Consider the following 56,714-nt stretch of genomic DNA (forward strand, 5'->3'; position numbering starts at 1 on the left):
GTTGCTGGTGTAGGTGGTTCCGTCGCCGGAGTTCACCCAGACCTCACCGGTCTGCGAGATGTCGACGGACCGGTCCGCGGCGGTGTCCTTGGTGCCGTTGTTCTCGATGATGAAGCCGACGTTGCTCGCGCCCTGCTTCAGCTTCACGTAGGCGAAGGCGCCGAAGGCGTCGCGTCCGACGAAGGGGTGCCCGTCGGGCCAGGTGGTGCCCTCGCCGTCGGCGATGTCGCCCCAGGCGTAGAGGTTCCAGCCGGCGTAGTTCCCGTCGGCGCGGTGGTAGTGGACCACCGCGTAGCCGCGCGAGACGGCGGTCGGCTTCGGCGTCACCGGGGCCGCGCCGACCAGGGTGGCGCCGCTCGCGTCGGCGGTGCGGCCGGAGTTGTCGACGACGACGGCCTTGTAGCGGACCGTGGTGCCGGGCGGGACCGCGCCGAGGTCCTGGGTGACGGCGTAGGGGGCGTGGTCGGCGCTGCCGAGCACCTTCCAGGCGCCGGTGCCGACGGAGGCGGCGACCACGACGCGGTTGAAGCCGCCGCCGGTGACGTCGGCCTTGACGGTGACGACGCCCGAGGAGCCGTCGGCGGGCGCGCTCAGCGTGAGGCCGGGCGCGGCGCCGGTCGCGCCGAGGCGGGCGTCGGCCTTGTAGACGACGGCGGAGTCGGCCGGGACGGTGAGGGAAAGCTTGCTGTCCGCGCCGGTGACGGCGTGGGACTGGCCGCTTCCGTAGATCGGGGTGAAGCCCATGCCGGCGGAGTAGGTCGGCACCTGGACGGCCTGGTCGGTGGTCGCGTTGTTGACCGCGACCAGGTACTCGACCTGCTGCTTCGCGTCGATGCGGGAGAAGGCGTAGACGCCGGGGCCGCTCGCGGCGTACCGCTCGATCTGGGCGCCGTTCGCGAGGGCGGGGTTGGCCGCGCGCAGGGCGGCGAGCTGCGCGATCGTCGTGTAGACGGGAGCGGTGGTGGAGTAGCGGGCAGCGGAGCCGGTGCTGCCGCCGATGACGGCGTCGGCGTTGTACTCGGCGGTCTGCGAGGCGAACATGTCCTGCCGCGCCGACTTGTCGCCGCCGGGGCCGGTGAAGCCCTGCTCGTCGCCGTAGTAGACGACCGGCTGGCCGCGGGTCAGGAAGAGCAGCTGCTGGGCCAGGTCGTCCTTCTTCAGCAGCGTCGCGTCGCTCGCGCCCGGGTTGTCCGACTGCAGGAAGGAGCCGATCCGGCCCATGTCGTGGTTGCCGAGGAAGGTCGGCTGCTCGTAGGCGTCGCTCTCGGCGGAGGCGTACTTGTAGTCGTCCGCGTAGAGGGAGGAGAGCACCTGCGCCGACGCGCCCTGGGAGGCGTAGAGCCGGGCCGCGTTCTGGAACGGGAAGCCGAGCGCCGCGTCGAGCTTGCCCTGGGTCACGTAGGACGAGTTGACGGTGGTGTTCGCGTCGTAGACCTCGCCGAACATGAAGAACTTCTTGTTGCCCTGCTCCTCGGCGTACTTCTTCAGCGCCGGGGCCCACTGCTGCCAGAACGCCATGTTGACGTTCTTGACGGTGTCGATGCGGAATCCGTCGACGTCGTCCTGCTTGACCCAGTTCTCGTAGATCTTCTCCATGCCGGAGACCACGCGCGGGTCCTGGGTGTCCAGGTCGTCCAGGCCGGAGAAGTCGCCCTCGGTGGCGTTCTCGCCGGCGAAGGTCGTGTTGCCCCGGTTGTGGTAGAGCGTCACGTCGTTGAGCCAGGCGGGGCTCTTGACGGTGGCGTCGGCCGCGGAGTCGAAGACCGGTGTGTACGGGAAGGAGTTCTTGGTCAGCTTCGGGTAGTTCGCGGTGCCGTCGGCGGCGTTGGCGTTCGCGACCGCGGTGGTGTCGACCGGTCGGCCGGTCGCGTCGAGGGTCGGGTAGGCGCCGGTGGAACGGTAGTCGTAGGTCTTCTCCGCGTAGTCGACGACGTCGGCGGTGTGGTTGGTGATGACGTCGAAGAAGACCTTCATGCCCATCGCGTGGGCCTTCTGGATCAGCTCCTTCAGCTGGGCGTTCGTGCCGAAGTGCGGGTCGACCTGGGTGAAGTCGGTGATCCAGTAGCCGTGGTAGCCGGCCGAGGCGTTGCTGCCGGTGCCCTGGACCGGCCGGTTCTTGAAGATCGGCGCCATCCAGATGGCGGTGGTGCCGAGCTTCTTGATGTAGGAGAGCTTGTCGATGATCCCGGCGAGGTCGCCGCCGTGGTAGAAGCCCGAGTCGGTCGGGTCGTAACCGGTGGCCATCCGGGTGCCGGTGATGCCGCCGGTGTCGTTGCCGCTGTCGCCGTTGGCGAAGCGGTCGGGCAGCAGGAAGTAGAACTGCTCCTTGTTCAGCCCGTGCCGGTCGGGCGTGGCGGCGAGCGATGAGTCCGAGGGGGCTGCGGGCAGTGCGGCCGACCGTGCTGCGGCCTCCGCGCCGGAGGCGCCCGAGGCGCCTGCCACGGCTGGGCTGAGCAGCGCCGCTGTGAGGAGCAGGCTTCTCCATCTGGACCGGTTCATGGCCACGCGTTGTCTCCCTGGGACGGGTCTGCTCGGGCGAGCCAGAACTTACTGACGGCGGCAGATGGCCGCAAGATGTTTCAGCAAGATGCAGAAAATATTTCCACAGATGTCTTGACGCTCAGGAACCGGGGCGAGGAGTCTCGTCGCCATCACTCCTCCCCCTCGCCCTCCCATCCACCCTCTCCCCACTCGGAGAAATCGATGCCCCGTCAAACCGGCCGACTCCGAACGCTGTTGGCGTCCGGCGCGCTGCTGGCCGCCGGCACCGTGATACCGCTCGCCCTGACCGGCGGCACCGCCCACGCGAGCGCCGCCAACGGCGGCGACGTGATCGCCAACCTGTTCATGTGGAACTGGTCCTCGGTCGCCTCGGAGTGCACGAACGTCCTGGGCCCCAAGGGCTACGGCGCGGTCCAGGTGGCGCCGCCGCAGGACTCGATCAGACTCTCCGGCGCCCACCCGTGGTGGGAGATCTACCAGCCGGTCGGCTACGACCTGAACAGCAGAATGGGCACGGAGGCACAGTTCCAGTCGATGGTGACGACCTGCCACAACGCGGGCGTCAAGGTGTACGTCGACGCGGTCGTCAACCACATGGCCGGATCGAACCAGTCGAGCACCGACTCCTACGGCGGCGACAGCTTCTCCGAGTCGGCGATGACCTACAACCAGGTCCCCTACAACTCCTCCGACTTCCACAGCTACCCGGCGAACTGCCCGAACTCGGGCATGAGCATCAACGACTGGAACAACCAGACCCAGGTCCAGGAGTGCGACCTGGTCTCGCTCGAAGACCTCTACACCGAGACCGACGACGTCCGCGGCAAGATCGCGGGCTACCTGAACAAGCTCATCGGCGACGGCGTCGACGGCTTCCGGGTGGACTCGGCCAAGCACATCAACCAGGCCGACATGGCCAACATCGAGTCCCGCCTGAACAACACGCTCTGGGGCCAGCGCCCCTACGTGCTGCAGGAGGTGTTCCCCGGCAGCTCGGGCAACCTCGCGCCGGCCGCCTTCGAGGGCAACGGCAGCGTGATCGGCTTCGACTATGCCGACAACCTGAAGAACCAGTTCACCGGGAACATCGCCAACCTGAAGACCTTCGGCAGCTCCTGGGGCCTGCAGCCGAGCGCCTCGGACGGCGCGATGGTGACCAACCACGACACCGAGCGCGACGGCAGCACCCTCAACTACAAGAACGGCGCCGCCTTCACCCTGGCGAACGAGTTCATGCTGGCCTGGGGCTACGGCAACCAGCCCTCGGTCTACTCCGGCTTCGACTGGAACAGCTCCGACGACTCCCCGCCGGCCGACGCGAACGGCTACGTCACGAACACCGACTGCGCCAACGGCTGGTACTGCACCGACCGGATCCAGGGCGTCGCCAACATGGTCGGCTGGCACAACGCCGCCCAGGGCGCGTCGGTGGCCAACTGGTACGACGACGGTTCGAACCTGATCGCCTTCTCGCGCGGCAGCAAGGCGTGGATCGCGATCAACAACGAGAGCTCGACGCAGACGAAGACCTTCCAGACCGGCCTGGCCGCCGGCACCTACTGCGACGTCATCCACGGCGACTACACGGCGGCGACGGGCGCGTGCTCCGGTCCGACGGTCGCGGTGGACGCGAACGGCAACGCGACCGTCTCGGTCGCGGCGAAGGACGCCGTGGCGCTGTACGCGATCTCGACGGGCACGTCCTCGCCGTCGCCGTCGGCGTCGGCGTCGGCCTCTGCGTCTGCGTCTGCGTCTGCATCCGCCTCGCCGTCTGCATCAGCATCCGCATCCGCGACGGCGCCTGCGGGCAGCGTCGCCGAGACGTTCACCGTGAGCGGGGCGCCGACCAGCGCGCCGATGTACCTGGTCGGCTCCGTCAGCGGCCTGGGCAACTGGGCGCCGTCCGCCGCCGTCCCGATGACGCAGTCCGGCTCGACCTGGACCACGACGGTGACGCTGCCGCAGTCCACGGCAGTCCAGTACAAGTACATCGAGAAGGACTCCGCGGGGAACGTCACCTGGGAGCCCGGCTCGAACCACTCCGCCACCACCGGCGCGGGCAGCACCGCCACGCTGACGGACAGCTACAACGGCTCCAGCAGCAGCGTCAGTGAGACCTTCGACGAGACCGCGACGACCTGGCTCGGCCAGAACGTCTACCTCGTCGGCTCGATCCCGGCCCTCGGCAGCTGGAACACCGCGAGCGCGGTCCCGCTCTCCTCGGCCGCCTACCCGACCTGGTCGGCCGCGGTCAACCTGCCGGCCAACACCTCGTTCGCCTACAAGTTCATCAAGAAGGACCCGGACGGCACCATCACCTGGGAGTCGGGCGCGAACCACACGGCCACGACGGGCACGTCCGCGGCCACGCTCAGCAACACCTGGGGCGCGACGGCCACCAGCCCCGTGGGCGTCACCTTCGACGAGACGAAGACGACGGTCACCGGCCAGAACGTCTATGTGGTCGGCAGCATCGACAGTCTCGGATTCTGGGACCCGAACAGCGCGATCCTGCTCTCATCAGCGAATTACCCCATTTGGTCCAAGACCGTCAGCCTGAGCCCGAACACCTCCTTCGAGTACAAGTACATCGTCAAGGACTCGGCCGGAAACATCACCTGGGAGTCGGGCGCCAATCGCGCCTACACCACCGGAGCCTCCGGCAGCGTGACCCTGAACGACAGCTGGAAATAACAGAAAGTGACCAACCGTGGCCGTCGCCCCCACCGGGCGGCGGCCCGCGGTTTTTGGTCCACTAGGACTTGAGGGGTATTTCGCACGTGGAATCCCCGACCAGAGGGTGATCAGGAGACCCCAGGCCGCATGGCAGACTACTCACCCATGGGGAAGGCAACGGAAGCACACACCAGCACCAGGGGGCCTATCGGCAACCTGCTGCGATCGGTGCGTGGACACTTCCATTCGCCGGGACGTCCCCGCTTGTGGATCGAGCTGCTGCTGATCGCCGTGAGCTACTGGATCTACTCGATGGTGCGCAACGCGGTCCCCGAGATGGAGACCCGGGCGCAGCGCAATGCTCACGACATCTGGGCGCTCGAACAGACGCTGCACATCGCTGTGGAGCGTTCCGTCAACCATGCCGTCGACTCGGTGACATGGTTGATCACCGGACTGAACTACGACTACGCGACCTTGCACTTCATCGTGACGATCGCCGTCCTTGTGTGGTTGTTCCGCGGCCATTCGGGACGATATGCGGCGGCACGACTGTCACTTTTCGTGACAACCGGTTTCGCACTGTTCGGGTATTACTTCTATCCGCTCGCACCGCCCAGACTGATGTTCGGCGGCGGATTCGTGGACACCGTGGCCAAACACCACACCTGGGGCTCGATGGCCTCGGGGGACATGGCGCACGTCTCCAACCAGTTCGCGGCGATGCCTTCGATGCATATCGGCTGGTCGCTCTGGTGCGGCGTGACGATCTTCTTCCTGGCGAAACGGCGCTGGGTGCGGGTGCTCGGCGTGCTCTATCCGCTGTCGACGCTGATGGTGATCGTCGCGACGGCCAACCACTTCTTCATGGACGCGGTCGCCGGCGCGCTGTGCACGCTGGTGGGTCTGACGACCTCCCGCCTCGTCTACCGCCGCTGGCCCTACAGCTTCCCCAAGGCCGCCCCGCCGAGCCACCTCCCCGAACCCGCCCAACCCGAGCCGGTCGGTGCGACGAGGTAGTTGCACCTTCCGGGGGCGCGGGGCTCTGCTTGATCAACTACGTGCGCGAGAAACCACCCTGAGTAGGGCGCCGCCGAGCGGACAGGGCCGTCCGCACAGGGTGGTTGATCGCGGAGTTCGCCGCGCCCCTGGGCTCAGGGACCGCCGAAGACGATCCGTTCCATGACCTCGCGGGCCCGGCGGGCGACGCGGCGGTAGTCGTCGACCATCTCGCCGGCGTGGCCCTCGCCGTAACCCAGGTACCGGCCGACGCCGGCGATCTCGCGTGGCTCCGCGGGGAAGCTGTCGCCCGCGCGGCCGCGCACCAGCATCACCGCGTTGCGGACCCGCGTCGCCTGGACCCAGGCCGCGCTCAGCGCGTCCGCCTCGTCGCGGCCCAGCAGCTCCGCCTCGACCGCCGCGCCCAGCGCCCGCAGGGTCCGCGTGGTGCGCAGGCCGGCCACCGCGTGGCCGTGCTGGAGCTGCAGCATCTGGACCGTCCACTCGACGTCGGCGAGGCCGCCGCGCCCCAGCTTCGTGTGCGTCGTCGGGTCCGCGCCGCGCGGCATCCGCTCGCTCTCGACGCGGGCCTTGATCCGGCGGATCTCGCGCAGCTCGGCCTCGTCGAGACCGGCCGCCGGATACCGCAGCGGGTCGATCAGGGCGAGGAACTCCTCCCCCAGCCCCGTGTCCCCCGCGACCGGCATCGCCCGGAGCAGCGCCTGGCTCTCCCAGGTGTGCGACCAGCGCCGGTAGTAGGCGGCGTAGGAGCCGATCGTCCGCACCAGCGGGCCCTGCCGGCCCTCTGGGCGCAGGTCGGCGTCGATCAGCAGCGGCGGTTCCGTGGAGGGCAGCTGCAGCAGTCGGCGCAGTTCCTCGAAGACCTGCCGGGCGGCGTTGCCCGCCCTGGTCTCGTCCGCGCCGGGGAGGGGGTCGTGGACGAACATCACGTCCGCGTCGGAGCCGTACCCGAGCTCGTGGCCGCCGAAGCGGCCCATCGCGATCACCGCGAGCCTGGTCGGCAACGGCTCGCCCAGGCCCGCCTCCGCCGCGGCCACGCACGCCGCGAGCGCACCGCTGAGCGTGGCCCGGTTGAGACCGGTCAGCGCGAGGCCCGCCGCCTCGACCGCGTCGGCCGGGGTGTCACCCAGACGGCCCAACACGTCGGCGGCGGCCGTCCGGAACAGCTCGCGGCGGCGCACCGAGCGGGCCGCGGCGACGGCTGCAGCCGGGTCGCCCGCGCGGCCGACCGCGGAGGCGACCTCCCGGTCCAGGACCTGCGGCGAGCGGGGGTCGAGGCCGTCGGTGTCGCCCAGCAGCGCGACGGCCTCGGGCGCGCGCAGCAGCAGGTCGGGGGCGAGTCGGCCGGAGGAGAGGATCCTCGCCAGGCTCTCCGCCGCTGCTCCCTCGTCCCGCAGCAGCCGCAGGTACCAGGGGGTGGAGCCGAGGCTGTCGGAGACCTTGCGGAAGCTGAGCAGGCCGGCGTCGGGGTCCGCGGAGTCGGCGAACCAGCCGAGCATCACCGGAAGCAGCGTCCGCTGCAGCGCGGCCCGCCGGCTCACGCCGGTGGCCAGTGCCTGGAGGTGCCGGAAGGCGCCCGCGGGCTCGCGGTAGCCGAGCGCGGCGAGCCGGGCCCGGGCCGCGGAGGCGCTCAGCGCGTTCCCGGTGAGGCCGGCCTCCTCCAGGTCGAGGTGGGCGACGGCGTCGAGCAGCGGCCGGTAGAACAGCTTCTCGTGCAGGCGGCGGACCTCGCGCCCGTGCCGCTTCCACTCCGCCAGCAGCTCGGCGACCGGGTCGGCGCGCAGCCCGAGCGAGCGGCCGAGCCGGCGCAGGTCCTGCTCGGCGGTGGGGACCAGGTGGGTGCGGCGCAGCTGGAACAGCTGGATCCGGTGTTCGAGGGTGCGCAGGAAGCGGTAGGCGCTGTCGAGCGCGGCGGCGTCGGCGCGGCCGACGTAGCCGCCGGCGGAGAGGTCGGCGAGCGCGGTCAGGGTGGTGGCGCTGCGCAGGTTCTCGTCGGTGCGGCCGTGGACCAGCTGCAGCAGCTGGACCGAGAACTCGACGTCCCGCAGCCCGCCGGGGCCGAGCTTGAGCTCCCGGTCGACCTCGGCGGCGGGGATCGCCTCGATCACCCGGCGGCGCATCTGCTGCACGTCCTGCACGAAGTTCTCGCGCTGGGACGCCTGCCAGACCATGGGGCTGACGGCTTCCAGGTACTGCCGCCCGAGCTCGGCGTCCCCGGCGACCGGGCGGGCCTTGAGCAGGGCCTGGAACTCCCAGGTCTTGGCCCAGCGCTGGTAGTAGGCGAGGTGGCTGGCGAGGGTGCGCACCAGCGGGCCGTTCTTGCCCTCCGGGCGCAGGTTGGCGTCGACCTGCCAGATGCTGCCCTCGCGGGTGCTGTCGGAGCAGAGCCGCATCATCCGCGAGGCGAGGCGGGTGGCGGCCTGCAGCGCGTCGGCGTCGGTGTCGCCCCTGGGCTCGGCGACGAAGACGACGTCGACGTCGGAGATGTAGTTGAGCTCACGGCCGCCGCACTTGCCCATGGCGATCACCGCGAGCCGGCAGGCGCGGGCGGCGGGCGGGTCCTCCTCCGCGGCGATGTCGAGCGCGGCCTGGAGCGTGGCTCCGGCCAGGTCGGCGAGCTCGGCGGCGGTCTGGCCGAGGTCCGCGGTGCCGGAGAGGTCCCGCGCGGCGACGGTCAGCAGCAGCCGGCGGTAGCCGGAGCGGAGCGCGTCCGCGCGGGGGACCTCGGCGTACTCCTCCCAGATGTGCCGGTAGAGCCGCCGGACGAACTCCTCCGGGCCGGGATGGATGTCGTGCAGCTCGAAGGTGACCAGCTCGTGCCAGTCGTGCGGGTGCCGCGCCAGGTGCTCGCCGAGCGCGGCGCTGGCGCCGAGCACGCCCAGCAGGCGGTCGCGCAGCGGCTTGGCGGTGGTGAGGGTGTCCAGCAGCTTGTGCCGCTCGTCCTCGTCCCGGCAGGCCTCGACGAGCCCGGCGAGCCCGTGCAGGGCCTGGTCGGGGTCGGCGGTGGCCGCGAGGGCGTCCAGCAGCACGCTGTCCGCGGCGTGCGCCGCCAGCGCGGGCTCCGCGAGCCGCCGCGCGGCCGCCTCCGGATCCGTGAACCCCCGCCGCACCAGCCTGCCGACCGGATTGCTCCGTCGTGCACCGCCGCGCACCGTCTCCAACGCGTCTCGCCTCCGCGGGCCGTCCGGGACTACCACTCCACGATCCTCCCCGACCCTACGTCGTTCGAACACCCTGTATCCGCCGCACGGCGGCGGCCCGGGGCCGGACTCCGTAGGATCCGACAACTCCCAAACCTCGCATTTCCCCCCGCCTCACCAAGACCGTTACCAGGACGAGAGGGATGCATCGGCCCGCTGCCCGCATACTTGCAGTAATGACAAGATCTGAGGGACCCCGACGCACTCTGCCCGCCAGCCCGTTCTCGCGGCCCGCCGCACCAGCCGTCGAACAGTTCGCTGTCGGCGACCGGGTGACCCACGACAAGCACGGCCTCGGCCGCGTCGTGGCGGTGGAGGACGAAGCCTCGGTGATCGTCGACTTCGGTTCGGCGCACCGGCGCATCTCCACGCCTTTCTCCGCGATGACCAAGCTCTGACCCCACTCGTCGCACCCGCCGCCTGACACCGCAGCCCGTTCCGCCTCGACCGGACCGAGCCGCGGCGGGCGGGCGCGCGCCGGGCCGCGCGGACGGACGCCTCCGCCGGGCGATATCCGCTCGCCCGCGCATCCGCCGGCGCCTACGATCGGCCGATCGGGGTCGTACAGCCCCGAAGGATGCGGGCCGTGGCAGAGCGGCCCATTGCGCCCGTCGCGCCGAGGCCGTCCGGCGCGCCGGTTGACGGTGTGCGGGCGGGCCTGCCCGAGCTCCGTCCACGGGTTCGAATCCCGTCGGCCCCGCATCCGCGCTGCGCCGGGCCTTCGGGGTTCAGCGGACGATCGCCTCCACGCACTGAGCCATGTTGTTCGCCATGCCCTGCCGGTTCCACGCCTGTTCGCGGGGTTGACTGACGCCTTCGGCATCGGTGGCCCGGACCCGCAGCCGGTGGCTCCCCGGCCGGTCGGTCCGCCAGACGAAGCGCCAGGCGTACCAGGCGAAGTCGTCGCCCTCCCCGCCGGCGCGGGCGCCCAGCTCGGCCGCGGCCCAGGTGCGTCCGTCGTCCGCACTGAACTCCACGGCCCGCACCGCCGACCGGCCCGACCAGGCGCGACCGGTGACGACGTGCACGCCCGCGTCCACCACCCTGACCCGGCTCATGAAGTCGGGGAAACCCGGCGGGATCATCAGGGCCCGCGGCATGATCCGGGTGACCGGCTCGCCGATCTCGTCGGCCCCCTGCTTCAGGCGGTAGGCGGTGGTCTGCTGGAAGCCGTCGAACGGACAGTTGGTGAGCGTGATGCCGCGCAGCCACTTCACCTGCGCCATGCCGTACCAGCCCGGGACCACCAGCCGCAGGGGCGCGCCGTGCTGCGGCGGGAGCGGGGCGTCGTTCATCTCGTAGGCCAGCAGGACGTCCTCGCGCAGCGCCTCGGCGAGTGGCAGACCCCGGGTGAAGTCCTGCTCGACGCCCCGTTCGATCCCGTGGTCGCGACCGGTGAACACGACGTCGACCGCGTCCGCCCCGATCCCGGCCTCGCGCAGCAACGGAGCGAGCGGCGTCCCGCCCCACCGCGCGGTGCCGACGGCCCCGTCCAGCCACGGCTGACTCAGCGGCCGTGGAGTGAGCAGCGCCCGCCCGTTCCCCGCGCACTCGAAGGTGACGGTCCGCGTCACCTTCGGCCGCGCCCACAGGTCGGCGAGGGTGTACTCCACCGTCCGGCCCACCCGACCGTCGATCACCAGGCGCCAGCGGTCTGGGTCGACGTCCGGGATGTCGTAGTGCACCAGCAGGTAGTGCAGGCCGACCGGCGTGATGTCGTACCGGAGCGCCTCCAGCGGCATCGCGTGGTTGCGCCCGGCGAGGTGGAGCTCGTCCTGGGTGATGCCCTCGTCGGGAGCGGCGATCCGCGCCGGAACGCTGACCTCGCTGAGCTGCTTCTCGGTCATGTCCTGACCACCGCGAGTTGGCGAAAAACGACGACGCCTCCACGGTAAGCGGCCTACGCCCCACCCGCGCTGCGGGGACGGCGGCCCTGCTCCGCGGTCGATCGTCCTCGGCTCTGCCCTCGACACACCTTCGGCGGCCCCGGCTCCAGGCGGGGTGTCCACCCCAGCTGACCAGCTCATTCGTGCATGTGCGAGACTCCGCGGATGCGCATCCCCCCGATCGTCGTGCTGCCCGCCACCGCAGCGCTCGCCGTGTTCGGCTTCGTTGCCTACGGCTCGGCCAACAGCAGTCACACCTCGCCGGCTCCGATCGACACGCCCACCCTCAGCGCCGAAGCGCTCAAGGCCGTCGACGCCGAGGTCAGCCGATGGGACCGAGGACAAGGGGGACACGACCTCATCACCCTGCTCAACGCGGTGATCAAGGTCGGCGACGACAAGACCAGCGACGCCCTGTACAACGACTGCGCAGCGGTCACCAGCGCCGCCACCCAGCTCCAGCACGACGCCCCGATCCCGGACGGCCCGTCGCAAGCCCACCTCACGCGCGCTCTCGAGGACCTGCTGCCCGGTGCGAGCCAGTGCGGCCCGGGGTCGAACCAGGGCGTCGAGGCGATGGGGAGCGCAACCTACATGATCAACCAGGGGATCCAGGAGCTCCAGGCCGTCGACAAGCGCATGGCGATCCTGGACGCCGGCAGGTAATCGTCGCCGAGCGGCGATGATGCTCCCCGACGGCCCGTAGGCGGCCCCCGCGTCGGGAAAGGGCCGGACGACAGTGGATCGACCTCCACCGTGGTCCGGCCCTTCGTCGTGCCAGGGGTGCCGCTGAGCTGCGGTTGCAGCACCGGCTGGGCCCGTCTGTCATCGTTGGCCGGCCTCGCACGGCCCAGACGCAGACCAACGGTCATGAGACGGGCCCGGCGCACGCTGTGCTCAACCTGTAACTCCATCAGTGATGGGGGTAGCACTGGTCGATTCGGTGAGGATCAGCTAGGGCAGCCATCAGCACGGCGATTGTGAGGATCAGCCCCAATTGCACTGCGAGCTGGCATTGCAGTCGGCGCACGCTCACAGCGTCACCTCGCTCGCTGGCGAAGAGGAGTTTGAAGGCCATCACCGCAGTGACCACGAAGATCCCGACCAGGGCAACCCAGCCGATGGCGAGTGCTGGGTCGAACACCTGCGGCTCGGTGGCATCCGACTGGCCCGGGGTGAAGCACCCCGACGAAAAGACCAGCAGGATGAATCCGGGAACGGCAAGGACGGCGACGAGACAGGTGGTCTCGATCAGCAGGGTCCGCAGGGCGATCCGCCACCTCGGCACTTCCAGCGATTCAGGTGTCACTTCGTTCCCCCATGCGCATGCGGTCACCGAGGCCGCAACGCTGCCAGAGAATTTGAACGAGTTCAACTCCTGTCGGAGGACGCTGTCCCACTCCCCAGGACGCCATCCAAGACGACGGAGCTGACGTTCCAGCCGATGGTCGGCAGGTCGACTCTCCCCACGAGATTTTCCTTGCCCACGGCGCTACGCAGGTGGGCGAACCCGAGGACGGCGAAGAGGCCGGTCGCCCTCAGGCACTTCTCCTCTCCCGAGCAGCGCAGGGCGCACGCGGAAGGCCCCGGATGCGCTCTACAAGGGACGCGGCTTCGCGGCTTGACGGCCCAGAGACGGCCCAGACGCCGTTTGGGGGCCGTTGGGGGGACCAAATGGGCGAGAGCCCGGCGGTTGCAATCCGCCGGGCTCCCGCCCCTGGCCAGGAAGTCCGCTGACCTGCGGTTACAGCACCGGAAGGCCGCGGCGGAGCTCGAAGGCGGTGACCTCGGAGCGGTACTCCTCCCATTCCTGGCGCTTGTTGCGCAGGAAGAAGTCGAAGACGTGCTCGCCCAGCGTCTCGCGGACGAGTTCGCTGCGCTCCATCAGGTCGATCGCCTCGCCGAGGTTCTGCGGGAGGGGCTCGATGCCGAGGGCGCGGCGCTCGAGGGAGCTGAGCGCCCAGACGTCGTCGTCGGCGCCGGGCGGGAGTTCGTAGCCCTCGGCGATGCCCTTGAGGCCGGCCGCGAGGATGACGGAGTAGGCCAGGTAGGGGTTGCAGCCCGTGTCCAGGGAGCGGATCTCCACGCGGGTGGAGCCCTGCTTGCCCGGCTTGTACATGGGCACCCGGACCAGAGCGGAGCGGTTGTTGTGGCCCCAGCAGATGTACGACGGCGCCTCGCCGCCCGCGCCCGCGGCGCGCTGGGAGCCGCCCCAGATGCGCTTGTACGAGTTGACCCACTGATTGGTGATCGCAGCCGTCTCCGCCGCGTGCCGCAGCAGGCCGGCGATGAAGGAGCGGCCGACCTTGGAGAGCTGGTACTCCGCGCCCGCCTCGTGGAAGACGTTGCGGTCGCCCTCGAAGAGGGAGAGGTGGGTGTGCATGCCCGAGCCCGGCCATCCGGAGAACGGCTTCGGCATGAAGGTCGCGTGCACGCCCTGCTCCAGTGCGACCTCCTTCATCACCAGACGGAACGTCATGATGTTGTCCGCCGTCGACAGCGCGTCGGCGTAACGCAGGTCGATCTCCTGCTGGCCGGGGGCGCCCTCGTGGTGGCTGAACTCCACCGAGATGCCCATCGACTCCAGCATGGTGATGGCCTGGCGGCGGAAGTCGTGGCCGACGCCGCGCGGGGTGTGGTCGAAGTAGCCCGAGTGGTCCGCCGGGATCGGCGCGGTGCCGTCCGCGGGGAGGTTGTTGAGCAGGAAGAACTCGATCTCGGGGTGGGTGTAGAAGGTGAAGCCCAGGTTGGACGCCTTCTCCAGGGTGCGCTTGAGGACGTAGCGCGGGTCCGCGAAGGACGGGGAGCCGTCCGGCATCAGGATGTCGCAGAACATGCGGGCCGTGCCCGGCGCCTCCGACCGCCACGGCAGTATCTGGAAGGTCGCCGGGTCCGGCTTGGCCAGCATGTCCGACTCGTAGACCCGGGCGAAGCCCTCGATCGCGGACCCGTCGAAGCCGATGCCCTCCTCGAAGGCCTGGTCCAGTTCGGCCGGGGCGACCGCGACGGACTTGAGGAAACCGAGGACGTCGGTGAACCAGAGCCGGACGAACCGGATGTCTCGCTCTTCGAGAGTGCGGAGCACGAACTCCTGCTGCTTGCCCATGGCTACAGTCTCACCTCTGCGGTTTACGGTTGCGTTAACGCGGAAGCGCAGGCGGCGCCTGGTCCACTGATCGCATCATTGCAGATTATGAGCCTGGTGGGACGGCCAGGCAGGGCCGTCAGGAGACCCGGCCGAACTGGGTGGGGTAGTAGCCCGTCGACAGGACCGAGATGCGGACGTCCGCCCCCGGGTGCGGCGCCTCGATGTAGCGGCCGGAGCCCAGGTAGATCGCCACGTGGTGGATCCCCGACGCGCGACTGCTGGAGGACCAGAAGATGAGGTCGCCGCGGCGCAGCTGGCTCGCCGCGATGGGTGTGGTCGCCCGGTACTGGTCGGCGGCGACCCGGGGCAGGCGGACGTCGGCCCGGTAGTACGCCTGTTGCACGAGTCCGGAGCAGTCGTAGCCGTAGGGGCCGTTGCCGCCCCAGACATAGGGCTTGCCGAGCTGCGCCTCGGCGAAGGAGATCGCGGACTCCAGGGTGCCCACGCCCTGCCCGGGCGGCGGGGTGGGGGGCTTGCCGGAGCCGGGGTCGCCGGGGCCCGGGCCGGGGTTGGGGTGGGAGGCGCCCGCGTACCTGAGGTAGATGTCGTAGTGCGTGGTCCAGCGCCACTCGCCGTTCTTGCGGAACCAGTAGCGCTGCCCGTCCCAGCCCCAGGTGATGCCGCCCGCGGTCTGGGTGGAGCCGCTGCCGCCGCCGACGTAGGTCAGGTAGATGTCGTAGTGCGTGGTCCAGCGCCATTCGCCGTTCTTGCGGAACCAGTAGCGCTGTCCGTCCCAGCCCTGGCGGATCGCGCCGGTGGTGGTGCCGCTGTCGCCGCTGCCCGCGTGGCGCAGGTAGACGTCGTAGTGGGTGGTCCAGCGCCACTGCCCGTCGGACTTGAACCAGTAGCGGTGACCGTCCCAGCCGGCGTGCGCGGGCGCGGGCTCGGCGTTGGCCGTGGGGGCGGTCATCAGCGCGGCTCCGCCGCCCACCGCGAGCATCGCGGTCGTCGCGGCGGCCCGCACCAGTGGGCGCGTGTGGTGGCGCGGTTCGGAGGCGGTCGGCGAGGCGGCCCTGCCGTGCGCACGGCACGGGGCGCAGGTGCAGTCGGATATGTCCAGTTCGGCGAAGGCGGTCATCGCGGACGGGCTCCGTTCCTCGGGAGTGGTGCGTACGGCGGCGTCACGAAGGTCTGCGTCACTGCTGCGGGGTGCGCGCGCGGAAGGAGAGCGCGGTCGCGGAACGGTGGAGCGGTGCCGGGGGCCGGACGGCCTCCGCGGCGCGGGTGGCGTCGGCGGCGTCGAGGGCGTCCAGGGGGTCGAGCACACCGGGCACGGCCGTCGCGGAGCCCGGAGCCGGGATCGACGGGGTGACCGGAGAGGTGACCGGGTCGGTGTCGACCGGCTCGACGGCCGCGTCGCTCCCCTGCTGGGCGACCGGGACGGCGAGGAAGGCGGTGACCAGGTCGCGGGTGAGCGAGGCGCGGAAGTCTGCGTCGAGGGTCAGGCCCTGGTCGCGTTCGAGTTGGCGCAGCGTCAGGGTCGCCGTCTCGACCGCGTCGCCGACGATGACCTCGCGCGTGCCCGCGTCCAGCTCGGCGAGTCGGCGGCGGCGCATGCCGTCGGCGAAGTCGGCCCGGTAGCCGAGGCCGACCGCCTGGACCGAGTAGACGGCGACGCCGACCGGGGCCATCTCCGCGCCCAGGAGGCGGGTGAGCTCGCCGCCGAGCCACTGGCCGTCGCGGAGCGAAGGGCCGGGGGTGACGAAGCTGTCGCACGGCAGCGTCGAGGCGATCCGGCAGAAGACGGCCTCCGCGCTGGCGGCGAGGTGTGCGCCGTGGTCGTCGACCGCGAACCTGGCCCGGGCGGTGTCCTTGACCTGCCACACCAGCATCAGCTCGGCGGTGATCGGGGAGCCCTCGCGGTCGGTGGCGGCGATCGGCTCGCTGCGCCAGTGCCGGATCCGCACGTCGACGGCGCGGCGCTTGAGCAGCGGGTTCACCCAGACCAACCCGGAGCGCCGCACCGAGCCGCGGTAGCCGCCCCAGCGGCTGAGCACCCGGACGGTGCCGACCGGATTGGCCATCAGGCCGAAGAGGGCGAGGGCCGTCACCAGCCCGCACAGGGCGAGCAGCAGGACCGCGGGGCGGTCCGCCAGGACCGGACCGCTGTCGTGCAGCGCCCGGCCGCCCGGCGCCCAGGAGGGGAGGCCCGCGGCGCGACGCGCCTGGACGAGCACGGCGCCGACGACCGCGGCGGCGACGACGGGGAACGCGGTCCAGCCGGGCAGGACGCCCCGGGCCGGACGCTCCCTCAGTTCCGCGTCGGATCGGGGCGGGCGGCGGACCGCCCAGGGTGCGGTGGCCTGACGCTCGGCCGGCTGGTCCACGTGGTCCATCCCCTCTGCGGGCGTTCTCAGCCACCCGCACCCGTGCTCGAAGGGCTCGAACGTACCTTTATTTCGGACATATCGTCAATACGGATATATCTCAGTCCCAATACGGGCATGCCCTGATACATCGTGCAAGGAAACACACCCGAACGAGTCGGTGCGCGGACGAACACTCGCCCGCGCGAGCATCCTCGGGCGGGGGCGAACCGAGCCGGGGCGAGCGGCGCGCGATCGCACCGAGGGGCCCCCGCCGACCCATAGCGTCGAAGAGACGATTAGTCTGTGGCCATGACTGGCTTCCGCCTCGCGTTGAACCAGATCGACGCCACCGTCGGCGACATCGACGGCAACGCCGAGCTGATCGTCCGTTGGACCCGCCACGCCGCCGAGCAGGGCGCCCACCTGGTCGCCTTCCCCGAGCAGGCGCTCACCGGCTACCCGGTGGAGGACCTGGCCCTGCGCCCGTCCTTCGTCGAGGCCTCCCGTTCCGCGCTGGTCACCCTAGCCGCCCGGCTGGAGACGGAAGGGCTGGGCGGGACCCCGGTCGTCGTCGGCTACCTGGGCAAGTCGCTGACCGCCTCGACCCGGCTGGGCCTGCCGGCCGGATCCCCGCAGAACTGCGCGGCACTGCTCCACCAGGGTGAGGTGGTCACCCGGCTGGCCAAGCACCACCTGCCCAACTACGGGGTGTTCGACGAGTTCCGCTACTTCGTCCCCGGCGACACGCTCCCGGTCGTCCGCCTCCACGGCGTCGACGTCGCCCTCGCCATCTGCGAGGACATCTGGCAGAACGGCGGGCGGGTCCAGGCGGCGCGTCAGGCCGACGCCGGGCTGCTGCTGGTGATCAACGCCTCCCCCTACGAGGCAGACAAGGACGACGCGCGGCTGGCGCTGGTCCGCCGCCGTGCCGCCGAGGCCGGCTGCACCCTGGCCTACGTCAACCTCGTCGGCGGCCAGGACGAGCTGGTCTTCGACGGCGACTCGCTGGTCGTCGACGCGGCCGGCGAGGTGCTGGCCAGGGCGCCGCAGTTCGAGCAGGGCTGCCTGCTGATCGACCTCGACCTGCCGCGGGCGACCGCCGAGGCGGGCGGGGCGACCCACATCGTCGCGGACGGCCTGGAGGTCAGGCGCACCGTCCTGTCGGAGCAGCCGCTCCCGGCCCCGGAGCGGCCGGTCGTGCCGGGCCAGGCGCGTCGGCTGGACGAGCTGGAGGAGATCTACGCCGCGCTGGTCTGCGGGGTGCGGGCCTACGTGGAGAAGAACGGCTTCAAGTCCGTGCTGATCGGCCTCTCCGGCGGCATCGACTCGGCGCTGGTCGCGGCGATCGCGGTGGACGCGATCGGCGCGGACAACGTCTTCGGTGTCTCGATGCCGAGCGCGTACTCCTCCCAGCACTCCCGCGACGACGCGGCCGAGCTGGCCGCCCGCACCGGCCTGCACTACCGGACCGTGCCGATCGCGCCGATGTTCGACGCCTACATGGCCTCGCTGGGCCTGACCGGGCTGGCCGAGGAGAACCTGCAGTCGCGCCTGCGCGGCACGACGCTCATGGCGATCTCCAACCAGGAGGGCCAGCTGGTGCTGGCCCCGGGCAACAAGAGCGAGCTCGCCGTGGGCTACTCCACGCTGTACGGCGACTCGGTCGGCGCGTTCGGTCCGATCAAGGACGTCTACAAGTCGCTGGTCTTCCGCCTGGCCCGCTGGCGCAACGACGCCGCCCGGGAGCGCGGCGAGACCCCGCCGATCCCGGAGCACACCATCTCCAAGCCGCCGTCGGCGGAGCTGCGCCCAGGCCAGATGGACACGGACTCCCTGCCCGACTACGCCATGCTGGACGCGGTCCTGACGGCCTATGTGGAGCAGGACCGCGGCCGGGGCGAGATCGTCGCGGCGGGCTTCGACGCGGCACTGGTGGACCGGGTGATCCGGCTGGTCGACACGGCGGAGTACAAGCGCCGGCAGTACCCGCCGGGCACGAAGATCTCCTCCAAGAACTTCGGCCGCGACCGCCGTCAGCCCATCACCAACCGCTGGCGCGAGAGCTGACGCGGCGACGGTCAGGGGGGCGGACGGTCAGGCAGCGGTGACGAGGAGTCGGCTGCGGCGTGCCGGATCTGCGCGTCCTCGTGGAACACCCGCCGGCTTCCCGAGGAGGCGAGCCGGCGGTCGAGGGTGAGCGCGGTTTCGAGCGCGGTGCGCGTCTCGGGAGCGAGCCGGCCGATGTCCGTCAGACCGTCGGGCGCGGCGCAGGAGCGCGCGGGCAGAAGCGGTCCGTGGCGCCCAAGCGGTTTTCAGAGCTCGAAGTGGGCCGCGATCGGGAGGTGGTCGCTGCCGGTCTGCGGGAGGGTCCAGGCGGAGGTGGGGGTGATGCCGCGGGACATGATCTGGTCGATGCGGGCCGTCGGGAAGGAGGAGGGCCAGCTGAAGCCGAAGCCGTCGCCCGCGCTCCCCTGCGCGGAGCGCAGCTGCATGGTGATCGGGGCCAGCGCGCGGTCGTTCATGGTGCCGTTGAGATCGCCCAGCAGCAGGACCCGCTTCAGCGGCTCCCTGGTCAGCGCCTCGCCCAGCGCCTCCGCGCTGTGGTTGCGTTGGTTCGCGGTGAAGCCCCCGTCGAACTTGACGCGGACCGAGGGCATGTGGGCGACGTAGACAGCGAGGGGGCCGTTCGGCGAGTCGACGGTGGCCCGCAGGGCGCGGGTCCAGCCGATCTTGATGTCGACCGGCCCCGTGTCCGTCAGCCGGTACTTGGACCAGAGGCCGACCGTGCCCTCGACGACGTGGTAGGGGTAGGCGCCGTCCAGCTTCTGCCGGATCGTCGGGAGCTGGGCGCCGGTGATCTCCTCCAGCGCTATGACGTCGGGCTTCGCCTGCATCAGCGTGTCCATGGAGGACCCGACGTCCTGGTTGGTGGCGCTGATGTTGTGCTGGACCGCGGTGAAGTCGTAGCCGCCGCCGCTCTTGTCGGTGACCAGCGAGCCGAACATCATCACCCAGATCAGCGTCGGCGCGAGCAGCGCCGCCAGCGCCGTGGCGGAGCGGCGCAGCAGCGCGAGGACCAGGAGCACCGGGACGGCCAGGCCGAACCAGGGCAGGAAGGTCTCCATCAGGCTGCCGAAGTTGCCGACGTCGTCGGGGACCTGCCGGTGGAAGGCGAGGATCGCGGCGGTCAGCAGCGCCAGTCCGGCAAGGACCCAACCACGGCTCCAGGTGGATCGGCCCCTGCCGTCCCGCCCGCGCCAGTGGAGATCCCCGATGCCGAATGCCATGCGCCGTTCCTCACCCTTTGCCTGGTTTGCTGCGGTTCAGCCTATGGGTGGGAAGACGCCGGGCGGGGACGTCAGGTTCCCTCGGCGAAGGTGTGAGTCGGGTGAGCGGCCAGGCCGGAGAGCAGCGCGTCCACCATCGTCGCGGCGAGGTCGGGATCCTCGACCGAGGCGTCCGGATGCAGCACCGACCGCGACAGCATCGGGCCGACGACGAGCTCGCCGAGCAGGTCGGGGTCGAGGTCGGCGCGCAGCTCGCCGCGCCGCTGGGCCTCGGCGATCCGCTCGCGCAGGAGCGCGCGGCGGGGGGCGATGACGGCCTCGTGGTAGCGGCTGTAGAGGGCGGGGATGGCCCGGATCTCCGCGCCGATCATGGCGAGGTCGGTGCCGGAGCGGCGGTTCACGGCGTTCAGCCGGATGCTCTCCAGCACCGCCACCAGCGTGTCGCGGATCGAGCCCTGGTCGCAGACCGGCTCGACCTTGGACTCCAGCTTCACCAGGAGATGCAGCAGCAGCGCGTCCTTGTCGGGCCAGCGGCGGTAGATCGTCGCCTTGCCGACGCCCGCCTCGGCCGCGATGGCGTCGATGCTGAGGCCGGCCAGGCTGGACCCGCGGGCGAGCAGCCGCAGCATGCCCTCCAGGATGGAGGTCTCGACCGCCTCGTTGCGGGGTCGGCCCCGCCGGACGGGCGCTGGGGCGGCGGGCTGACGCTCGCCGATCTCACGGCTGATCAGGTGCTCGAACTCGCTGTCGACCGCGCTGCTGCTGCTCACCGCCCCATCCTCCCTCACTCCGCTTGGACCCCGGTAGTGTCGCCCGGCGCGGGGGACGGCTGCGCGTCCGCGGGCGCCGGGCCGTCCTTGGGCGCCATCGCCCCGCCGTAGGAGGCGGACTTGCCGGGCAGGAACAGCAGCGCGACGACCAGGCCGAGCGCCGCCGCGGCCGCGGCCGCCAGCGAGGTGGTGTGCATGGCGTCGATGAACGCGCTCTTGGCAGGCTCCACGACGCCCGCCGCCGACGGGCCCAGCTTCTCGGCGATGCCGAGCGTGCCCTCGATGGACTCCCCCGCCGCGCCGCGCAGCGCCGGGGGCACCGTGCCCAGGTGGTCCTGGACGCCGCTGCGGTAGGTGGTGGAGAGCAGCGCGCCCAGCACCGCGACGCCCAGCGAGCCGCCGACCTGCCGGAAGGTGTTGTTCACCGCCGAGCCGGAGCCGGCCTTCTCACGCGGCAGGCTGGCCATGATGGTGACCGAGGCGGGCGGCATGACCAGCGCCATGCCCGCGCCCTGGACGAACGCGACCACCTCGAGCACCCAGATGCCGGTGTGCCGGCCGAGCGCCAGGAAGCCGACGAAGGCCACCGCGATCAGCGCCATGCCGAGCGCGACCGTGGCCTTGACGCCGAAGCGGTCCACGACCAGCCGGGCGCGCGGCGAGAAGATCAGCTGCGCGACGGCGAGCGGGAGCAGCAGCAGACCGGCCTGCAGCGGGCTGTAGCCGCGCACGCTCTGAATGTAGAAGACGCCGAAGAACGTGACGCCCATCAGCGCGAAGAAGGCCAGGCCGATGGCGACGACGGACGCCGAGAAGTGCTTGTTGCGGAACCAGGAGATGGTCAGCACCGGGTTCCTGGCCCGGCGCTGGTAGAACACGAAGGCCACCAGCACGAGCACGCCGGCCAGCATCGGGACCCAGCTCTCCGTGGCGCCGAAGTCGGCGTCCTGGCCGCCCTTGATGATGCCGTAGATCAGCGCGACCAGGCCGACCATGGAGAGCAGCACGCCCAGCGGGTCGAGCTTGCCGGGCCTCGGGTCGCGGGAGTCGGGGACCAGCACGACCATGCCGATCAGCGCGGCCACCACGATCGGGACGTTGACCAGGAAGACCGAGCCCCACCAGAAGTGGGCCAGCAGCAGGCCGCCCGCGATCGGGCCGATGGCGATGGCCAGGCCGACCGCGCCGGACCAGATGCCGATGGCCTTCGGGTGCTCCTCGCGCTCGAAGACGTTCATGATGATCGCCAGCGTGGCCGGCAGCACGAAGGCGCCGCCGAAGCCCATGGTGGCGCGGAAGGCGATCAGCTCGCCGGGGCTGCTCGCCATGGAGCAGAGCAGCGAGCCGAGGCCGAAGACGACCATGCCGAAGAGCAGGACCTTCTTGCGGCCCAGCCGGTCGCCCAGCAGACCGGCCGTGAAGAGCAGGCCGACGAAGACCAGGGTGTAGGAGTTGATGGCCCATTCGAGCTGGCTCTGGGTGGCGCCCAGGCCGACCGGGGCGGGGGTGGCGATCGTCTTCATCGCCACGTTGAGGATCGAGTTGTCCAGCACCACGACGAGCAGGCTGAACACCAGAACCGTGAGGATCGCCCAGCGGCGCCTGTGGATGGCCTCGGGCACCCGGGGCGGCGCGGCGACAGCGGCAGTGGTCGTCATGGCAGCAGCGTAGCGCGATTTTCGATACGAGAACGTCTCGTATCGAAAACGAGACCGGATCCCTCGGCGAAACCACCCGGCAAGGTGATCTGCGCGACTCGCGCGCCCCCTCCCTTCCCCTTTCCCTTGCTCACGGCGACGTGCCAGCATGGACGTGATCCGGGGACGCCGAACGGCGCCACGAGACGACACACAGGAGACACGTCATGCAGAACGGTTCGCTTCCGCCTGCCCCGAAGGACTCCGCGCCCACCTCCCTCTACGGCGGCGTGACCTCGCGCCGGGTGACCGTGCGCGACCTGGCCGCCGCCAAGCTGCGCGGCGAGCGCTGGGCCATGCTCACCGCCTACGACGCGCTGACCGCGGGCGTCTTCGACGAGGCCGGCGTGCCGGTTCTGCTCGTCGGCGACTCCATGGGCAACTGCCACCTCGGCTACGACACCACCGTGCCGGTCACCATGGACGAGATCGCGATGCTCTCCGCCGCGGTCGTCCGCGGCACCAAGCGGGCGCTGGTCGTCGCGGACCTGCCGTTCGGCAGCTACCAGGAGTCCCCGGCCCAGGCGCTGCGGAACGCGGTGCGGCTGATGAAGGAGGCGGGCGTCCACGCGGTCAAGCTGGAGGGCGGCGAGCGCTCCGCGCCGGCCATCGAGATGCTGGTGCAGGCCGGCGTGCCGGTCATGGCCCACCTCGGGCTGACCCCGCAGTCCGTGCACGCGCTGGGCGGCTACCCCGTCCAGGGTCGCGGCGACGAGGCCTCGCACCAGCTGCTGCGCGACGCCAAGACGGTCCAGGCGGCCGGCGCCTTCTCCGTGGTCCTGGAGGCCGTCCCGGCCGAGCTGGCCGCGCAGGTCACCGCCGAGGTGCACATCCCGACGGTGGGCATCGGCGCGGGCGTCGGCTGCGACGCCCAGGTGCTGGTCTGGACGGACATGGCGGGCATGACGGCGGGCCGGGTGCCGAAGTTCGTCAAGCAGTACGCGAACCTGCGGGCCGAGCTGGGCCGGGCGGCGCGCGAGTACATCGACGACGTGCGCGCCGCGACCTTCCCGGCCGAGGAGCACAGCTTCCACTGAGCACGGCACACCGGCGCGGCCCGGCCCCGCCGGGCCGCGCGTGACGCCGTGACGGCGCGCTGACGGAGCTCTGACGGAGCCGCGTCGGCGCGCCCCGGCAGAGTCCTCGGCATGGAGCTGAGGCAAGAACCGACGAACGCCGCCACCGCGCACACCGCCGTCTCCGTGCGCGGACTGGCCAAGCACTACGGCGCGACCAGGGCCCTCGACGGCGTCGACCTCGACGTCGCCGAGGGCACCGTCATGGGCGTGCTCGGCCCGAACGGCGCGGGCAAGACCACCCTGGTCCGGATCCTCTCCACACTGATCCGGCCCGACGCCGGGCGCGCCGTCGTCTCCGGCTGGGACGTCGAACGCCAGCCGCGGCAGCTGCGCCGCGCGATCGGCCTGACCGGGCAGTACGCCTCGGTGGACGAGCTGCTCTCCGGCTACGAGAACCTCTACCTGATCGGCCGGCTGCTGGACCTGAGCGCGAAGGGCGCCAAGGCTCGCGCCGAGGAGCTGCTGGAACGTTTCTCCCTCACCGACGCCGCGCGGCGTCCGGCCCGCACCTACTCCGGCGGCATGCGCCGCAGGCTGGACCTGGCCGCCTCGATGATCGGGCGCCCGCGCGTCCTCTTCCTCGACGAGCCCACCACGGGCCTCGACCCGCGCACCCGCAACGAGGTCTGGGGGGAGGTGCGGCAGATGGTCGGCGAGGGCTCGACGGTGCTGCTCACGACCCAGTACATGGAGGAGGCGGAGCAGCTCGCGCAGGACCTCACCGTCTTCGACCACGGCAGGGTCATCGCGGCTGGCCGCGTCGACGCGCTCAAACGCCAGGTCGGCGAGCAGACCCTGACGATCCGTCCGGCCCGGCCCGAGCAGCTGGACGCCATGGTCCGCTGCCTGACCGACCGCGGTCTGGCCGCGAGCGCGACCGCCGACGGCCTGGTCAGCGTCCCGGCCGGGGACGAGGAACGGATGACCGCCGTCGTGGCGGCGCTCGGCGGCTCCGGGCTCGGCATCGCCGGCCTGGAGACCCGGCTGCCCAGCCTGGACGAGGTCTTCCTCGCCATCACCGGCGTCCCGGCGGACGCCGCGAACCAGCACGTTTCCGCGCCGACCCTGGAGCCCGTCGCATGAGCGTCTACGCCTCACCCCTGCTCGACCAGCGGATCAGCCTGCGCGCCAGCGCGCACCACGTCGGCGCGCTGACCCGCCGCAACCTGATGCGCATCAAGGCGGACCCCGAGTCCATGCTCGACGCCCTGCTGATGCCGATCCTGTTCACGGTGCTATTCGTCTACGTCTTCGGCGGCGCCGTCTCCGGCAACTCGCACAACTACGTCCAGTACATGGTCCCCGGCATGCTCGGGCAGATCGGCATCAGCCTGGCCATGGCCGTCGGAACCGGCCTGAACAGCGACTTCACCACCGGCGTGATGGACCGGTTCCGCACCCTGCCGATCGGCAGGGCGTCCGTCCTGGTGGCCAAGCTGCTGGCGGAGAGCTGCCGCTCGGCGGTCTCCCTGGTGATCCTGCTCGCCTTCGCGATGTGCCTGGGCATGCGGGTGCACACTGGTCCGCTGCAGTTGCTCGCCGCGCTCGGGCTGGCGATGGCCTTCGGGACCGGCATGGTCTGGGTCTCCATGCTGCTCGGCATGTCTCTGAAGAACCCGCAGTCGGTGCAGGGCGTGGGGATGCTGATCATCATGCCGCTGCAGTTCGGCAGCTCGACCTTCGCCCCGGTCCGCTCGATGCCTGGCTGGCTGCAGGCCTTCACCTCGTACAACCCGCTGTCGGCGCTCGCGGACTCCAGCCGGGCGCTGATCAACGGCAGCGAGGTGCTGCACCCGGCGCTGAAGGTGCTCGCCTGGTCGGTCGGGCTGACGCTCGCCTTCGCGCCGCTGGCCGTGGCCCGCTTCCGCAAGCGGACCTGAGCCCCCGGCCCCGCGCGGTTCGGCCCGGCAGGTTCGACCCGACAGGTTCGGCCCGGCAGGCTCAGGCCAGCATCAGCCGCACGGTCGCCTCTGCGTCCAGGGCCGCGCCGGCCGCGTACGCGGCCTCGAAGCCCGCGTCGCCGAGCAGCTCGCGCAGGCCGGCGACGGTCTCGTCGAGGGCCGCACGGTCGAGATGGTGCGCGGCCGAGCGCGTCTGCAGCCGGTCGAAGGCGCCGATCAGCATGGCCGCCGTGACGGCGGGGCGTTCCTGTCCCGCCGTCACGGCGCCCGCGCGCTCGCACCGCAGCAGGGTCGAGGCCAGCGCCGGGATCAGGACCAGCGGCAGCTGCTCGGCGACGTAGGGCGCCAGCGGGTGCGTCCGCATCTCGGCCAGGCCCGTGCGGATCCGCAGCAGCCCCTCCGCCGGCCGGCCCTCCATCGCGTCGACCGCGCCCAGCATGCCGGTGATGAGGCCGTTGAGCATGGTGCCGAAACCCTGCCCGTCGTGGTCGGGCAGCAGGCCCTCCAGCAGGGCGCGGGCCTCGGGCAGGCGCTTCTGCCGGGTGCGCAGCCCGGCCAGCAGCATCGTGCCGAAGAGTCCGGCGCCCTGCCCGGCCGCACCGTAGGCGACGGCGTCACCGATGCCGCCCTCCAGTTCCGCCTCGCCCTCGTCGAAGCGGCCCAGGCCGAGCAGCGCGTCGCCGAGCCTGACCCGCAGGACCGGCAGCGCCTGGTCGGCGCCGATCTCGCGGGCCAGCACGATCGCCTCCCGCGCGCAGCGCACGCCCTCGGCGAAGTCGCCGTTGAAGTTGGCGACCTCGGCCTGTCCGGCGAGCGCCTCCGCGCAGCCCCAGCGGTCGCCGAGCCGGGTGAAGATCGCCAGGCTCTCCACCGCGTCGTCCGCGGCCTGCGGCCGGCTGTCCGGCACGTCGTTGAGCAGCTTGGAGCGGACCTGCAGCACGCAGGCCAGCTCCCAGTCGCGGCCGAACCCGCGACAGCCCTCGACCATCGCGTCGATCGTCGGCCGCAGCTGGACCAGCAGTCCGGCGAACATCAGCACGTAGACGCGCTGGATCGCGGGCAGCCTGGAGGACTGCGGGAGCGCGTCGGGATAGGCGTCGACGATCTTCTCGCCGAGGATGCGCATCGCCGGCTCCGGATCGCGGCCGAAGTCGCCGTCGGTGGAGAGGAAGGAGGTGACGGCCGCCGCGCGGCGCGCCTCCTCCAGCACCGGCCGCGGCCACGGCGGCGGCAGGTCCGCCGGCCCCTCGGGCACCGGCACCGGCTCGGCGTCGAACGGGTCGCAGGGAACCAGGGTGAGCACGGCCCCGCACCAGGCCGCCGCCTCCGCGCGCTGGTTGCGCAGCATCCAGTACCAGCTGAGGCCGAGCAGCAGGCTCAGTGCCTCCTGCTCCTCCCCCGCCTCGATCGCGCGACGCAGCGCGGCGCGGAGGTTGTCGTGCTCGGAGTCGAGCACCGCCAGCGCCTCCAGTTGCGCGCCGGAGCGCAGCAGCGGGTCGGTGGTGCGGGCGAGTTCGCGGAACCAGCGCAGATGGGCGACGGCCAGGGCGTCGCGCTCGCCGGAGTCGCGCAGCCGCTCGGCCGCGTACTCGTGGATGGTCTCCAGCATCCGGTAGCGCGGCGCGGGCCCGGAGAGATCGGCCTGCACCAGGGACTTGTCGACGAGCGAGAGCAGGTGGCCCGCGACCTCGTCCGCGGAGATCTCCACACCGTCGGCGCAGATCGGCTCGGCGGCCTCCAGGGTCCAGCCCCCGGCGAAGACGGAGAGCCGGGCGAGCAGGGTCCGCTCCTGGGGCTCCAGCAGCTCCCAGCTCCAGTCGACGACGGCGCGCAGCGTCTGCTGCCGCGGCAGGTCCGTTCGGTTGCCGCTGGTGAGCAGCGCGAAGCGGCGGTCGAGCCGGTCGGCGAGCCGACGGGGCGTCAGGCCGCGGAGTCGGGCCGCGGCCAGCTCGATGGCCAGCGGCAGCCCGTCCAGGCGGCGGCAGATCTCGGCGCAGGCGGCCGGGTCGTGCGCGGGGTCGGCCGGATCGAATCCGGGGCGGGCCGCCGCGCCGCGATCGGCCAGCAGCCGCAGCGCGTTCGGGTCCGGGAGCGGTCCGACCGGCCTGACCGTCTCGCCGGCCACCCCGAGCGGTTCCCTGCTGGTCGCCAGGACGGTGACGCCGGGACAGGCCGCGACCAGCTGTGCGGCGAACTCCGCGGCGGCCTGGACCAGATGCTCGCAGTTGTCGAGGACCAGCAGCAGGGTGCGCGACGCGCAGTGCTCCAGCAGGCGTTGCAGCGGCGTCTCCGGCTCGGCGACCGCCCCGGCCGCGAGCGCCTCGGCGCGTCCCAGGGGCAGGCGGGTCACCCGCAGCCCGAGCGCTCCCAGCGCGGCGTCGACGACCGCCCTCGGGTCGTCCAGCGGAGCGAGCTCGACCATCCAGACGCCGTCCGGGTACGCGTGCGCCACCGACTCGGCGGCCTGCTGGGCGAGCCGGGTCTTGCCGGTGCCGCCAGGCCCGGTCAGGGTCAGCAGCCGTGCCTGCGGCAGCGAAGCCCGCAGCGCCGCGAGTTCGTCCTCGCGGCCGACGAAGCTGGTGAGCCTGGCCCGCAGGTTCCCTGCGGGGCGCACTGCCGCGGCGGACGGCGGGGGTGTCGGGGGCTTCGGGGGCGTCGGCCGTGACGCCGCCGTGGCGGCCGGCGCCTCCCGCGGTGCCAGCAGCTCGGCGTGGAGCGCGCGCAGGGCGGGACCGGGGTCGGCGCCGAGGGAGTCGGCCAGGCGGCGGCGGAAGGCCTCGTAGGCGAGCAGTGCCTCGGGGGTCCGCCCGACGGCCCGCAGCGCGCGCAGCCGGAGCTCCTGCAGCGACTCGTCCAGCGGCTCGGCCGCCAGCAGCTCCGCCAGCTCGGGCAGGACGGCCCGCGCCCGGCCGAGCGCGAGCTCGGCGCCGAGCAGCGCGCGGTGCGCGGCCGCGTACTCGGCGTCGAGCCGGCGGGCGGCGTCGTCGCGGGACGGGAGGTCGGCCAGGGCGGGGCCGCGTCGGAGCGCCAGCGCGGAGCGCAGCAGCGTCGACGCGGCGGCGGGGCCGGTTGCGGGGTCGTCGGTTGCCGCTGCCTGGGCGACGAGGGCGCGGAAGGCGGTCACATCGGTGTCCCCGCCGCGCAGCCGGTAGCCCTCGGGGCCGGAACCGACGCGCTCCGCGCCGACGGCCCTGCGCAGCCGGGCGACCAGGGTCTGCAGCGCGTCCTGCGGATCCGCGGGAGGGCTCTCCGCCCAGATCTCCTCGATCAGCGCCCAGGCCTGGGCGGGCCGGCCCTCGCGCAGCGCCAGCGCCGCGACCAGCGCGCGCAGCCGGGCGCCGGGGAGCGCCACGGGTTCGCCGTCGTCACCGGTGACGGTCGTGCTGCCGAGAATCCCGAAGCGCATCGCACCATTGTCGTCGACGCGGTGCGATGATCGACGCCGGCTGGAACGCCGCCGGGTTCCCCGGCGTTGACCGGGTGCACGAGAGGGTCCCGCGACAGGCTTGGTGTTGTCCGTGCGGACCCGGCATTATCGGCACTTCATGTCCCCTGGACCGGAGCCCCGTCACCCATGAGCGCGTTCGACACCCATCGCCACTCCGACCGTAGGATCAGCACCGTCTTCTGGGTCCTGCTCGCGATCTGCGCGGCGTCCGGCTGGGCGCTGTGGACCGGCTGGGGCAACACCTCGTTCGGCGTCTTCCTCTTCGTCTGCGCGGGCTGGCTGGTCTCCCTGTGCCTGCACGAGTTCGGCCACGCGCGGATGGCACTGCACGGCGGTGACATCAGCGTCGGCGCCAAGGGCTACCTGACGTTGAACCCGCTCAAGTACACGCACCCCGTGTACAGCTTCGTGATGCCGCTGGTCTTCATCATCCTGGGCGGGATCGCCCTGCCGGGCGGCGCGGTCTTCATCGAGCGTGGGCGCATCCGCAGCAAGACCAAGAACAGCCTGATCTCGGCGGCGGGGCCGCTCAGCAACGCGCTCTTCGCGCTGGTCCTGCTGCTGGTGCTGAGCCAGGTGAACACCGGCGTGCACGCGAACTTCTGGGGCGCGGTGGGCTACCTCGCGTTCTTCCAGGTCATGGCCACGCTGCTCAACCTGGTTCCGATGCCGGGCCTGGACGGCTACGGGATCATCGAGCCCTGGCTCTCCTACGAGACCCGCCGCTCGCTGGCGCACCTCGCGCCCTACGGCATGATGATCGTCTTCCTGCTGCTGTGGAACACCACGATCAACAACTGGTTCTTCAACGACCTGATCTTCCCGATCATGGGCTGGTTCGGGCACGCCGACGAGTTCGCCAAGTACGGCGACTACCTCTTCCCCCGGCTCAGCCTGAACTTCGGCGGCTTCGGGGGCAACTGATCAGGCGCGCGAGCGCTTCCACTGCACCCAGCCGACGTTGCTGGCCACCCCGGCCAGCAGCACGAAGGCGAGCCCGAGCCAGAACTGCGCCAGCACCGAGACCACCGCGGCGGCGAGGGCCAGGACGGCGAGGGCGAAGGCGAAGAGCGCGAAGCGGGACATCGGGGGAACTCCAGAGAGCACGAGGACGACGGGCCGGACAGGGACATTCTCCCTCTTCGGCCCGTCGTCCCGTTCCCGGGGTCCGACCTGCGGGTCGGACGTCCCGGTCAGACGTCGGTGATGCGCAGGCCCGCGTGGGCCTTGTAGCGGCGGTTGACCGAGATCAGGTTCGCCACCAGGGACTCCACCTGGTGCGCGTTGCGGAGCCGGCCGGCGAAGACGCCGCGCATGCCGGGGATCCGGTTCGCCAGCGCCTGGACCACGTCCGTCGCCGCGCGCTCCTCGCCCAGGACCAGCACGTCGATGTCGATCTCCGCGACCTCGCGGTCCTCCAGCAGCACCGCCGACAGGTGGTGGAACGCGGCGGTGACCCGCGAGTCCGGCAGCAGGGACGCCGCCTGCTGGGCCGCGCTGCCCTCCTCCGGCTTGAGCGCGTAGGCGCCCTGCTTGTCGAAGCCGAGCGGGTTGACGCAGTCGACGACGATCTTTCCGGCCAGCTCGGTGCGCAGCGAGGCCAGCAGTTCGGCGTGGCCCTCCCAGGGCACGGCGACGATCACGATGTCGCTGCGCGCCGCGGTGCCCGCGTTGTCCGCGCCCTCGACGCCGAGGCCGAGCTCGGCCGCAGCCGCCTCCGCGCGCTCGGCGCTGCGCGAGCCGATGATCACCTTCTGGCCGGCCAGCGCCAGCCGGTAGGCGAGCCCGCGTCCCTGCGGGCCGGTGCCGCCGAGCACGCCGACGACGAGCTCGGAGACGTCGGGCAGGTCGAAAGGCGTCCGGGCGGCGGCAGCTGCGCCGGTCGACGCTGCATCAGATGTACTCATGGCCCGATCCTCCCATTACGGCGCCGCGGTGCGGGAGCATGGCTGCCATGGATGCGGTGAGGGTCACAATGCTGCGCGAGCTGCTGGCCGACACGCCCTGGCTCGCCCGGACACGCGGCTTCGGCGGCGCGCTGCGCGGGGCGGCGCGCCCCGGCGGCCTGCTTCTGGTCGGCACCGAGCTGGACGAACCCTGGCACCTGGCGGCCCACCTGACCGACGAGGCGGCCTACGCCGACCTCCCCGAACTCGCCCCCGTCCTGGTGCGCCACCGTGTGCCGCCGGGCGCGCCGCCGCATCTCGCGGTGCCGCTGAGCCGTCTGGAGCAGGCGCGGCGCGGCGAGACCGTCTTCGTCGTCGCCCCGGACACGGCCGGCGAGGGCCTGCTGGAACGGGTGCACGACGCGCGCCGGACCGGAGCGACGGTGCTGGCGCTGGAGGCGGACGACCCGGAGCTGCGCGGCTTGGCGCACGAGGCGCTGACCGTGCGGCGCGAGCCGACGGCCCCCTCCTTCGAGCTGGTCCAGCACCTGGTCAGCGCGGCGGCGGGAGAACCACCCCGCCCCCGCCGCGGCGCCCGCACGCTCCGCGACCGCCTCGGCCGCCTGGTCGACCACCTCTCGGCTCCGCCGCCCCCGATCGGCTGGTAGTCCTGGGGGACGTCGCACTGTCCAGGGGCGCGGGGAACTGCGCAAGAAACCACCCTGTGCGGACGGCCCTGCGCGTGTGCGGACCATCCGCGCGTCGGTGGCTCGTCGCGCCCACGCGCCGGAGGCGCATATCGGCAGAGCCTCGCGCCCCTGAGGTGGATATTCGATTGCCCAGGGCTCAGGTCGCAGCGAGCATGGGCCCGTGAACGTGGGCATGGATCTCTCCCCTTGGCGCAGCTCCCGTGACTTCCGGCTGCTGTGGAGCGCGGGAGCGGTCACCCTCTTCGGCAGCTTCCTGACGATGGTCGCGCTGCCGCTGCAGATCAAGGCGATCACCGGTTCCTCACTCGCCGTCGGCGCCGTGGGCGCCGTCGAGCTGGTGCCGCTGGTGGTCTGCGGGCTGTGGGGCGGCGCGCTCGCCGACGCGTTGGACCGGCGGGCGCTGGTGCTGTGGACGGAGATCGCGCAGGGCCTGTGCACGCTGGTCCTGGTCGTCGACGCGGCGCTGCCGCACCCCGTCCTCTGGCCGCTCTACGTCGTCGCCGCGCTGAGCTCCGCCGCGGGCGCGCTGCAGCGGCCCTCGATCGACGCGCTGACCCCGAAGCTGGTCCCCCACGAGCAGCTCACCGCGGCGGCCTCGCTCAACTCGCTGCGCTGGAACGTCGGAGCGATCGTCGGCCCGGTCCTGGCCGGGCTCATCGCGACGACCGCCGGTGTCGGCGTCGCCTTCGACGTCGACCTGGCGACCTTCGCGGTGTCCGCGCTGCTCATCGCGCGGATGCGGCCGATCCCGGCCGCGCCCGGCGCGGAGCGGGCCTCCGTCGGCTCGATCGTGGAGGGGCTGCGCTACGCCCGGAGCCGGCCCGACCTGCTCGGCACCTACGCCGTCGACCTCGCGGCGATGCTCTTCGCGATGCCGGTCGCGATCTTCCCCTTCCTCGCGGACCGGCTGCACGCCTCCTGGGCGCTCGGCCTGATGTACGGGTCGTTCGCGGTGGGCTCGCTGCTGGTCTCGCTGACCAGCGCCTGGGCCTCGCGGATCCGGCGGCACGGCCGCATGGTGGTGGTCGCCGCGCTGGGCTGGGGTGTGGCGATCACCGGCGCGGGGCTGTCGGCGAACGTCTGGGCGGTGCTGGGCTGCCTGGTCGTCGCCGGGGCCGCGGACATGATCAGCGGGCTGTTCCGGGCGACGCTGTGGAACGGCACGATCCCCGAGGAGCTGCGCGGCCGCTTGGCCGGCGTCGAGCTGCTCAGCTACTCGGTCGGACCGCAGCTCGCCTCGGTCCGGGCCGGGTGGAGCGCGGCGGCGTTCGGGGTGCGCACCTCCGTCTGGGCGGGCGGCCTGGCCTGCGTGGCCGGTGTGGCCGCGCTCGCCTGCGCCTTCCCCGCCCTGTGGCGCTACGACGTGCGGACGGACCCGCACGCCCTCGCGCTCGCCGCCCGGCGGCCCGCCGAGTCGGCGACGCCGGCGGACGACCGCGACCTGGCCGCGGAACCGGGCGTCGCACCCGCCTGAGGCGACCCAGCTCCCAGGCTCACCCGTTCGCGCACCCGCGTGGCGCAATCGGCGTGCCGCCGCGAAGGTTGCCTCGTTGGGCACGCGTCGGGACGCGGTCGGGCGGCGCGAGGACACGGGCCCGGCGCAGCGGCCATGCGGGTAGGCGGCAAAGGAGAGACCGGATGAGCTCAGCCAGCGCGGCAGCGAGGACCGCCCGCGAGCAGGTGCTCGCGCTGGACCTCGACCTCCCGCACGGGCGGCTGCGCGCCTCCCGCCTGCACCCGGACGAGGACCTGATCAGGGCCGAGCACGACGCCTGGTTCCGTGCGCTTCTGACGGACGTCCGGCTGAAGGGCAGTGAGCGGATCTTCCGCGAGTGCGAGGGCGTGAGCCTGATGTGCCGGGTGCTGCCGGAGGCGGACGCGGAGCGCCTGGTCGGCATCTGCATCGCCGCCTCCGCGCTGTTCCTGCTCGACGACGTCGCCGACGACGAGGCCTGCGAGCGGGCCCGCGCCGACGACTACCTGGCCGTGCTGCACGACGCCGCGCCCTCGACGCCGGGGTCGGCGCCGCTGCGCCTGCTCGCGCGGACCCTGACCCGCGCCCGCGCCGGGGTCCCGGCCCGGCTGTGGACGCGGTTCGTCGCGGGCTTCTCCGAGGTGATCGCCGCCGGGGCGGGCAAGGGGCAGAGCGCGATCGACAGCTACGAGGGCTATCTCAAGGTCCGCTACGCCGACTCGGCGTTCGACCTGGTCGGCGTGGCGATCGAGCACGGGCTCGGCATGGATCTCACCCGTACCGCTGCCACCGCGCCGGCGGACCTGTGGGGGTCGCTGCACCAGACGTGTTTCGTCCACACGATCCTGGTCAACGACCTGTTGTCGTTCCGCAAGGAGTACTTCGGCGCGGAGCCGATGAACGCGCTGTCCGTGCTCGCCCGGACCGAGGGTCTGACCCTCCAGCAGGCCGCGACCGAGGTCTGCACCCGGATCGCCGACGCCGAGGACGCGTTCCTGACGCACGCCGCCGCCCTGCGCGGGCCTGGCGCGCACGCGAGCCCCGACGCCGACCTCGACCGGTACCTGACGGCGTGGGAGCTGATGCTCGCCGGCAACCTGACCTGGTCACTGGGCTGTGCCCGCTACCACGGCGCGGCCGCGCCCCAGCGCCGACCGGGTGACCCGCTGCCGACCCGGATGGAACTGCACCGGGACCGCACCGTCTTCAGCTGAGCGGCGCCGCGGCCCCCGTCAACGGCGCGGCGGAGTGCGCCGCAACGCGATCGCCAGCGTCGCGGTGACGACCAGCACCAGTACGGCCGCCAGCCCGCGCGCCCAGGAGCCGGCGGCCGCGATCGACATCACCGCGCCGGTCAGCACCAGGCCCTGTGCGGCGAACGCGCCGAGAACCGTCGGCCAGTCGCGCAGCTGCGCCAGGCCGGGCGGACCGCCCGCCGCCGCGTCCACGAAGAGCAGGTAGGCCAGGAGCAGTGCGGCGTCCCAGGCCATCAGCCAGACCGGGGGCGCGGTCGGCGCCACCACCACGACGAACCCGACCGCGAGCACGGTGTTGCGGTGCCGGGAGAGCTGCGTGCGCCACAGGACGTTGCCCGTGACCGGACGCGCCACGACCGGCGGCGCGGCGAACCAGGCGACGGTCCCGAAGACGCCGAGCAGCAGCAGCCAGACGACCAGCCGCGGGACCGTCGTGCTCTCGGACAGCCAGACCGGGTTGGCCGCGGCGAGGGCCATCGCCGCGCCGAGGCCGCGACCGGCCAGGGTCTCGCTGCGCAGGGCCGCGTCGGGCGACGGCTCGAGCGGCGCCGCGCCGCCGGTCACGGACGGCAGATCGCTCATCGGAGCCTCCCCTGGATGCGGGTGCGCAGCAGCGGCGCGAAGGTCAGGTCGAGGGTGTCGCCCTCCCAGGGCGCGACCGGGATGCCCTTCTCCGTCAGGCTCCAGCGCAGTGCCGTCCGGTCCTGGCGCCACAGGCGCAGGGCGAGCGCCTCGTTGTGGTCGCCGGTGCTGATCCGCGGATCACCGATGGGGATCTCCACGACCACGACCGGGTTCCCGCGCTCCGCCAGCCCGCCGAGGACGCCCATCATCCTGTTGTCGGCCAGCGGCGTCACCGCGTGCACCAGCGCGCCGTGCGGGAGCGCGGGCGGGGGCAGCCGGTTGAGGTCGGGCGTCACGTAGGCGAGGTCGCGGCGGACGTCCAGAACGGTCTGCACCAGGCGGTAGAAGTACTGGTCGCCCTGGCCGGGTTGGAGCCAGTGCAGCTTGCCGCCGACCGAGACCACGCCGACCCGGTCGTGGCTGCGCAGGTAGGCGCGGACGATGCCGGCCGCGACCCTGAGCGACTCGTCCAGGCTGGAGACGCCGGTGGACGGGTCGCGCAGGTCGGCGAACGCGTCGAGCAGCACCACCACGTCGGCGGCCCGCTCGGAGGCGAACTCCTGCAGCTGGATGCTGCCGCGCCGGGTGGTGGAGGGCCAGTTGATCCGACGCTGCCGCTCGCCCCAGACGAACGGGCGGACGCCCACGACCTCGATGCCCTCGCCCTGCTGCCGCGAGGTGTGTTCGCCGAGGTTGCCGGGCAGCCGCACCGGAACCGGCGTCAGCCCGCCCTCGGAGGGGATCGGGAAGATCTCGACCGTGCCCAGCTCCACCCGGAGCGTGCGGCGCAGCAGCCCGCCCCGGTCGTGGATGTCCACGTCCACGGTGCCCAGCGGCCAGCGGCCCCAGCGCCGGGCGACGAAGCCGAGCGTCAGCTGCGCGCCCTCGACGTCGATCGAGACCAGCTCGGCCCCGGCCCCTGGCACCACGCCGGGGTCGATCCATTCGGCGGTCCCGTCGAAGCCGACGGAGAAGCGGACCGTGATCGGCTCGCCCTCGAAGACCCGGCCGCTGGACTGGTGGACCAGCCCGCCCGCCAGCCTCGGCTCGCCCTTGACCCGGCGCGGGCCGAGGGCGGCGAAGAGCAGCAGGCAGAGCGGCCCGGCCGCCAGTGCCAGCAGCCACGGCTGTGCCGTCACCAGCGCCAGCACCAGCGCCGCCACGGCGACGGAGGCCAGCCTCATCGCCCGCTCGGCCGGCCGCGCGCCCGTCTCCCCCAGGCTGGGGATCTCCTCGTGCTCGCCGCCCTGCGGTTGCCCGCCGAGCGCACGGACGACCGGGTGGATCATGCGCCGACCGGGTTCGCGTGCGCCGCGTCCTGCGGGTGGACCTGCTCCGCCGTCAGCGGCGGCGCCTGACGCCGGGTGACCGGCGTCGGGACGCTCTGGACCAGGCCCGCGATGACGTCGTCCGCGGAGATCCGGCGCACCCACAGCTCCGGCTTGAGGGTGACCCGGTGGGCCAGCGCGGGCAGCGCCACGGCCTTCACGTCCTCGGGGGTCACGTAGTCGCGCCCGGCCATGACCGCCCGCGCGCGGGCCAGCTGGACCAGCGCGAGGCCGCCGCGCGGCGAGGCGCCGACCTGGATCTGCGCGTGCCTGCGGGTCGCGTCGACCAGCGCCACGATGTAGTCGACCAGGTCGGAGTCGACCTCGACCTGCTCCAGCGAGTCCCGCATCGCCTGCACCTCGACGGGGGTGCTGAGTGCGGTCAGCACGGCCTCCGGCGCGTTCCGGTCCAGGCGGCGGCGCAGCATCGCGGCCTCCTCGGCGACGGGCAGGTAGCCCATCCGCACCCGCAGCAGGAACCGGTCCAGCTGTGCCTCGGGCAGCGTGTACGTGCCCTCGTACTCGATCGGGTTGTCGGTGGCGATGACCACGAACGGCTGCGGCAGCGGACGGGTGACGCCGTCGACGGAGACCTGGCCCTCGGCCATCGCCTCCAGCAGCGCGGCCTGGGTCTTCGGGGGCGTCCGGTTGATCTCGTCGGCGAGCAGCAGGTTGGCGAAGACCGGGCCGGGCCGGAACACCATCTCGCCGGTGCGCTGGTCGTAGAAGGGCGCGCCGGTCACGTCGGAGGGCAGCAGGTCCGGGGTGAACTGGATGCGGCGGAAGTCGAGGCCGAGCACGGTCGAGAAGGAGCGGGCCAGCAGCGTCTTGCCGAGCCCGGGCAGGTCCTCGATCAGCACGTGGCCGCCGGCCAGCACGCCGAGCATCACCAGTTCGAGCGCGGCGCGCTTGCCGACGACGGCGCGCTCGATCTCGTCGAGGACGGCGTGGGCACGGACTCCCGCCTGCTGCGGGGTCAGCTTGTCCGTTTCGGGGGCGGCGGTCACGGTGCTCCTCGGTGGGTGTCGGCGAAAGGTCAGCCGGGGCTGGTGGGACGGCGGAGGGGGCGGGACGGGATTCAGAGTGTTTCCAGGCGGGCCACCAGCGCCTCGAGCAGCGCGGGCGGCAGCGGCAGCGGGTCGGGCAGACCGACGTGGCCCATCGAGCGGGCGTGCCGGACCGCTGCCGGCGTCCGCGGCACCCGGGGGTCGATCCACGGCCAGAGCTCGGGACCGACGATCGCCGCGGCGCGGTCCGGCTGCATCCGCAGCGCGACGCCGTGCCGCTCGGCGAGCCGCACCTCGTACAGGCGCAGCAGCAGCGGATGGAGGTGCAGCGCGTAGCCGTCGGGCGACTGCGCGGCGTCGGAGATCGCGGCGTCCCAGTACCGCAGGGTCGGCTCGCGGGTGCCGACGAGCCGGCTGCGCCGGCGCAGTCCGCTGTCCATGGCCGCCGCGCCGACGACCCAGCGGCCGGCCCAGACGGCCGAGGCGACGAGCATCACCGCGCCGACGGAGGCCCCGGCGGCGCCGCCGACGACCGCCAGCGCGACCTCGCAGACGACGCCGAAACCGCCGAGCGCCAGCAACGACGTGACGTTGGGCCCCAGTCGGCCCGCCTTGGGGGCGGACGCGGCGGGAGGGCGCAGGTACCCGGGGAACGCGGACGGCCCGGGGCCGACGGACGGCGGGCCCGACGGCTGGGGCGCGGGCCGGGGGGTGGGGACGTTGGCGGGAGTGGGCATCAGACCTGCTGCTCCTCGACGAGCGGGCCGAACCGGTCGGCTGCCCCGGCCGTGGCGGCGGCCAGGTGCGCCGCGATGGCGTCCAGCGCGGCACGGGCCCGCTCCCGCTGGTGCTCGCTCATCGGGTGGGTGGAGTAACGGGCCTCACGGAACAGGTCGGTGAGCGAGTGCGCCGCCTCGTCCGGGACCAGGCCCGCGGCGACGGCGCGGTCCAGCAGCTCGGCGGGCGTGTCCGCCTTCATCCGGCTGAGGCCCCCGTCGGCGAGGGAGGTCTCCATCGCGGCGTAGCAGGCGATGATCGCCGCACGCGCGTCCCCGTCGTCGGCCAGCGCCTGCTGCCCGGCGCTGACCGCCTCGGCGAGCGCGTCCTCGGCTCCGCCGTCGACGCCGCCGTCGATGCCCTGGGCGTCGCCGCCGCGGCGCACGCCGAGCCAGCGTGCGCCGAGCACGATCAGCGTGACGAGGGCGGCGAGGCCGAGGATCCAGCCGAAGACGAGGAGCAGGGTCGACAGCGGGAGCGCCCCCTGGTGGGGCTGCGGCTGCGGCTGGACCGCGGGCCCGCCGGTGGGGGGCGGCACGGAAGTGGGGGTCGGCTCGGCGGTGACCGTCGGCTGGGGCGCGGGCGGCAGTTCGGCTCCGGGCGAGTGCAGGCCCAGCACGGCGAGCGTGACGGCGGTGACCACCGCCATCATCGCGATGCCCGGCACGACCATCGAGTCCAGCCGGGTCTCCAGCGCGGGCGCGACCTGCTCACTGTCCTGCCGGCGCCGCTGCCGCGAGACCATCAGCCAGCCGAGACCGGCGACGACGGCGAGCACGAGCACCCAGTGCCCGTGCAGCGGCCCCGTTCCCGCGAGCGCGGAGCCGCGCGCGGCGTGCAGGGAGGCCGCGGCGAGCGCGAGGACGACGCCCGCGCCCAGCGCGGCGCCGAGACGCAGTCCGAGCCCCCACCTGTCCCTGCCACCCGCCACGTGCGTTCCCCCGCGTCGACCATTGCGTGGGGCCACCCTGCCACAGCGCACCTCCGCGCGTCATGGGAGTGCCCGCCTTGTACGTGTTCGCACCGTCGCCCGCCTCCGGCGGGCGGACGCGGCACGTCTCGGCCATGGGCAAGTTGCACCACCCAGGGCGCGCGGCTCTGCTTGATCAACTGCGTGCGCGCCAAGCCACCGACAAGCGGACGGTCCCGGGCGTGCAGGGCCATCCGCACGGGGTGGTTGCCCGCGCACGCCGTTGATCAAGCAGAGCTTCGCGCCCCCAGGGAGTGGGTGCCCCTCACTGCCAGCGGGGGTCGTTGTCCCATTCGTCGTTGCGCTGCGCCGCGCGCTCCAGCGCGTGGGACGCGGCGTCGGCCGTCGGGTACGGGCCGAGCCGGTTGCGGGCCGGGCACTCGGGGCCCTCCTCGACCTTGCTGTGTTTGAGGCAGTAGAACCACTCCCCCGGCTTCCCGGTGGGCTGCTTCGCCATCGAGTCCTCCCTCTCCGCGTCTCACCCACCATGCTGCCCGCTGGCTAGGATGACCAACATGGCGCCTCTCGTCCCCGGAATCCTCTCCCCGACCCGTACCGTCCCCGCGCACATCCCGCGCCCGGAGTACGTCGGCAAGAAGGCACCCACCCCCTACACCGGGCCCGAGGTGCAGACCCCCGAGACCATCGAGAAGATGCGGATCGCCGGCCGGATCGCCGCGCAGGCGATGGACGCCGCGGCGGCCGCGATCGAGCCCGGCGTCACCACCGACGAGCTGGACCGGATCGCGCACGCGTACATGTGCGACCACGGGGCCTACCCGTCCGACCTCGGCTACCGGGGCTTCCCGAAGTCGATCTGCACCTCGATCAACGAGGTCATCTGCCACGGCATCCCGGACTCGACCGTGCTGCAGGACGGCGACATCGTCAATCTCGACGTCACCGCCTTCGTCCACGGCGTGCACGGCGACCTGAACGCCACCTACCTGGTCGGCGACGTCGACGAGGAGTCCAAGCTGCTGGTGGAGCGGACCCGTGAGGCGACCCGGCGCGGGATCGCCGCGGTGAAGCCGGGGCGGCAGGTGAACGTGATCGGGCGGGTGATCGAGTCCTACGCCAAGCGCTTCGACTACGGCGTGGTGCGCGACTTCACCGGCCACGGCATCAACACGTCGTTCCACTCGGGGCTGATCATCCCCCACTACGACAGCGAGTACGCCACGACGGTGCTGCGGCCGGGGATGACCTTCACCATCGAGCCGATGCTGACGCTGGGCGACTACCGGCACGACATCTGGCCCGACGGCTGGACCGTGGTGACCAAGGACCGCAAGCGCACCGCGCAGTTCGAGCACACGCTCGTCGTCACCGAGACCGGCTCCGAGATCCTCACGCTGCCGTAGGGCAGGCGGCGCTCAGCGGATCATCCACTGCTCGCCGAGCGCCGGGGCGCCGACCGCCGCGCAGGCGTCCGTGAGGACGTCGAGCAGGCGGAGCGGGTCGGGCAGGACGTGGTCGGGGCCGCGGACCCAGGAGACGTCCGAGCCGTCGACCAGCCGGGACGGCGGCAGCAGGACGTAGCTGCCGCGGGTGTGCCAGCGCAGGCCCGGGTGTTCGACCTCGTCGTCCTCGGGGTGCGAGTCCAGCTCGGAGGTCCACCACTCGTCCTCGTCCAACGGGGAGCGGGTCGTGGTGAAGAAGAGCCAGCGGACCTCGCCGACGGAGGCGACCGGGCCCGCGGCCACGCCGGCCTCGGCGAGCCGCTCCAGGGCGAGGCGGCCGGCCTCGGCCGGGACGTCGAGCACGTCGTGGACGCGGCCGGTGGGGGTGATCGCGTTGGCGTCCGGGTCCCTGGTGAGCCAGCGGGTGATCTGGTCGAAGTCGGTGGTGGCCTGGGACTGCCAGGCGAAGGAGAGCGGGTGCTGGGCCGGCGCCGGACAGCCGACACGGTCGCAGGAACAGCGGAAGTCGTTCGGGTGCGCGGCGGGGGCGACCGGGAAGCCGGCGCGGGCCGCGTCCAGCAGCAGTCTCAGGCGCAGCGCGCGTTCCACGGCGGCGTCCGCCTCGGCCGGGCGGCTGCCCGCGCGGAGCCATCTGCGCCACCAGGCGCCTGCATTGCCGCCGGATTCCACTGGAGCCCCTTTCACGCCGCACGGCCCGGGGTCACCGGGACGCGTACAGAGCAGGATACGGCCGCAGGGGACGTGCTGTGTGCCAGGGGCCCCGACTCGGGTACGAGACTTGGGTCATGCGCGCGCCTGCTCGTCGTGCGCGAGTCCGTTGGTCGTGCGCGAGACTGTTGGTCATGCGACATGCCCAGACCCAGTTCGTCGGCGGCCCCCTGGACGGCAAGGTCCTGCCGGTGGCGCTGACCATGGCCGAGCAGGTGCCCAAGCGCTACAAGGTGCCGGTGCCGGCGACGGCCGACCGGCCGGGCTACGAGCTGGTGTACGAACGCGAGGAGTTCACCGGCGCCGACAAGCGGCGCCGGTGGCGGTACGTCTACGTCAGCTCGTGACCATCTGGCTGAGCTGACCCACGCTGGGCACCTGGTCCTGGATGTTCAGGCCGTTGTCCGCACCGGCCTTCTTCACGCCCGCGATCACGCCGGTGAGCTGGTTCACGTCGGCGTCGGTGGCGGTGCCGCCCTTGATCTTGCTCGGCAGGCTCTTGATGCCGTCGACCGCGCCGGCGAGCGCCGTCGTCGCCTTCGACAGGGTCGGGTCGCCCTTGGCGTCGTTCAGCGCGGCCTTGAGCCGGTTGTAGGTGAAGGCCCCCGCCAGCCCGCCCTTGATCAGCGCGGCGGTGCGGCCCTTGGCCCCGGACTTGAAGGTGCCGGCCTTGAACGGCTTGTAGACCCACTGGTAGAAGGCGCCCGACGCCAGCGCCGCGTTGGCGACGAACTTGGTCTTGGCCAGCTTGACCCGGTCCGCGCTGCTGGTCGCACTGGCCTGGCCCCCGCTGACGCTGTTGCTCGACTTGGACGAGCACGCGGGCAGGGCCAGGAGCGAGCCCGCCACCGTGACGGCGACGAGGGACGTACGAACACGGGCGGATTGCAGCGACACGGTTGGCCTCCGGAGGATCGGGCACGTCTTCGCCCACGCTCACACGCTCCGTCGGGCGCTGCGACCTGCCGCGGACCGAACGGGTGATCATGCCCTTCGGTCCGCGGCGGGGCCCGCCGGGCCGCCCGGCTCAGTCGGCGAGCGCCGGCTCCGGCAGGCCTTCCGCCTGCGTGCCGCGGCCGAGCCGCGAGTGGCGGCGGCTGTAGCCGAAGTAGACGCCGAGGGCCAGCACCAGCCAGCCGGCGAACAGCACGAAGGTGTCCGCGGGCAGGTTCCAGATCAGGTAGAGGCAGAAGAGCACCGACAGCACGGGGACGACCGGGTAGCCGGGCACCTTGAAGCCTCGGGGCAGCAGCGGCTCGCGGACGCGCAGCACGATCACGCCGACCGAGACCACGGCGAAGGCGACCAGGGTGCCCATGCTGGTGAGGTTCGCCAGCCAGTCCAGCGGCACGAACGCGGCCAGCAGGGCGATGAAGGCTCCGACGATCAGGGTGTTGCCGACCGGCGTGCCGCTGCGCGGGTTCACCTTGCGGAAGACCGGTGGCAGCATGCCGTCGCGGCTCATCGAGTAGAGGATGCGGGTCTGGCCGTAGATGACCACCAGGGTCACGCTCACGATGGAGATCACCGCGCCGGCGGAGAGCAGCGCGCCGGGCCAGCTCTGGCCGGTCACCCGCTGCAGGATCGCGGAGAGGCCCGCGTCCTGGCCGTTGAAGAGCGTCCACTTCTGCGCGCCGACGCCGACGAGGGCGACCAGGCAGTAGAAGGCGGTGACGACGAGCAGGGCCCCGATGATCGCCCGCGGCAGCGTCCGCTGCGGGTTCCTGACCTCCTCCCCGGCCGTGGAGACGGCGTCGAGGCCGATGAAGGAGAAGAAGACCGAGGAGGCCGCCGCACTGATCCCGGCCATGCCGAGCGGGGCGAAGGGGTGCAGGTTGGCGGCGTGGAAGCCGGTGACCCCGATGACGATGAAAAGCACCAGCACGCCGAGCTTGATCAGCACCATCACGGTGTTGACGACCGCGGACTCCTTGGCGCCGCGCATCAGCAGCAGACAGCAGAGCACCACCAGGACGACGCCCGGCAGGTTGACGTAGCCGCCGTCGCCCGGCGGCGCGGAGACCGCGGCGGGCAGGGTGAAGCCGAACAGCCGCTGGGTCAGGTCGTTGAGGTACTGGCCCCAACTGACGGCGATGGCCGCGCCGGAGACGGCGTACTCCAGCAGCAGGCAGGACCCCACCACCCAGGCGGCCAACTCGCCCAGGGTGGCGTAGGCGTAGGAGTACGAGGAGCCCGAGACCGGCACCGCCGAGGTGAGTTCGGCATAGCAGAGCGCGGTCAGCGCGGCGGTGACCGCTCCGAAGACGAAGGAGAGGATGACGGCGGGGCCCGCCTGCGGGACGGCCGTGCTCAGCGTGAAGAAGATGCCGGTGCCGATGGTCGCCCCGACGCCGATCATCGTGAGCTGGAAGGTGCCCACGGTTCGGCGCAGCCCGCCGCCCTGATGCTGTTCGGCCTGGTCGGAGTCGGCCAGGAAGGCGGAGACCGGCTTGCGGCGCAACAGCTGCTGACGGAGTCTCACATCGTTCGGGGGCATGGCGGATGACCTCTCGCTGGGCATGCGGGCAGGGTGGGCCGCGTCCCGGACGTGAGGTACGGGTCGCGAGGACGTCGGAGCGGGCGCTGGCCGTCCGAACGGGCTCTAGGGCAGGTCGCGCCGCATCAGGTCGGCGTAGGTCTCGCGCCGGACCACCGCGCGGTGCTCGCCGTCGCGGACGAACACGACGGGCGGACGGCGGGCGCCGTTGTAGTTGTTGCTGAGCGCGTAGGTGTACGCGCCGGTGACCGGGACGGCGATCAGGTCCCCGACGCGCGGGTCCTGCAGCGGGACGCCGGCGCTGAGGGTGTCGCCGGACTCGCAGTGCCGTCCGACCAGCCGGCACAGCTCGCCGCCGCCGGTGGGCCGGGTGGCGACGGCGGCCTCGAAGCGCTGCTGGTAGAGGGAGACCTCCAGGTTGTCGCCCATGCCGCCGTCCACGGCGACGAAGGTGTGGCCGCCCCCGCGCTTGACCGAGACGACCCGGTAGAGCGAGACGCCGGCCTCGGCGACCATGGAGCGGCCGGGTTCGATCAGGATCCTGGCGTCCGGGGGCAGCAGGCGCTTCGCGACGTCGATCATCGCGTCGAGGTACTCCTCGACCGTCGGCGGACGGTCGGCGTAGGTGTAGCGGGAGCCGAGACCGCCGCCCAGGTCGTAGACGGCGAACTCGCCGAGCGCGGCCACGGCCTCGACGGCGCGGGCGAACGGCTCGGTGTCCAGGATCTGCGAGCCGACGTGGACGTGGACCCCGTCCGGCCGGAGCCGGTCGCTGCCGCGCAGCCGGGCGATCGCCTCGCGGGCCTGCGGCACCAGCAGGCCGAACTTGGAGCCGTTCTGGCCGGTGGAGACCGCCGCGTGGGTGTCGGGGCGGATATCAGGGGTCACCCGCACCAGCACGCCCTGCTCGGCGCGCGGGCATCCGGGCTCGGCGAGGATCGCCTCCAGCTTGTCGATGTCGTCGAAGTTGTCGACGACGATCGTCCCCGCCCCGGCCTCGACCGCGAGCCGCAACTCCTCCTCGGTCTTGGCGTTGCCGTGCACCACCAGTCCGGCCGGGTCGGCGCCCGCGGCCAGGGCGAGGGTCAGCTCGCCGCCGCCTGCCACGTCGATGCCGACGCCCTCCTCGGACAGCAGTCGGTAGACCGCGGTGCAGGGGAAGGCCTTGGAGGCGAAGGTCACCCGGGAGTTCGGCCGGCGGGCGGCCAGGCCGTCCGTGTAGCGGCGGGCGCGGGCCCGGATCGCGGCCTCGTCGACGATGAGCGCGGGGGTGCCGTACCGCTCGGCCAGCTCGGCCACCGGCACGCCGCCGAGCACCAGGGCGCCCGAGCCGTCCAAGGCCGTTCCCGGCGGGAAGAGCCCGACCAGCTCCCGCGCTGCCTGCGTCGCCGCCATCGGCCACTCCTCGCCTGTCCGTCGTTCCGATCCGCGTTCCCCCTCGGGCCCGGCCCGGTGGATCTCGTCCGGCCGCCCTGGTCCGCCCTGGCCGTTCCGGGGGCATCCGCCCGGCCGCCGGCCGAGGGGCGCTCCAGGAGCCGGCCTGTGTGCTCGCCTTATGTTCAGCCCCCGGCCATCTTCAGTCATTGGCGTTTTCGCCTAAGATCGCGGGATGAAGATGGCGAATCTGCCGACCCATAGTGGGACAAGCGAGGAGTTGTACGCCCTCGCCGACGCCATCGGGGCGGTGACCGGCGGGGCCGTGGCGATCGAGGACCTGGACCACCGGGTGCTCGCCTACTCGACCCTGCCGGACCAGCGGATCGACGAGCACCGCCGCCGTGGCATCCTGCAGCGCCGGGTCCCGCACCAGCCGGAACAGCTCGCCCAGTACCGCGAGGTGCTGGCCGCCCCCGGGGTGGTCAGACTGCCGACGCTGGCCGAGGCCGAGCTGCCGCGCGCGGCGGTGGCGATCCGCGCCGGGCAGCGGCCGCTCGGCACGATCTGGGCCATCGAGGGCGAGTCGGCGATCGACGAGGCCGGCGAACGGGCCATGCTCGACGGCGCCCGCCTCGCCGCCCTGCACATGCTGCGGCGCCGCAGCGCGGCCGAACTCGACCTGCAGGCCCGCGAGGAGGCGCTGCGCGCCGCGCTGCGCGGGCGGCGGTCCGCCCGCGAGGTGCGCTTCGAGCTGGGCCTGCCCGGCCTGCGCCCGCTCGCCCTGCTCGGCTTCGCGCCACTGGCCGGCTCCGACGTCCCCGGCGACGACCTGCTGGTCCGCCTCGCCGCCGCGTCCTCGCGGCACTGGCCCGCGGTGCACGCGGAGGCCTCGGTGGCGACCGTCGGCCGCACGGTCTACGTGCTGCTGCCGCTGGACGAGCCGGTCTCCGCCTTCGCCACCGCGAGGCGCCTGGGCGAGCAGGCAGCCGCCGTGCTCGACCGCAGCGTCGAGACGCCGCTGCGCGCGGCCGCCTCCCGGATCGCCTCCGGCCCGGAGGAACTGCCGGAGCTGCGCGCCGAGGTCGACGACGTGCTGCGGGTGACGACCGCCGACCCGGACGCGCCGGTCTTCGCGACGCTGGGCGACACCCACACCCGGGTGCTGCTCGCGCACGTCGCCGACGAACTGGCGCGCCGCCCGCGGCTGCGTCATCCCGGCGTCGACGCGATGCTGGACCACGACCGGGCCAAGGGCACCGCCTTCGCCGCCTCGGTCACCGCCTGGCTGGACGCCGTCGGCAACATCGGCGACGCCGCCGCCCGGCTGACCATCCATCCCAACACGCTCAAGTACCGGCTCCGGCGCGCGGGCGAACTCTTCGGCCTCGACCTGGACCACCCGGACGACCGGCTGTCCTGCTGGCTCCAGCTGCGGCTGCTGCGCTGACCGCGCGGCGGGCGCCCTGTTTGCGCGGCGGGCCGGGTTGGTAGGACGTTCCCCATGAACGACAGCCACGCACGCTACGACGCCGTGATCGTCGGCGGCGGCCACAACGGCCTCGTCGCCGCCGCGTACCTCGCCCGGGCCGGATGGCGGGTCTGCGTGCTCGAACGCCAGGACCACGCGGGCGGAGCCGCGGTCTCCTCGCGGGTCTTCGCGGGCGTGGACGCCCGGCTGTCGCGCTACTCGTACCTGGTCAGCCTGCTGCCGCGGAAGATCGTCGACGATCTGGGCCTGGCCCTGGACCTGCGCCGCCGTCGCTACTCCTCCTACACGCCCTACGGCGACGGCGCGGGCCTGCTGGTCGACAACGGCGATCCGGTCGCCACGGCGGCCGGGTTCCGCGCGCTGACCGGCGGCGACCACGAGTTCGCCGCCTGGCAGGACTTCTACGCCCGCACCCGGCGGGTCGCCGAGGCCGTCTTCCCCACGCTGACGCAGCCGCTCCCCGACCGGGACGCGCTGCGCAAGCTCGTCGGCGACGAGGAGACCTGGCAGCAGCTCTTCGAGCGCCCGATCGGCGAGGCCGTCGAGTCGACCTTCGCCGACGACCTGGTCCGCGGCATCGTCCTGACCGACGCCCTGATCGGCACCTTCGCGGGCGCGCACGACGCCTCGCTGCGGCAGAACGCCTGCTTCCTCTACCACGTGATCGGCAACGGGACCGGCGACTGGGACGTCCCCGTCGGCGGCATGGGCGCGGTCTCCGGCGCGCTCGAGGCCGCCGCCCGCGCGGCCGGGGCCACGATCCTGACGGGCTGCCGGGTCACCTCCGTCCAGGCCGACGGGCGGACCGCCGAGGTCGGGTACACCGACGCCAGGGACGTCGAGCACGTCGTCGGGGCCCGCTGGGCGCTGTGCAACGCGGCGCCGCGCGAGCTCGCCCGCCTGGTGGGCGACGCCTCACCGGCCGAGCCGGTGGAGGGCGCGCAGCTGAAGGTCAACATGCTGCTCACCCGGCTGCCGCGGCTGCGCGACCGCTCCGTCGACCCGCGCGCGGCCTTCGCCGGGACCTTCCACATCGCGGAGTCCTACCGCGAGTTGGAGACCGCGTACCGACAGGCCGCGGCAGGCGCGCTGCCGAGCCCGGCCCCCTCCGAGATCTACTGCCACTCGCTGACCGACCCCGGCATCCTCGGCCCGGACCTCCGGGCCCAGGGCTACCAGACGCTCACCCTCTTCGGACTGCACCAGCCCGCCAGGCTCTTCCCCGCCCACGACCGCGAGGCCGCGCTGCGCGCCGTGCTCGCCCCGCTGGACGCGGTCCTGGACGAGCCGCTCGCCGACTGCCTGGCCCGCGACGCCGACGGCGACCCGTGCGTCGAGGCGCGCACCCCGCTCGACCTCGACGCCGATCTCGGCCTGCCCGGCGGCAACATCTTCCACCGCCCGCTGGCCTTCCCTTTCGCCGAAGCCGCCGAGGCCGCCTCCCCGTCCGCGGGACGGTGGGGCGTGGGCACGCCGTACGCCGCCAACCTGCTGCTCTGCGGCGCGGGCGCGCCGCGTGGCGGCGGTGTCAGCGGGATCCCCGGTCACAACGCGGCCATGGCCGCGCTGGGCCGCTGAGGCGCCGTCACCGCGGCGGTCAGGCCCTGGCCACCAGGGACTTGGGCAGTCCGGCGAAGCGCTCGAACCAGATCTGCGACGCGGGGAAGTAGTGGCGCATCTCGGTCGCGGAGAGCAGTTCGACCTCGGCGACGTCCCGCAGCGCCCGCGCCCGGTCGCCCGGGGCGATGTGCCCGTGCGGCCAGCGCTGGGAGATCGCGACCCGGGCGCGGAAGGGCAGGAACTGCATGCCGGGGAAGACCCAGTGCGGCTCGACCGGGAAGTAGCGGTAGGGGGTCTGCACCCAGTGGTGCGCCGCGAGGCAGTGGACCGCCTCGGCGAAGCGTGCCCTTCGGCTGTGCCCGCCGACGTGTTCCATCAGGGAGTTGGAGTACACCAGGTCGAAGCGCTCGGCCGTCAGCGAGGCCGGCAGTGCGCAGGCGTCGGCCACCAGGGCGGAGACGCCGGGCTCCGCGTGGTGCAGATGGCGCGGGTCGAGGTTGACCGTCACCACCTGGGCGGGACGCACCGGCGCCGGGCGCCAGGAGTCGGGCGTGCCGCCCAGGTCGAGGACCCGCATCTCGGCCAGGTCGGGAAAGCACCGCAGCAGCTCCGACCAGCGGCGGGCGCGCGCGGCGTGGGCCAGCGAGCCCGGCCGGGCCGGATCGGCGATCCTCCCGGCGAGTCCGCCGGTCCGCAGCGTGGTCTTCATCAGGTGTCCCTGTGGTCGTGGCGGAGGTCCGAAACCCGCGTGCAGGCCGTTCGCAGTGTGCGGCGGGCGGCTCGGGCGAGGACGGCATTAGGCCGTCGGGCGGCGCGTCCGCGTCCGGGCTGGGCCGGACGAGGCAACCCCGCCGTGGCCGGGCCCGTCGCTCCCCGCCGTGCCGACCTCCGGCTCCTACGATGCCGCCATGCCGAAGACCGCGCTGATCACCGGGATCACAGGGCAGGACGGCTCGTATCTCGCCGAGCTGCTGCTCGCCAAGGGCTACACCGTCCACGGCCTCATCCGCCGTGCCTCGGCCTTCAACACCCAGCGCATCGACCACCTGTACCAGGACCCGCACGAGGCGGGCACCCGGCTCTTCCTGCACTACGGCGATCTCGCCGACGGGTCGCGGATCTCCACGCTGCTGAAGCGCATCCAGCCCGCGGAGGTCTACCACCTGGCCGCGCAGTCGCATGTCCGGGTCTCCTTCGACGAGCCGGAGTTCACCGGCTCCACCACCGGTCTGGGCACCACGCGGCTGCTGGAGGCGATCCGGTCGCTCGGACTGCCGTGCCGGTTCTACCAGGCCTCCAGCTCGGAGATGTTCGGCACGGCTCCGCCGCCGCAGTCGGAGAGCACCGCCTTCCAGCCGCGCTCGCCCTACGCCGCCGCCAAGCTGTACGCGTACTGGATGACGCGCAACTACCGTGAGGCCTACGGGATCTTCGCGGTCAACGGGATCCTCTTCAACCACGAGTCCCCGCGTCGCGGCGAGACCTTCGTGACCCGGAAGATCGCCCGCGCCGCCGCCCGGATCGCGCGCGGTGAGCAGCAGCTGCTCCACCTCGGCAATCTCGAGGCGCGCCGCGACTGGGGCTACGCCCCGGAGTACGTCGAGGCGATGTGGCTGATGCTGCAACAGGACGCCCCCGACGACTACGTCGTGGCCACGGGCACCAGTTACAGCGTCCACGACTTCCTGGTGCTCTGCTTCGAGCACGCGGGTCTGGACTGGCAGGACCACGTCCGGTTCGACGAGCGCTATCTGCGCCCCTGCGAGGTGCCCGACCTGGTCGGCGACGCCGCCAAGGCGGAACGGCGGCTCGGCTGGCGGCCGCAGGTGCTCACCCCGCAACTGGCGCGCATCATGGTGGACGCCGAACTGGCGGCGGCCGCCCCGGAGCGGCCGGGCTCGGACGCCGTCGTGGGGGTGGCCCCGTGATCGCCCCGGAGACCGCGGGCCGGAGGAATCCGCTGCCGCGCCACAGCCGGGTCTTCGTGGCCGGCCACCGCGGCCTGGTCGGTTCCGCCGTGGTGCGCAGGCTGCTGGCCGAGGGCTTCACCGACCTGGTGACCCGCACCTCGGCCGAACTCGACCTGCGCGACCCGGTGGCGGTCGGGGACTTCTTCGCGGAGCAGCGGCCGGAGGTCGTCGTCCTGGCGGCCGCCCGCGTGGGAGGCATCGCCGCGAACGCGGCGCAGCCGGTGGAGTTCCTCTCGGACAACCTGCGGATCCAGCTCAACGTGCTCGACACCGCCAGGACGTACGGCGTGGAGCGGCTGCTGTTCCTCGGCTCCAGTTGCATCTACCCCCGGCTCGCCCCCCAGCCCATCCCCGAGAGCGCCCTGCTGACCGGGCCGCTCGAGTCCACCAACGACGCGTACGCCATCGCGAAGATCGCCGGAGTGCTGCACGTCCAGGCCCTGCGGCGGCAGTACGGGGTGCGCTGGATCAGCGCCATGCCGACCAACCTCTACGGCCCGGGGGACAACGTCGATCCGCAGTCCAGTCATGTCCTGCCGGCCCTGCTGCGCCGCACCCACGAGGCGCGGGCCGGCGGTGCGGACAGGCTGGTCCACTGGGGCAGCGGCGCCCCGCGCCGGGAGTTCCTGCACGTGGACGACCTGGCCAGCGCCTGCCTCTTCCTGCTGGAGCACTACGACAGCGACGTTCCGGTGAACGTGGGCACCGGCGTCGACATCAGCCTGCGTGAAGTAGCCGACCTGATCGCCCGGCTGGTCGGGTACCGGGGGCGGATCGAGTGGGACACCACCAAGCCGGACGGCACCCCGCGCAAACTGCTCGACGTGTCGCGGCTGACCGGGCTCGGCTGGAAGGCGGACATCTCGCTCGAACAGGGCCTCGCGGACACCTACGCGTGGTTCCGGCGCCGCTGAACGGACCCTAGCGGCTCCCCGGGAGCGGTTCTTCCGCCCCGCGCGGGTCCGCAGGGACCACTCCGTAGTGGATCAGATCGGCACTCGGCCGACGCAGGGCGAGTCGCAGCGTCAGGTACTGCACCAGCCACGGCGGCACCTCCTCGCCGGCCGCCATCGCGATGCCGCGCGCGGGCGGTTCACCCGCCCCCCGACGTTCCGCCCTCGTGTTGGCCGCCGTCGGGCCGGCCTGTTGCTCTGTCTCGTGGCCCCAGATGCTCAGGAACCCCGCGCGCTCCGACAGGTGCGGCCGGTACCAGATGTACGGGGCGTCGGACAGGAAGGCGGCGAGCATGGAGAAGCTCGACACCGAGCAGACCAGCAGATCCGCCCCCGCCATGACCGACAGATCCTCCAGGGCGCTCCGCGCGCGGACGCGGCCCTGGTGCCACTCGGGAAGCAGCCGGGCCGCTCCGGCCGGGTCGTCGCTCATCAGGTCGACCTGCAGCGAGCCGCCGAAGCGGTCCGCCAGCGCGTCGAGCACCGACCGGTACCACTGCACGGGCAGGCTCTCGTTGAACACCCCGGGGCGGGGACCGGCCGCGCTGTCGGCGAAGTCGCCGAGCCGCAGATGGACCGCCACCCGGACCCGATCGGTCGGTGGACGCACCTGGTGGCCGCGCGTCGACGGCCGACGCCCGAGCAGCGTGTTCCGCAGGAACTCGCGGGCCCCGGCGATCCCGAGGTAGCCGCCGGACATCCCGCCGTGCAGCAGCGCCAGCGACCGTCGCCGTGACCAGCCGTGCTCGGCGTCGAGCGCGCGGATCGCGGCGCCGTAGTCGGTCATCCCGGTGGACCGGACCATCTCGTCCGTCACGGTCACGGTGGGCAGCACCGCCCGGAGCGCCGCATGTCCGAGCCAGTCCAGCCTCGCCGTGCCGAACTCGCGGCAGTAGTCACGGGAGTTGAGCCCGAAGGGCGGCGGAACCAGACCGAAGCCCAGCTCCTGGGCGGCCAGGTACGCCTTGGCCCAGGGGAAGATCTGATTGCCCAGCCCCGACCCCCGCCATCCACCCTCGGACCGGGCCATGCAGATCCGCGCTCCCAGGGAGCCCGGGCCGTTCGATCCGTTCGATGTCATCTGAGTCTCTCCCAGGGGACGACAGGACTGGAGCGGGCGATCTGCGCGCCCGGGCCGTGGACGCTCATTCCGACGCCGCCGGCACGCGGCCGGCGGCCCGCCCTGCCGGCCAGGGGATGAGCCCGTGTGCCACGGCGGTCGTGAAGACCGGCACGTTTCGACGGAGGGCCAGCCAGCATCCGAGCACCGGCACCATGGCCAGCAACCCCCAGAGGGTCGCACCGACCGGACCCTGCCCGTAGCACGCGCCCACCTGCCCGGCGACGAACAGGGAGCCGCCGATCGCCGCGTGGACCAGGTGTGCGCGCAACACGACCAGCACCTCGACCAGACCCGCACGTCGCCAGGCGGCCAGTTGCAGGACGTGTCCGAGAGCGGGACCGATGGTCATCGCGGCGGGGACCCACCCGAGCCTGCCCGCCGTGGTGGCTGCTCCGACGGCGAGGAGCACGACGGCCATCACCGACGCCTGGACGACCAGGAGGCCCCGGAAGGCCCGCCGGACCTCGTCCACGGCATACCCGATGGAGCACAGGAAGTAGAAGGCGGCGTTCAGGGCGAGCAAGGGCACCAGGGCCGACGCGCTCTCCCATCCAGGGCCGAGAAGAACCGCCAGCGCGGCCGGACCGACGCCGGCCACCACGCCGAGCGGGACGAACGCGAGCGCGGAGGCCGCGATGAGGGTGTCGCGTACCCGCGGCCCCAACGGCAGGCCCCGGCCGTGAGCCTCGGCCAGCACGGGGGTCGTCGCGTTGTGCAGACTCTGGCACAGCAGGTTCAGAGGGATCCCCACCACCACGTTCGCCCGGGCGAACTGACCGGCCGCAGCCGAGCCGAGCATCCGGGCGGTCATCCAGAGCGGGGCCTGGATGGCGGTCGTCTGAAGCACCCCGTAGCCGGTGAACGTGCCGGAGAGGCCGATCAGGGAACGCGCGGACACCCGCTCCCCCTTGGTGAGGCCGCACCGGGCCAGTCGGGCCACTCCGATCAGCAGGGTGCACGTGGAGGCCACAGGAAAGGCGGCGGCCATCCCGAACGGATTCCAGCCCAGGGCCAGCAGCAGCGCACCGGTGGTCAGTCCCGCCACCTGGCCGCCGAGATCGGCCGCGACGGACGCCCGGGCGAGCCCGCACCGCCGCAGCGCGGCCGTCGCGACCGCCGCCGCGGGGAGCACGAGGAACTGCAGCCCGAGGATGCGCAGCAGCGGCTCCATCAGCGGCAGATGCCACAGGGAGGCGCACAGCGGGGCGGTCGCCTGCACCGCGAGACAGCTGAGCGTCCCGCTGACCGCGCAGATCCGCCAGGCCGCGCGCAGCAGGGCGCGGTCGATCCTCTCGCTGCGCAACAGGCAGGTGGTCAACCCGGCGTTCGAGAACAGCGTGAGCACCTGGAGCACGGCGAGTGAGGTGGCGTGCGCGCCGTAGGCGCTGCTGAGCACGGTGCGCGCGGTGTAGGCCGTGTACCCGAGCTGGACCGCCGTGTTGGCGGCGGCGCCGCTGTAGTTCCAGGCCAGAGCGACGAGCGCGGTGCGGGATCCGGAGACGGCGGTCATGCGGGCGGCGCCGGTGCGGCGATCCGGCGTGTGTCCACGGGATGCTCCGAAATCGTCTTTGTCTCAATAAAAGGGGTATATCACGCGGCTCGTCGGCCTCCCCTCGTGTCTCGGCCGCCGTGGGCCGAACAACCCGAAAGGCCGCCCTCGGGGGAGCGCGGCCGTTCAGTCGGGCCGGATCCCGGTCTCGAACCAGCGGACGTAACTCGCCGCCGCCTCGTCGAGATCGAAGTGACAGCGGACTCTGCTGCGGCCCGCGGCGGCGAGCCGGGCGCGAAGATCCGGGTCGTGACCCATGCGCACCATGGCGGCCGCGACGGCCGTAGGTGACCGCACGTCGACGAGCAGCCCGGCCTCCCCTTCGGCGAGGACCCAGGGAACGGCCCCGCTGCGCCGGCCCCCGATGATCGGCACCCCGATGGCCATCGCTTCGAGGAGAACCATGGGGCACGCCTCCAGCTTCGACGGGTGGACCAAGACCGTCACCTCGGCGGCGAGGCGTTCGAACAGCTCCTGATGGTCCACCGGCCCGACGAAGTCCACCCCGGCGGTGAGCCGACGGGCGGCGGCCCAGGTGGCGGCCGGTCCGCCCGCGGCGAATCCCTCGCCGAACATCAGCAGCCTGGCGCCCTTGAACTGATCCCTCGCCAGGCCGAAGGCACGGAGCGCCGCCTGCCCGTTCTTGAGCGAACCCCACCCGTTGAGGACGGTGGCGAAGACCGGTCTGTCGGTCTCGGCAGGGGGTGGAGCGCTCGGCAGATCGGCCGGACGCACGCCGTTGGGGATGACCCTGACCGGACCGCGGGCCCGCAGCACCCGCTGCAGATGACGGGCCGTGTACGGGCTCACTCCGCCCAGTGCGTCGGCTCGGTGGACGGCGGGCACGGCGAGGGAGTTGCGCAGCCATCGGAAGACCCTGCGGTCCTCCCAGGCGCAACGCAGCGGTGCGTCGTGCGCGGTGACGAAGGCGGGCAACCCGCATGCCGCGGCGGCCAGCGCGAACTCGTAGGTCCAGTGGGCGCTGATCACCTCGGCAGGGCGGGCTCGCATGGCGGCCGACAGCGCGTCCCGTTCGGCCCGGAAGAAGTCCCGCAGGTAGTGACGGGCGCGTGCCCTGGCCGGGACGACGATCACGGTGAGCGGGCCGGCCTCATGGACCCAGGTCTCCTCGACCGCGCCCAGCGCGTAGACGGTGACGCGGTGCCCCTGGTCGAGCCAGGTGCGCACGAGCAGAGCCGTGTACGGAAACGCATACGTGGCGGGCGGCTCACAGGCGAGACGGTCCCTCAGCGGAGCAAGTGAGATCGGCCCGGTGAATCCGATGTGCATGGTGGTCCTCAGCAGTTCGGTGACGGCGGCCGCGGGGCGCCCCGCGTGACGCGGCCGGCTGCCGCAGCAGCAGGCCGATCAACAGGCTCTGCTCGAAGGGCAGCGCGTACGTGAGGCAGAAGCAGGCGATCCCCGCCGTGGCCAGCCACAGCGTCAGCCCCTCGGGAGTGCGCCGGTCGGTGCGCCGCAGCATGGTGATCACCAGCACCAGAGCCGCGCAGAGGCCGACCACTCCTACTCTCAGGACGAGGTGGAGGTAGTAGTTGTGCGGTTGCACGTCGACGACACCGGTGTAGAGGAAGCGCGCGAATCCGGAGCCGAACGGCTGCCCGAACAGCCAGTCGTGGAAACCGCTCAGCTTGTCGACGAGCAGCCGCCAGCTGTCCACGCGCCACTGCCACGTGTCCTCGTTCGTCGCCGATGACGCGAGATGCCGCGTCAGGCCGTCGTTCTCGAACAGCAGCGCGGCCAGTCCCATCGTGACGGCGGCGAGGAGCGCGGCACCGACTCCGAGGACCTTGCGCTCGGGCGGTCCGGGACGGAGGACGAGCCAACCGCTCAGCATGACCAGTGCGGCGATCCACACCGTGCGATGCTGCAGCAGCACGACGACGAGCAGCAGGAAGACGATCATCGTCCGGCCGCCCGGCCCGCGCCGGGGACGGCACAGCAGCATCACCGCCGCCTCGGCGACGACGAAGGCCGATGCCGCGTCGATCGGACGCGCGTTGACCCTGCTGCCGTCGATGACCGCGTAGTCGGAGTTGCTCCCGATCCCCAGTCGGCTCCACCAGTAGACGGCGGTGACGCTGTAGACGCAGGCGAGGACGATCCACGTGACGAGCATCGTTCGTTCGAGGGACGCCCCTCGTCCCACCGTCGCGATGTAGGAGACCACCGCGAGCACGTGCAGGAAGTAGACCCGTGCCTCGTTCCCCGCCGGCTGGAACCCGTAGGCCTCCATACCGGTCAGGAGGGAGACCGACACGAGGAGAGCCAGCACCGCGAGGGCGGCGTGGCCGAGATGGGCCTTCACAGGGCGTCGTACCAGGGAGATCGCGGCCGCCAGCGCCGCACAGACCGCCAGGATGTCCAAGGGGTAGAGGCTGATACCGGCGTCGAGGACCGGAACCTGGCCCCTGGTCACCACCTGCCAGGCCTGCCCGGCCGCCAGCGCGGAGACGCCCACGGTGGGCGAGGCGGCGAAGAGCGAAGCCGCGAAGCAGACCGTGACGACGGCCGCTGTCGCCAGGAGCAGACCGGCGGGGGTGAGCGCCTGGAGCATCCCGTCAGGCCGGCGGGGTGCGGCGCCTGAGGGCGCTCAGGGCGGTCCTCGCATAGGGCGAGACCATCAGCAGCGGAGCCCAGGGCCAGAGGTGACGGCGGCAGTAGAGCCACCACTGGCGCGGCGGCAGCTCCCGCGCGGACGTGAGGCGCCGCATGGCCTCGATCAGCCCGATGCCCGGCTCCCTGGATCCGGTGAGCGGCTCGTTCACGTCACACGCGCCGACGTGCCGCGGGGAGACGAAGAGGGGAACACCGGCTCGGCGGGCCCTCAGTCCGTAGTCGTAGTCCCCCATCAGGTGGTCGAACCTTCGGTCCATGTCGCCGAGTCGCTGCTGCACCCGGCTGGGCACGAGCACGACGTTCCCGTTGCACGTGTCGCACGGCTCGGGACGCCCCGTCGGCAGGACGAGCGAGAAGTCGTGCGAACGCGGATGCCATCGCGGAAGGGAACGCCGTCTGCCCGAGTACGTGGTCCGGGTCGCGTCCGAGGAGTGCACCGGACCGACCACGATGGCGGCCCCGCCGACCTGCT

At 72.5% G+C, this 56,714-nt stretch carries 47 protein-coding genes (2 of these 47 cut by a window edge); 18 read left to right on the forward strand and 29 right to left on the reverse strand.

Annotated features, from left to right (window positions below; genetic code table 11):
- Positions 1–2,499, reverse strand: the 5' end (the start) of a protein-coding gene (gene pulA, locus BS83_RS33645) for a pullulanase-type alpha-1,6-glucosidase (protein WP_051945716.1). 2,973 nt of this gene lie to the left of the window's left edge; the window shows 2,499 of its 5,472 coding nt (coding positions 1–2,499); its start codon is at positions 2,497–2,499; its stop codon lies off the left edge, out of view.
- A gap of 204 nt (positions 2,500–2,703) precedes the next feature.
- Here pulA and BS83_RS33650 point away from each other — a divergent pair, with 204 nt between their 5' ends.
- The gene (locus BS83_RS33650) at positions 2,704–5,196 is read left to right on the forward strand and encodes a carbohydrate-binding module family 20 domain-containing protein (RefSeq protein ID WP_232248581.1); all 2,493 of its coding nucleotides are present in this window, start codon (positions 2,704–2,706) and stop codon (positions 5,194–5,196) included.
- A gap of 147 nt (positions 5,197–5,343) precedes the next feature.
- A complete protein-coding gene (locus BS83_RS33655) occupies positions 5,344–6,198 on the forward strand; it encodes a phosphatase PAP2 family protein (protein WP_232248770.1) in 855 nt (284 codons plus the stop codon).
- Between the two features lie 134 nt (positions 6,199–6,332).
- On the opposite strand, the gene BS83_RS33660 is transcribed toward BS83_RS33655, so the two are convergent.
- On the reverse strand, positions 6,333–9,359 hold the full coding sequence (locus tag BS83_RS33660) for a bifunctional [glutamine synthetase] adenylyltransferase/[glutamine synthetase]-adenylyl-L-tyrosine phosphorylase (protein WP_051944497.1): 3,027 nt from the start codon (positions 9,357–9,359) through the stop codon (positions 6,333–6,335).
- A gap of 215 nt (positions 9,360–9,574) precedes the next feature.
- Here BS83_RS33660 and BS83_RS33665 point away from each other — a divergent pair, with 215 nt between their 5' ends.
- Positions 9,575–9,796 carry a hypothetical protein gene (locus BS83_RS33665; RefSeq protein ID WP_037607188.1) on the forward strand — a complete coding sequence of 74 codons (222 nt, stop codon included), beginning with the start codon at positions 9,575–9,577 and terminating at the stop codon, positions 9,794–9,796.
- A 330-nt stretch (positions 9,797–10,126) separates the two neighbouring features.
- Here BS83_RS33665 and BS83_RS33670 read toward each other — a convergent pair whose 3' ends face one another.
- The gene (locus BS83_RS33670; protein ID WP_037607189.1) at positions 10,127–11,245 is read right to left on the reverse strand and encodes a sulfite oxidase; all 1,119 of its coding nucleotides are present in this window, start codon (positions 11,243–11,245) and stop codon (positions 10,127–10,129) included.
- A gap of 204 nt (positions 11,246–11,449) precedes the next feature.
- On the opposite strand from BS83_RS33670, the gene BS83_RS33675 reads away from it, so the two are divergent.
- Complete coding sequence (locus BS83_RS33675; protein ID WP_037607190.1) at positions 11,450–11,950, forward strand: hypothetical protein; 501 nt, start codon at positions 11,450–11,452, stop codon at positions 11,948–11,950.
- Positions 11,951–12,197: 247 nt separating this feature from the next.
- On the opposite strand, the gene BS83_RS33680 is transcribed toward BS83_RS33675, so the two are convergent.
- From BS83_RS33680 to BS83_RS33695, 4 genes are all read right to left on the reverse strand, one after another.
- Positions 12,198–12,659, reverse strand: coding sequence for a hypothetical protein (locus BS83_RS33680; RefSeq protein ID WP_157597432.1), 462 nt, complete (start codon positions 12,657–12,659; stop codon positions 12,198–12,200).
- 369 nt (positions 12,660–13,028) lie between these two features.
- On the reverse strand, positions 13,029–14,390 hold the full coding sequence (glnA, locus tag BS83_RS33685; protein ID WP_037607192.1) for a type I glutamate--ammonia ligase: 1,362 nt from the start codon (positions 14,388–14,390) through the stop codon (positions 13,029–13,031).
- Positions 14,391–14,508: 118 nt separating this feature from the next.
- Positions 14,509–15,510: a C40 family peptidase gene (locus BS83_RS33690; protein WP_037607193.1), complete on the reverse strand. Its 1,002-nt coding sequence runs from the start codon at positions 15,508–15,510 to the stop codon at positions 14,509–14,511.
- A gap of 58 nt (positions 15,511–15,568) precedes the next feature.
- Complete coding sequence (locus BS83_RS33695) at positions 15,569–16,759, reverse strand: SPFH domain-containing protein (protein WP_157597433.1); 1,191 nt, start codon at positions 16,757–16,759, stop codon at positions 15,569–15,571.
- Between the two features lie 291 nt (positions 16,760–17,050).
- On the opposite strand from BS83_RS33695, the gene BS83_RS33700 reads away from it, so the two are divergent.
- Entirely contained in the window at positions 17,051–18,808 is a 1,758-nt protein-coding gene (locus BS83_RS33700) for an NAD+ synthase (RefSeq protein ID WP_037607194.1), read from the forward strand.
- Between the two features lie 245 nt (positions 18,809–19,053).
- Here the strand turns inward: BS83_RS33700 and BS83_RS33705 are convergent, their stop codons facing one another.
- The 3 genes from BS83_RS33705 to BS83_RS33715 all read right to left on the reverse strand — a co-directional run bounded on the left by BS83_RS33705 (position 19,054) and on the right by BS83_RS33715 (position 22,456).
- Positions 19,054–20,028: an endonuclease/exonuclease/phosphatase family protein gene (locus BS83_RS33705; protein WP_051944499.1), complete on the reverse strand. Its 975-nt coding sequence runs from the start codon at positions 20,026–20,028 to the stop codon at positions 19,054–19,056.
- Between the two features lie 71 nt (positions 20,029–20,099).
- Entirely contained in the window at positions 20,100–20,798 is a 699-nt protein-coding gene (locus BS83_RS33710; protein WP_051944500.1) for a TetR/AcrR family transcriptional regulator, read from the reverse strand.
- A gap of 14 nt (positions 20,799–20,812) precedes the next feature.
- A complete protein-coding gene (locus BS83_RS33715; RefSeq protein ID WP_037607195.1) occupies positions 20,813–22,456 on the reverse strand; it encodes an MFS transporter in 1,644 nt (547 codons plus the stop codon).
- A gap of 206 nt (positions 22,457–22,662) precedes the next feature.
- Here BS83_RS33715 and panB point away from each other — a divergent pair, with 206 nt between their 5' ends.
- The 3 genes from panB (at position 22,663) to BS83_RS33730 (ending at position 25,454) form a co-directional block, all read left to right on the forward strand.
- Positions 22,663–23,532, forward strand: coding sequence for a 3-methyl-2-oxobutanoate hydroxymethyltransferase (gene panB / locus BS83_RS33720; RefSeq protein WP_037607196.1), 870 nt, complete (start codon positions 22,663–22,665; stop codon positions 23,530–23,532).
- A 111-nt stretch (positions 23,533–23,643) separates the two neighbouring features.
- Positions 23,644–24,657, forward strand: a complete 1,014-nt coding sequence (locus BS83_RS33725) for a daunorubicin resistance protein DrrA family ABC transporter ATP-binding protein (RefSeq protein ID WP_037607197.1) — start codon at positions 23,644–23,646, stop codon at positions 24,655–24,657.
- The gene (locus BS83_RS33730) at positions 24,654–25,454 is read left to right on the forward strand and encodes an ABC transporter permease (RefSeq protein WP_037607198.1); all 801 of its coding nucleotides are present in this window, start codon (positions 24,654–24,656) and stop codon (positions 25,452–25,454) included. Before BS83_RS33725 ends, BS83_RS33730 begins: the two co-directional genes overlap by 4 nt.
- Positions 25,455–25,515: 61 nt before the next feature.
- Here the strand turns inward: BS83_RS33730 and BS83_RS33735 are convergent, their stop codons facing one another.
- A complete protein-coding gene (locus BS83_RS33735; RefSeq protein WP_037607199.1) occupies positions 25,516–28,881 on the reverse strand; it encodes an ATP-binding protein in 3,366 nt (1,121 codons plus the stop codon).
- 168 nt (positions 28,882–29,049) lie between these two features.
- On the opposite strand from BS83_RS33735, the gene BS83_RS33740 reads away from it, so the two are divergent.
- The gene (locus tag BS83_RS33740; protein ID WP_051944501.1) at positions 29,050–29,847 is read left to right on the forward strand and encodes a site-2 protease family protein; all 798 of its coding nucleotides are present in this window, start codon (positions 29,050–29,052) and stop codon (positions 29,845–29,847) included.
- On the opposite strand, the gene BS83_RS46800 is transcribed toward BS83_RS33740, so the two are convergent.
- Positions 29,848–30,009, reverse strand: coding sequence for a hypothetical protein (locus BS83_RS46800; RefSeq protein WP_198035363.1), 162 nt, complete (start codon positions 30,007–30,009; stop codon positions 29,848–29,850).
- Between the two features lie 107 nt (positions 30,010–30,116).
- Complete coding sequence (gene npdG / locus BS83_RS33745; protein ID WP_037607200.1) at positions 30,117–30,830, reverse strand: NADPH-dependent F420 reductase; 714 nt, start codon at positions 30,828–30,830, stop codon at positions 30,117–30,119.
- Positions 30,831–30,877: 47 nt separating this feature from the next.
- Here npdG and BS83_RS33750 point away from each other — a divergent pair, with 47 nt between their 5' ends.
- The 3 genes from BS83_RS33750 (at position 30,878) to BS83_RS33760 (ending at position 34,207) form a co-directional block, all read left to right on the forward strand.
- On the forward strand, positions 30,878–31,477 hold the full coding sequence (locus BS83_RS33750; RefSeq protein WP_037607201.1) for a hypothetical protein: 600 nt from the start codon (positions 30,878–30,880) through the stop codon (positions 31,475–31,477).
- A gap of 214 nt (positions 31,478–31,691) precedes the next feature.
- Entirely contained in the window at positions 31,692–32,993 is a 1,302-nt protein-coding gene (locus BS83_RS33755) for an MFS transporter (RefSeq protein ID WP_051945718.1), read from the forward strand.
- A 164-nt stretch (positions 32,994–33,157) separates the two neighbouring features.
- Entirely contained in the window at positions 33,158–34,207 is a 1,050-nt protein-coding gene (locus tag BS83_RS33760) for a terpene synthase family protein (RefSeq protein ID WP_037607202.1), read from the forward strand.
- 18 nt (positions 34,208–34,225) lie between these two features.
- On the opposite strand, the gene BS83_RS33765 is transcribed toward BS83_RS33760, so the two are convergent.
- From BS83_RS33765 to BS83_RS33790, 6 genes are all read right to left on the reverse strand, one after another.
- Positions 34,226–34,831 carry a hypothetical protein gene (locus BS83_RS33765; RefSeq protein ID WP_051944502.1) on the reverse strand — a complete coding sequence of 202 codons (606 nt, stop codon included), beginning with the start codon at positions 34,829–34,831 and terminating at the stop codon, positions 34,226–34,228.
- A complete protein-coding gene (locus BS83_RS33770) occupies positions 34,828–36,162 on the reverse strand; it encodes a DUF58 domain-containing protein (protein WP_084714541.1) in 1,335 nt (444 codons plus the stop codon). The genes BS83_RS33765 and BS83_RS33770 overlap by 4 nt, the downstream gene beginning before the upstream one ends.
- A complete protein-coding gene (locus BS83_RS33775; RefSeq protein ID WP_063774281.1) occupies positions 36,159–37,208 on the reverse strand; it encodes an AAA family ATPase in 1,050 nt (349 codons plus the stop codon). The genes BS83_RS33770 and BS83_RS33775 overlap by 4 nt, the downstream gene beginning before the upstream one ends.
- Before the next feature lie 71 nt (positions 37,209–37,279).
- Positions 37,280–37,945: a hypothetical protein gene (locus tag BS83_RS42490; protein WP_051944503.1), complete on the reverse strand. Its 666-nt coding sequence runs from the start codon at positions 37,943–37,945 to the stop codon at positions 37,280–37,282.
- Positions 37,945–38,916, reverse strand: coding sequence for a DUF4129 domain-containing protein (locus BS83_RS33785; RefSeq protein ID WP_051944504.1), 972 nt, complete (start codon positions 38,914–38,916; stop codon positions 37,945–37,947). Before BS83_RS33785 ends, BS83_RS42490 begins: the two co-directional genes overlap by 1 nt.
- Positions 38,917–39,220: 304 nt before the next feature.
- Positions 39,221–39,412 (reverse strand): hypothetical protein, encoded by a 192-nt coding sequence (locus tag BS83_RS33790; protein WP_037607203.1) that lies wholly within the window; start codon positions 39,410–39,412, stop codon positions 39,221–39,223.
- 58 nt (positions 39,413–39,470) lie between these two features.
- Between BS83_RS33790 and map the strand changes: the two genes are divergently transcribed.
- Positions 39,471–40,319, forward strand: coding sequence for a type I methionyl aminopeptidase (gene map, locus BS83_RS33795; RefSeq protein ID WP_456300477.1), 849 nt, complete (start codon positions 39,471–39,473; stop codon positions 40,317–40,319).
- A gap of 12 nt (positions 40,320–40,331) precedes the next feature.
- On the opposite strand, the gene BS83_RS33800 is transcribed toward map, so the two are convergent.
- Positions 40,332–41,048 carry a bifunctional DNA primase/polymerase gene (locus tag BS83_RS33800; RefSeq protein ID WP_037607205.1) on the reverse strand — a complete coding sequence of 239 codons (717 nt, stop codon included), beginning with the start codon at positions 41,046–41,048 and terminating at the stop codon, positions 40,332–40,334.
- A gap of 173 nt (positions 41,049–41,221) precedes the next feature.
- Between BS83_RS33800 and BS83_RS33805 the strand changes: the two genes are divergently transcribed.
- The gene (locus BS83_RS33805; protein ID WP_051944505.1) at positions 41,222–41,434 is read left to right on the forward strand and encodes a hypothetical protein; all 213 of its coding nucleotides are present in this window, start codon (positions 41,222–41,224) and stop codon (positions 41,432–41,434) included.
- On the opposite strand, the gene BS83_RS33810 is transcribed toward BS83_RS33805, so the two are convergent.
- From BS83_RS33810 to lysA, 3 genes are all read right to left on the reverse strand, one after another.
- Entirely contained in the window at positions 41,424–41,984 is a 561-nt protein-coding gene (locus BS83_RS33810; RefSeq protein WP_037607206.1) for a hypothetical protein, read from the reverse strand. The genes BS83_RS33805 and BS83_RS33810 overlap by 11 nt on opposite strands.
- Before the next feature lie 130 nt (positions 41,985–42,114).
- On the reverse strand, positions 42,115–43,584 hold the full coding sequence (locus BS83_RS33815; RefSeq protein ID WP_037607207.1) for an APC family permease: 1,470 nt from the start codon (positions 43,582–43,584) through the stop codon (positions 42,115–42,117).
- Between the two features lie 105 nt (positions 43,585–43,689).
- A complete protein-coding gene (gene lysA / locus BS83_RS33820; RefSeq protein ID WP_037607208.1) occupies positions 43,690–44,979 on the reverse strand; it encodes a diaminopimelate decarboxylase in 1,290 nt (429 codons plus the stop codon).
- 214 nt (positions 44,980–45,193) lie between these two features.
- Between lysA and BS83_RS33825 the strand changes: the two genes are divergently transcribed.
- Entirely contained in the window at positions 45,194–46,408 is a 1,215-nt protein-coding gene (locus BS83_RS33825; RefSeq protein ID WP_157597434.1) for a PucR family transcriptional regulator, read from the forward strand.
- A gap of 54 nt (positions 46,409–46,462) precedes the next feature.
- On the forward strand, positions 46,463–48,028 hold the full coding sequence (locus BS83_RS33830; protein ID WP_037607210.1) for a phytoene desaturase family protein: 1,566 nt from the start codon (positions 46,463–46,465) through the stop codon (positions 48,026–48,028).
- A gap of 19 nt (positions 48,029–48,047) precedes the next feature.
- Here the strand turns inward: BS83_RS33830 and BS83_RS33835 are convergent, their stop codons facing one another.
- The gene (locus tag BS83_RS33835) at positions 48,048–48,719 is read right to left on the reverse strand and encodes a class I SAM-dependent methyltransferase (RefSeq protein ID WP_157597435.1); all 672 of its coding nucleotides are present in this window, start codon (positions 48,717–48,719) and stop codon (positions 48,048–48,050) included.
- 199 nt (positions 48,720–48,918) lie between these two features.
- Here BS83_RS33835 and gmd point away from each other — a divergent pair, with 199 nt between their 5' ends.
- Both gmd and BS83_RS33845 read left to right on the forward strand, forming a co-directional pair.
- Entirely contained in the window at positions 48,919–49,938 is a 1,020-nt protein-coding gene (gene gmd / locus BS83_RS33840; RefSeq protein WP_037607211.1) for a GDP-mannose 4,6-dehydratase, read from the forward strand.
- Positions 49,935–50,894: a GDP-L-fucose synthase family protein gene (locus BS83_RS33845; RefSeq protein WP_037607212.1), complete on the forward strand. Its 960-nt coding sequence runs from the start codon at positions 49,935–49,937 to the stop codon at positions 50,892–50,894. Before gmd ends, BS83_RS33845 begins: the two co-directional genes overlap by 4 nt.
- A gap of 7 nt (positions 50,895–50,901) precedes the next feature.
- Here the strand turns inward: BS83_RS33845 and BS83_RS33850 are convergent, their stop codons facing one another.
- The 5 genes from BS83_RS33850 to BS83_RS33870 form a co-directional block, all read right to left on the reverse strand.
- Positions 50,902–52,014 (reverse strand): O-fucosyltransferase family protein, encoded by a 1,113-nt coding sequence (locus BS83_RS33850; RefSeq protein WP_157597436.1) that lies wholly within the window; start codon positions 52,012–52,014, stop codon positions 50,902–50,904.
- A 64-nt stretch (positions 52,015–52,078) separates the two neighbouring features.
- Entirely contained in the window at positions 52,079–53,566 is a 1,488-nt protein-coding gene (locus BS83_RS33855) for an oligosaccharide flippase family protein (protein WP_037607214.1), read from the reverse strand.
- Positions 53,567–53,731: 165 nt separating this feature from the next.
- Positions 53,732–54,895: a glycosyltransferase family 4 protein gene (locus tag BS83_RS33860; RefSeq protein ID WP_084714543.1), complete on the reverse strand. Its 1,164-nt coding sequence runs from the start codon at positions 54,893–54,895 to the stop codon at positions 53,732–53,734.
- A complete protein-coding gene (locus tag BS83_RS33865; RefSeq protein ID WP_037607216.1) occupies positions 54,834–56,180 on the reverse strand; it encodes an O-antigen ligase family protein in 1,347 nt (448 codons plus the stop codon). The genes BS83_RS33860 and BS83_RS33865 overlap by 62 nt, the downstream gene beginning before the upstream one ends.
- Positions 56,181–56,184: 4 nt before the next feature.
- Positions 56,185–56,714: the 3' portion of a glycosyltransferase family 2 protein gene (locus BS83_RS33870; RefSeq protein WP_269664879.1), read on the reverse strand. The gene runs 370 nt beyond the window's last position; only the last 530 of its 900 coding nucleotides appear in the window; its start codon lies beyond the right edge, outside the window; it ends in the stop codon at positions 56,185–56,187.

It is taken from the genome of Streptacidiphilus rugosus AM-16, assembly GCF_000744655.1.
Lineage (GTDB): Bacteria > Actinomycetota > Actinomycetes > Streptomycetales > Streptomycetaceae > Streptacidiphilus > Streptacidiphilus rugosus.

Coding starts and splice junctions, on each gene's coding strand:
- panB (WP_037607196.1), top strand. CDS start 22,663: ATGCAGAACGGTTCGCTTCCGCCTGCCCCGAAGGACTCCGCGCCCACC.
- BS83_RS33770 (WP_084714541.1), bottom strand. CDS start 36,162: ATGATCCACCCGGTCGTCCGTGCGCTCGGCGGGCAACCGCAGGGCGGC.
- BS83_RS33865 (WP_037607216.1), bottom strand. CDS start 56,180: ATGCTCCAGGCGCTCACCCCCGCCGGTCTGCTCCTGGCGACAGCGGCC.
- BS83_RS33790 (WP_037607203.1), bottom strand. CDS start 39,412: ATGGCGAAGCAGCCCACCGGGAAGCCGGGGGAGTGGTTCTACTGCCTC.
- BS83_RS33815 (WP_037607207.1), bottom strand. CDS start 43,584: ATGCCCCCGAACGATGTGAGACTCCGTCAGCAGCTGTTGCGCCGCAAG.
- BS83_RS33740 (WP_051944501.1), top strand. CDS start 29,050: ATGAGCGCGTTCGACACCCATCGCCACTCCGACCGTAGGATCAGCACC.
- BS83_RS33860 (WP_084714543.1), bottom strand. CDS start 54,895: ATGCACATCGGATTCACCGGGCCGATCTCACTTGCTCCGCTGAGGGAC.
- BS83_RS33690 (WP_037607193.1), bottom strand. CDS start 15,510: ATGACCGCCTTCGCCGAACTGGACATATCCGACTGCACCTGCGCCCCG.
- BS83_RS33750 (WP_037607201.1), top strand. CDS start 30,878: ATGGATGCGGTGAGGGTCACAATGCTGCGCGAGCTGCTGGCCGACACG.
- BS83_RS33725 (WP_037607197.1), top strand. CDS start 23,644: ATGGAGCTGAGGCAAGAACCGACGAACGCCGCCACCGCGCACACCGCC.
- BS83_RS46800 (WP_198035363.1), bottom strand. CDS start 30,009: ATGTCCCGCTTCGCGCTCTTCGCCTTCGCCCTCGCCGTCCTGGCCCTC.
- BS83_RS33805 (WP_051944505.1), top strand. CDS start 41,222: ATGCGACATGCCCAGACCCAGTTCGTCGGCGGCCCCCTGGACGGCAAG.
- lysA (WP_037607208.1), bottom strand. CDS start 44,979: ATGGCGGCGACGCAGGCAGCGCGGGAGCTGGTCGGGCTCTTCCCGCCG.
- BS83_RS33830 (WP_037607210.1), top strand. CDS start 46,463: ATGAACGACAGCCACGCACGCTACGACGCCGTGATCGTCGGCGGCGGC.
- BS83_RS33825 (WP_157597434.1), top strand. CDS start 45,194: ATGAAGATGGCGAATCTGCCGACCCATAGTGGGACAAGCGAGGAGTTG.
- BS83_RS33855 (WP_037607214.1), bottom strand. CDS start 53,566: ATGACCGCCGTCTCCGGATCCCGCACCGCGCTCGTCGCTCTGGCCTGG.
- BS83_RS33835 (WP_157597435.1), bottom strand. CDS start 48,719: ATGAAGACCACGCTGCGGACCGGCGGACTCGCCGGGAGGATCGCCGAT.
- glnA (WP_037607192.1), bottom strand. CDS start 14,390: ATGGGCAAGCAGCAGGAGTTCGTGCTCCGCACTCTCGAAGAGCGAGAC.
- npdG (WP_037607200.1), bottom strand. CDS start 30,830: ATGAGTACATCTGATGCAGCGTCGACCGGCGCAGCTGCCGCCGCCCGG.
- BS83_RS33755 (WP_051945718.1), top strand. CDS start 31,692: ATGGATCTCTCCCCTTGGCGCAGCTCCCGTGACTTCCGGCTGCTGTGG.
- BS83_RS33650 (WP_232248581.1), top strand. CDS start 2,704: ATGCCCCGTCAAACCGGCCGACTCCGAACGCTGTTGGCGTCCGGCGCG.
- BS83_RS33655 (WP_232248770.1), top strand. CDS start 5,344: ATGGGGAAGGCAACGGAAGCACACACCAGCACCAGGGGGCCTATCGGC.
- BS83_RS33700 (WP_037607194.1), top strand. CDS start 17,051: ATGACTGGCTTCCGCCTCGCGTTGAACCAGATCGACGCCACCGTCGGC.
- BS83_RS33670 (WP_037607189.1), bottom strand. CDS start 11,245: ATGACCGAGAAGCAGCTCAGCGAGGTCAGCGTTCCGGCGCGGATCGCC.
- BS83_RS33765 (WP_051944502.1), bottom strand. CDS start 34,831: ATGAGCGATCTGCCGTCCGTGACCGGCGGCGCGGCGCCGCTCGAGCCG.
- BS83_RS33715 (WP_037607195.1), bottom strand. CDS start 22,456: ATGACGACCACTGCCGCTGTCGCCGCGCCGCCCCGGGTGCCCGAGGCC.
- gmd (WP_037607211.1), top strand. CDS start 48,919: ATGCCGAAGACCGCGCTGATCACCGGGATCACAGGGCAGGACGGCTCG.
- BS83_RS33760 (WP_037607202.1), top strand. CDS start 33,158: ATGAGCTCAGCCAGCGCGGCAGCGAGGACCGCCCGCGAGCAGGTGCTC.
- BS83_RS42490 (WP_051944503.1), bottom strand. CDS start 37,945: ATGCCCACTCCCGCCAACGTCCCCACCCCCCGGCCCGCGCCCCAGCCG.
- BS83_RS33735 (WP_037607199.1), bottom strand. CDS start 28,881: ATGCGCTTCGGGATTCTCGGCAGCACGACCGTCACCGGTGACGACGGC.
- BS83_RS33850 (WP_157597436.1), bottom strand. CDS start 52,014: ATGACATCGAACGGATCGAACGGCCCGGGCTCCCTGGGAGCGCGGATC.
- map (WP_456300477.1), top strand. CDS start 39,471: ATGGCGCCTCTCGTCCCCGGAATCCTCTCCCCGACCCGTACCGTCCCC.
- BS83_RS33730 (WP_037607198.1), top strand. CDS start 24,654: ATGAGCGTCTACGCCTCACCCCTGCTCGACCAGCGGATCAGCCTGCGC.
- BS83_RS33665 (WP_037607188.1), top strand. CDS start 9,575: ATGACAAGATCTGAGGGACCCCGACGCACTCTGCCCGCCAGCCCGTTC.
- BS83_RS33675 (WP_037607190.1), top strand. CDS start 11,450: ATGCGCATCCCCCCGATCGTCGTGCTGCCCGCCACCGCAGCGCTCGCC.
- BS83_RS33705 (WP_051944499.1), bottom strand. CDS start 20,028: ATGGCATTCGGCATCGGGGATCTCCACTGGCGCGGGCGGGACGGCAGG.